Raw genomic sequence first — 57671 nt, 5'->3', positions numbered from 1 at the left:
TGGCGCGGTCGGCGAGGAGGTGCGGCCGTACCTGCCGCTCGTGCAGAAGCTCGGCACCGTCCTCAGTGCACTGTCGCCGAAGGCCCCGACCAGCGTCACGGTCGAGGTGCGCGGCGAACTGTCCAATGAGGACGTCGAGGTGCTGCCGCTCGCGGCTCTGCGCGGTGTCTTCTCCAGCGTCGTCGAGTCGCAGGTGACGTTCGTCAACGCCCCGCAGCTCGCCGCGGACCTCGGCGTGAACGTCGACGTGGTCAAGGAGACCGAGAGCCCGAACCACCGCAGCCTCGTCACGGTCAAGGCCGTGCACGCGGACGGCACGACCAACAGCGTTTCCGGCACCGTCAGCGGTATCGCTCAGGTCGAGAAGCTGGTGAACATCAACGGCCGCAACTTCGACCTCAGGGCCGAAGGAACCGTGCTGCTGCTGGAGTACCCGGATCGTCCGGGTGTCATGGGCACGGTCGGCACGCTGCTCGGCGAGGCCGGCGTGAACATCGAGGCCGCGCAGATCAGTCAGACCGGTGCGGACGCCGTCATGGTGCTGCGGGTGGACCGGCCCGTCGACACCGCCGTGCTCGACCCGATCGGTGCCGCCGTGGGCGCGCGCACCGTGCGGAGTGTCGACTTCGGATAGTCACGACAAACCGGGAAGGGGACGGCAAAGTCCCCTTCCCGGCTACAGCTCTTCACAACGAACGCGTAACAGGCAACCGTCTGTAGGCAAACTTCATACTTTCGGGGCAGTCGCAACGACGCCTTAACGATTAGGTTCCCCACGAGGTTGACCCGGTGCCGTAGAGGGCGCGGCACTGTGTATTCGGGTCGAAAGCACACACCTCGTTTGGGGCAACGTTGTGAAGAGACGATCAAGTCTGGTGGTGTTCTCTGCCATCACCACACTGCTGATCGCACCTGCCACGGCTCAGGCGCAGAGCGAACCGCTCGCTCAGCCGGTCAAGGGTGCGCACAAGCTGGACGCGAAGGCGTTGCAGCTCAAGGTTTCTCCTCGATTGAACCAGTCCGGCCAGGTCACCGCGTTCGTCGCGCTGGACCGCAAGCCTGCCGTCGACGCCTTCGAGGAGAAGAAGCCGCAGGGCAAGGAAGTCGCCAAGCAGGCGGCCAAGCAGGCGAAGAACGACGTGTCGGCCACGGTCGATCAGGTCGTCGGCGAGCTCAAGTCCAAGGACACCGCCACCAAGGAGCTCTTCCGCACCTCCAACGGCGTCCCCGGCGTGGTCGTGACGGCGGAGGCCGCGAAGGTCCGTGAGCTGGCGAACCGCTCGGACGTCACCGCGGTGTACCCGGTCGTGCCGAAGAAGCGCACGAACTCCAACGCGGTGCAGCTCACCCGGACGCTCAACGTCTGGCAGCAGTACGGCAAGCTCGGCGACGACGTCCGCGTCGGCATCATCGACACCGGCGTCGACTACACGCACGCGAACTTCGGCGGCCCCGGCACGGTCGAGGCGTTCAAGGCCGTCAACCCGCGCGCGAAGGACCCGAACTTCCCGACCGCCAAGGTCGTCGGCGGGTACGACTTCGTCGGCGAGGACTACGACGGGGCCAGCAAGGACCCGGCGATCAACACGCCGAAGCCCGACCCGAACCCCATCGACTGCAACGGCCACGGCTCGCACGTCGCCGGCACCACCGCCGGTTTCGGTGAGAACGCCGACGGCAGCACTTTCAAGGGCGACTACACGAAGCTCGACGCCGACAAGCTCAACGCGATGAAGATCGGCCCCGGCACCGCGCCGAAGGCCCTCATCTACGCGCTGAAGGTCTTCGGCTGCGACGGCTCGACCAACGTCACCTCGCAGGCGCTCGACTGGTCGCTCGACCCCGACGGTGACGGCGACTTCTCCGACCACCTCGACGTGGTCAACCTGTCGCTCGGCTCCGACTACGGCGCCCCGGACGACCCCGACAGCCTCTTCGTGAAGAAGCTGTACAAGGTCGGCGTCATGCCGGTCTTCTCCGCGGGCAACGGCGGCGACCTGTACGACATCGGCGGTTCGCCGGGCAACACGCCCGAGGCGCTGACGGTGGCGTCGACGCGCGACTCGTTCGTGCTGCGCGACGGTGCCGAGGCCAACGGCGTGGCGAAGCCCGGTCAGTACAGCCAGAACTTCACCGGCTACCTGGGCTACGACAAGACCAGGGACGTCGTGAAGCTCACCCAGGCCGGCAACCTCGACGGCTGCCAGCCGATCACCCAGAACCTCGCGGGCAAGTTCGTGTGGCTGGAGTGGGACGACAACGACGCGACGCGGCGTTGTGGTTCGGGTGGCCGCACGAACAACGCGCAGGCCGCCGGTGCCGAGGGCGTCGTGCTTTCGTCCACTTTGAACAACTTCAACGCGGGCATCGCTGGCAACGCGACCATCCCGGTGTTCCAGTTCACCGGTGACGCCACCAACCAGGTGCGTCCGCTGCTGGACGCGGGCACGCTGAAGGTCCGTCTCGCTGGCGTTCTGCGCACGACGGTGCCGACCTACGACCAGTCCATTTCGGACACGCCGAGTTCGTTCACCAGCCGCGGCACCCGCAACGGCTCGATCAAGCCGGACGTCGCTGCGCCCGGTGACACGATCTCGTCGACCGCCGTCGGTTCCGGCAACGACCGCATGGTGATCTCCGGTACGTCGATGGCGTCCCCGCACGTCGCCGGCATCGCGGCCCTGGTGCGCCAGACGCACCCGGACTGGTCGCTGGAAGAGGTCAAGGCCGCGATCATGAACACCGCGGGTGCGGACGTGAAGGAGAACGGCAAGACCTTCGCTCCCAACCGCGTCGGCACCGGCCGCGTGGACGGCAAGGCCGCGATCGACAACCAGGTCCTGGCCTACGTCGAGGACGACCCCGGCTACGTGAGCGCCAACTTCGGCGTCGTCGAGGTCTCCAAGCCGGTCTCGAAGACCAAGACCATCAAGATCGTCAACAAGTCCACGAAGTCCGTGGAGTACAAGGTCGGCTACACCGCCGCCACGTCGATCCCCGGCGTGAGCTACGTGCTCTCGCAGGACAAGGTGAAGCTGAGCCCGCGCGGCGTCGCGCGCGTCAAGGTCACCCTGAAGATCGACGACCCGAAGGCGCTGCGCAAGACGGTCGACTCGACCGTCGCCCCGACGCAGCTCGACACCCCGCGCCAGTTCCTCGCGGACGCCTCCGGCCGCGTGACGCTCACGCCGACCGCGGGTGCCACGGTGCCGCTGCGCCTGTCGGTGTACTCGGCGCCGAAGCCGGTGGCGGACATCAACACCGCCTCCAGCCTCAAGTTCCGCGGCAAGGACACGCAGGCGATCCTCAACCTGACCGGCCGCGGCGTCGACCAGGGCACGGGCTCGCAGGCGTACCGCTCGCTGATCAGCGTTCTCGAGCTGCAGGCCCAGTCGCCGAAGCTGCGCGACTGCCGCCGCAACGTCACCGAGAACTGCGCGCTCAACGAGACCGCCAAGGGCGGCGACCTGCGCTACGTCGGCGCGGCCTCGACGGCCCCGCTCGCCAAGGCCCAGGGCAAGCCGGAGGAGGCGCTGCTCGCGTTCGGCATCGCGACGTGGGGCAACTGGTACAACCTCGGCGTCAACACCGTTCCGTTCATCGACATCGACACGAACGGCGACGGCACCGCGGACTTCGAGACCTACGCGTCGCGGCTGACCGACACCGACCTGCTGGTCGCCACGACGGTCAACCTCAAGACCGGCGAGACCGTGGACATCCAGGCGGTCAACGGCCTGTTCGGCGACGTCGACACCAACACCGCCGACACCAACGTCGCGGTCCTGCCGGTGCTCCTCACGGCGCTCGGCATCGACCCGGCGAAGGACACCGCGCGCATCTCGTACGTCGCCGGCACCACCGGCTACTACGTGGCGCCGGGCAACGCGAACGGCCTGATCGACGTGATCGACCGCAACCTGTCCTACGACCCGCTCAAGCCGGGTCTGTGGGTGCAGGGCGGCGGCGACGCGGCGCTGTCGTACCTCGCCAAGCCGGGCACCGCGCTCGTGGTGAACAAGGACGAGGCCGCGCTGAAGGCCGACAAGTCCGACGGCCTGCTTGTGCTCAACCACCACAACGCGGGCGGCGACCGCGCGTCGGTCGTCCTGGTGCGGTCGAGCGGACGCGGGTCCTACTAGGTCCGACGTTTGATCGATGAAGGGCTCCTTCCTCCACGTGACGTGGAGGAAGGAGCCCTTCATCGTTGTAAGCAGGGGTGTCACCCCTTGACGCGACACCGTTCCTGCGATCGAGTGACACCCGAAAGTGCGGAATGGGCCGTGTGGGTGTCCCGCAGTACGGGAGAGAACACCCCGAAGGGGTGTCCGGCATGCGGCGAGTGGCCGTGATGCCGGTAGCCTTTCGCGAAGGAAAGTAGTCCCACTAATTGGGGACGGACACCTGGGAGGTGTGTGGATGCGGCTCGCAGTGATCCCAGGAGACGGGATCGGGCCCGAGGTCATCGCTGAGGCCCTGAAGGTGCTCGGCGAGGTCGTTCCGGCGGCCGAAATCACTCGCTACGACCTCGGCGCGGCGCGCTGGCACGCCACGGGAGAGTTGTTGCCCGAGTCGGTGCTGGGTGAGCTTCGCCAGCACGACGCGATCCTGCTCGGCGCGGTGGGCGACCCGTCGGTGCCGAGCGGAATTCTGGAGCGCGGGCTGCTGCTGCGGCTGCGCTTCGAACTCGACCACCACGTGAACCTCCGCCCCGCGCGTCTCTACCCCGGCGTCCGCAGCCCGCTCGCGGACCCGCCGGAGATCGACATGGTGGTGGTCCGCGAGGGCACCGAGGGCCCGTACGCGGGCAACGGCGGTCTGCTCCGCAAGGACACCCCGCACGAGATCGCGACCGAGGTCTCGCTCAACACGTCGTTCGGCGTCGAGCGTGTCGTCCGTGACGCGTTCGCGCGCGCGTCGGCCCGCACGCGTCGCCATCTGACGCTGGTGCACAAGACGAACGTCCTCACGCACGCCGGCTCGTTGTGGTCGCGCGTCGTGGAGGAGGTCTCCCTGCAGCACCCGGACGTGACCGTGGCGTACCAGCACGTCGACGCGGCCACGATCCACATGGTCACCGACCCGGGCCGCTACGACGTGATCGTGACGGACAACCTGTTCGGCGACATCCTGACCGACCTCGCCGCCGCCGTCACGGGTGGCATCGGCCTGGCCGCGTCGGGAAACCTGGACGTGACGCGCCGCAACCCGTCGATGTTCGAGCCCGTGCACGGCTCGGCACCGGACATCGCGGGCCAGGGCATCGCGGACCCGACCGCGGCCGTGCTGTCCGTGGCGCTGCTGCTCGACCACCTCGGCGAGCACGAGGCGTCCCGCCGGATCGAGGCCTCCGTGGCGTTCGACCTGGCGACGCGCGACCACCAGTCGCCGGGCGCGACCTACGCCATCGGCGACAGGCTCGCGGCGCTCGTGTCGTCGAACGTCCGCACGGGCTGATTCAGGCGTTTTGAAGCCCCGGCCGGGACGTTCCGGCCGGGGCTTCGGCGTCCGGGCGCTCAGAGCTGGCCGTTGGCCTCGCGCCAGGCCCGCTCCTTCTTGATCCACTCGTTGTCCTGGGGGAACTCGTCGATCGTCGGGATGCGGCGGATCTCGGTCTTGAACCCGGCACCCCTGATCGGCGCGCGCTTCGCCCACTCGACCGCCTCCTCCTTCGAGGCGACGTTGATGATGTAGAAGCCGTTGAACAGCTCCTTGGCCTCGCCGTACGGGCCGTCGGTGACGATCGGCGGTTCGGCGGAGAAGTCGACGACGACGCCCTGGTTCGGGTCGTCCAGGCCCTCGGCGGCCAGCAGCACGCCCGCGCGGATCATCTCCTCGTTGAACGCGCCGGTGAGCTCGAGCATCTTGTCGAAGTCGACGTCACCCAGGTTCGCCCAGGCCTCGTCGGTGGCGCGCCAGATCAGCATGAACTTCATGGTGTGTCTCCCGGTGTCTGCGGGGCCGCCTCAGCCCCTCGGCATCCACAGGTCGAACGGCCCGCGCACCGGATCGACACGACCTCCGAACTTTTTTCGAAGATCTTTTCGAGGTGACGCGAGCCTCAGTCGGGCGCATCCGGCGGACACGGACGGTGAGACCTCGGTAACCTTCCGCTTCGCCGATCTGGGGGGATTGGCTCGAACGGGAGAGGCATGCACGAGGAAAACGAGGCGGTGGCGCACGCGCGGCGCTACCGCGAAGGTGGGGGAAACCCGGAGGCGTTCCTGAAGGCCTTCCGGCAGAGCACGGTCTACCTGCAGCGGATCGACCCGCTGTCGTTGCCCGTCATCACGATCGAAGGACTGAGCTGGCTCGCCGCCTTCTCCAGTCCCGAACTGCTGAAGCGGCATCTGGAGGCCAGGAACGAGAGCGTCGACGTCGGCTACCTCGCGGTCACCGGCGAACGGCTGCTCGACCACTACCTGCCCGCGTTGCCCAGGCGGACCGGTGTCGTGTTCGACAACGGTGCCGAGCACATGATGACCCTGCCGCCGGTGCGCGGGGTCGTCGCCGACGAACTGGCGGTGGACGCGTGACCGGGTTCGGCGTCGACCTCGGCGCGATGGGGCAGGCGATCAAGGGCATCAACGACACCGTCGCCGCGCTCAAGGAGATCGCGCCCGACGGCGGGCATCTCGCGTCCGCCGCGAGCAGCTTCGGGTTCATCTGCCCCGACGAGGACGAGTGCGGTGACGAGGCGCTCGCCGAGGCGTTCAGCGAGTTCTTCGAGCGGTGGCGGTGGGGTCTGCGGCACCTGGTGAAGGAAGGCACGGCGATGGTGTCCGCGCTCACCGACACCAAGAGCGTGTACGAGGAGGCCGAGGACACGGCGAAGAAGGCGTTCCAGCTCCTCATCGGCAACCCGCACGCCCACAGCGATCCGACGAAGCAGTCCTGGATGGAGCTGCACGAGTCCCTGCAGCCGACGTCGGTCGGGCAGGAGTGGGACAAGGCCACCAAGGGCATGGACGACGCGTGGAACTCGTCCGTGAAGGACGTGCTGGGCGAGGAGACCTCGTTCAAGAAGGCCGGTGATCGTGCGTGAGCCTCTTCGGCCGCAGTGAGCTCGGTGAGACCGACGACCCGACCGAGCTGGTTCCCGGCAGCGTCGCCACCCTGGAGGAGACGGCGAACGGGTTGCGCAAGCTCTCGAACGCCTGCCAGGAGGCGTACGCCGGTGTGTCCAAACTGGACGTCGGCCACTGGACGGGAGAAGCGGCGGAGAAGTTCGGCAGCTACTTCTCCCAGGAGACGCCGAAGTGGCGCGACGCCGCCGAGGCGTTCGGACCGGTCGTGGACGCGTTGACGACGTACAAGGGCGCGGTCGAACGCGCCCAGCGCGAGGCCGCTGAGGCGATCCGCGTCTACAACGAGGCCAAGGCCGAGACGAAGGCCGCCGAGAAGCAGTACGAGGCCGTGGCGGCGCAGCACCAGAAGGCGGCGATGGACGCCGTCTTCAACGGCGACGCCGCACCGGGGCCGCTCGCCCCGTTCAGCGATCCGGGCAAGGCCAAGCGGGAGATGGCCGAGCGGATCCTCGCCGACGCGCGGAAAGCGTTGCGGGAGGCGGCCGCGCAGACCGCGTCGGTGGTCACCAGGGCGAAGGACAAGGCGCCGGAGGAACCGGGCTTCCTGTCCAAGTTCGCCGCCACGTTCGAGGACATGGTCGAGCAGACCTCCAACCAGATCGGGTCCTTCAACGACGGCCTGACCAAGTCCGCGGTCAACCTGGTGCAGCTGCTCAGGGCGGGCAACCCGCTCGACCCGTACAACATCTCCCACCCCGGCGAGTACGCGGCCAACATGATGAAGCAGGCCTCCGGGATGGTGCACATGGTCACGCACCCGACCGAGGCCCTGAAGGGCATCCTCAACTTCGAGGAGTGGAAGAAGGACCCGTTCTCCGCGCTGGGACAGCTGACCGGCGACATCGCCATCGGCATCGCGACCGACGGCGCGGGCCTGGTCGGCTCGGCGGAGAAGGCGATCGCCCGCGAGGCGGCGGAGGTGGCGGCGCGGGAAGCGACCGAGCAGGCGGCCACTCAGCTCGGCAAGCACCTCGACGACGGCTCTCCACCGTGGCTCCGCGAGGGCTACGAGCCGCCGTCGCACACGCCGGACTACACCAACCCGCACCCTGACGAGCCGTTCGGTCCGCAGAAGACAGATCTGGACGATCTTCCTTCGCACGACCGGGATCCGGATGCGCCGGAGCACCGCGAGCCCGACCCGCCCGCCGAGGAACCGAAACGCGAGCCGGACGAGCAACCGAAGGTCAGAGAGCCGGAAGACCTTCCGCAACCCGCTCGCAGCGAGTACTTCCGGCTGCAGGACTCGGTCGCCCGGATGCAGGACATGTTGCCGCAGCTGCCGCCCTGGGAGCAGAAAGCGGTGTGGGAATCGATCAACGAACAGAGGCAGATGATGCGCGACATCATGGCCAAACACGCCTGACGTCACGGCGATTCTTGAGGAGCCAGCCCCAATGCACCCGCAACAACCGCCGATGCGTCCCCAGCACCCGATGCGGCCACCGCAGCGTCCGTTGCCGCCACCACCCAACATGATGCGGCCACCCGCGCCACCGCCGCAGCAGCCGGTGGAGGAGCTTCCGGAATGGACGAAGGACGGCGAGTTCCCTGCCGTCTCGCGTGACATTCCGCTCTACGGCAAGGATCCCGCGTCCGGCAAGGAACAGCTCTGGGTGGGCCGCGTCGTGTGGCAGGCGTGGACCGCCAAAGAGATCAAGATGGCCGTCTACGGCCCGTTCGGACGCAAGATGGCGTCCGGCGACTCCGTGTTCGACGCCCTGCTCAAGATCCGCGGCGAACTCGAGAACCCCGAGCAGCACAGCCCGCCGTGGAAGGTGCTGGTCAAGGGTTCCCGGCGCGACGTGTGGCACGTCGGCCACAAGGTGTCCATCTTCCCGGGTGACCGGGCCGAGGTCCTCGTGCCCGGCGAGAAGGCGACCGAGTCGGTCGACGTGCTCGCGATGCTGGAGCCGCACGACACCCCGAAGTTCGGCCTGGTCGAGCACCAGCTGGCCAACTGCATGGAGTACTTCCGCCGGTTCGAGCCGGGCTTCGGTGCCGCCGGCGCGGTCTGAGACCGCGGTCACGCCAGCCAGAGGATGAGGCCGGCCAGCAGCAACCAGTGCTGGCCGGCCACCACCACGGCGCGCCGGCCGGGCCCGGCCAGGCGCGCGACCCCGAGGCTGATCGGCACGAACAGCAGTCCCACCAGCAGGCAGGCCTGCGGCAGCACCCAGGTGCCGCCGGTGGCGATGAGCAACGTCGCGGTCATGCCGAGCAGGAACACGCCCAGGTAGATCGCCGCGGCGCGGCTCCACAGGCTCACCAGCAGCGGTGTCACCGCGACCGCCCAGCCGATCAGCACCTGCGGCAACGTCAGGCACGACTGCGGCGTGCAGTAGACCTGGTCCAGCGCGGTCCCGATCTCCTGCGCCCAGATCCCACCGGTGGCGACGCCGAAGGCGAGCATGCCGAAGGCGATCTGGCCGGGGCTGTTGCCGTTGTCGTCCTGCTGTCCCCGTTGCCGCCGCCGCCCGTCTCCGCTGCCCATACCGGTAAGACGCGCCTCCGCGCGGTTTTGTGCAGTGGCCCGTGGGTTAGGGTGGGGTCGTCGTGCACGGGGGAAGACCGGTCGAAGTCCGGCGCTGACCCGCAACGGTAGGTCCCTGTCCGCAGGGGGCGAGCCCGAACACCCGCACACGGCCAGAAGAGGAACTCCGACTCCTGCCGTGGACTGCGGGAAGGGACCAAGTGATCGCGAAGATCAGCGCGCTCGTCGGCGTGCTCGCCGTCAGCGTCGTCGCGGGCGTGGCGCTCGGCCCCGTCTCCGTCCCGTTCGACGTCACCCTGGAACTGCTGTGGGCGGCGCTCACCGGTGGAACGATTCCCGCCGACCTGGCCGGGCAGTACCACATCGTCTGGGACATCCGCCTGCCCCGCGTCCTGCTCGCCGCCGTGGTCGGGGCCGGTCTCAGCACGGTCGGCGTCGCCGTCCAGGCCATGGTCCGCAACGCTCTCGCCGACCCGTACGTGCTCGGCATCTCGTCCGGCGCCAGCGTGGGGGCGACGGCTGTGGCGACGCTGGGAATCCTGTCCGGTCTGGGCGTCTACGCGCTGTCCACGGCCGCGTTCGTGACCGCGCTGGCCGCCACCGCGCTCGTGTACGTGACTTCCCGCACGAGCAGGGGGCTCACGCCGCTGCGGCTCGTCCTCACCGGAACCGCGCTGGCGCACGGCTTCTCGGCCGTCGCGATGCTGCTGGTGTTCCAGGCACCGCGCGGGGATGCGGCACGCAGCGCGATCTTCTGGTTGCTCGGCAGTCTCGGCGGTGCCCGGTGGGCGTCGTTGCCCGTCGCGGCCGCGGTCACCGCGCTCGGCATCGGCTACCTCGCGACGAAGGCCCGTCAGCTCAACGCTCTCGCGATGGGCGACGAGACGGCCACCACGCTCGGCGTTCCGGTGCAACGGTTCCGCACGCACCTGTTCGTGGTCACCGCCGCGATGACCGCGGTGCTGGTCGCGGTCAGCGGTGCGGTCGGGTTCGTCGGCCTGATGCTGCCGCACCTGACCCGCATGGTCGTGGGCGCCGACCACCGCAAGGTGCTGCCGCTGGCACCGTTGGCGGGTGCCGCTTTCCTGGTCTGGGTCGACGTCGCCGCCCGCCTGCTCGCGGCGCCGGAGGAGCTGCCGCTCGGCGTCATCACGGCCGCGATCGGTGTGCCGTGCTTCGTGATCCTCATGCGCCGCAGGTCCTACGTGTTCGGAGGCCGCTGATGCGCGTCGAGCTCCACGACGTCACGGTCCAGGGAATCATCGCCGGTATCTCGTTGCACGCGGAGAACGAGGTCGTCGGCATCATCGGCCCGAACGGCAGCGGCAAGTCGACCACGTTGCGGTGCGTGTACCGGGCATTGCAGCCCGACGCGGGCGCTGTCCTGCTCGACGGCACCAACGTCCACAAACGACAGGACGTCGCCCGCGACCTCGCTGCGCTGACCCAGGAGTCGCAGGTCGAGTTCGACTTCACCGTCACCGAGGTCGTGGAGATGGGCCGCCTGCCGCACGACCGCGACCCGGCGCGTGACAGTGCCGTCGTCGCCGCGGCACTGGCCACAGTGGACGTGACGCATCTCGCCTCGCGCAGCTTCCTCAGCCTGTCCGGCGGCGAACGGCAACGTGTCCTGATCGCGCGCGCCATCGCCCAGGAACCCCGCGTGCTCGTGCTCGACGAGCCGACCAACCACCTCGACATCCGCCACCAGCTGGACGTGCTGCGGCTGACCCGCGGTCTGGGCGTCACCGTCCTGACGGTGCTGCACGACCTCAACCTCGCCGCGTCCTGCTGCGATCGCCTGCACGTGCTGGACTCCGGACGGCTCGTCGCGTCCGGCCCGCCGGAGGAGGTCCTGGTCCCGGAGCTGATCGCCGAGGTCTTCCACGTGACGGCGCACGTCGTCCGGCACCCCACCACGGGAGTTCCCCAACTCCTTTTCGACCAGGAGGTCACCCCTTGAGAACCGCCGTCGTCACCGCCGCCCTGCTCCTCGTTTCCGGCTGTGGTGCCACGGTCGCCCATGAGACCTCGAAGCCGGACCCCGTGACCGTCACGAACTGCGGCCGGCAGGTCACGTTCGACCGGATTCCGTCCAAAGTGGTCACCAACGACACCGGCATCACCGAGCTGATGTTCGCGCTCGGCCTCAAGGACCGCATGGCGGGGTACGTCGTCGACGGCAACAACACGGTGGACCTCCAGACCTCGCCGTGGAAGGCCGACTTCGACTCCACGCCCAAGCTGGCCGAGAAGATCTCCAAGGAGGTCGTGCAGGGCGCGGGAGCCGACCTCGTGTTCGCCGGCTGGAACTACGGCTTCAGCGAGAGCACGGGCTTCACCCCGGACGCGGTGAACCAGCTGGGCATCGGCACCTACCAGCTCACCGAGGCGTGCCGCAACGGCAACGGCAAGCAGCGCGGCATCATGCCCGCGCTGGACGCGCTCTACACGGATCTGCGCAACCTGGGGAAGATCTTCCGCGTCGAGGCGAAGGCCGAGGAGCTGATCAAGGGCTACCAGCAGCAGATCGAGAACGCGGGCAAGCTCATGGCGGGCAGGCCGCGCCCGAAGGTGTTCCTCTACGACAGCGGCCAGGACCAGCCCTTCACGTCCGGCCGCAACGCGGCCCCGCAGGACGTGATCGCCAAGGCGGGCGGCGACAACGTCTTCGGCGACCTCGACGACAGCTGGACCACGGTCAACTGGGAGACGGTGGTGCAGCGCGACCCGGACGTCGTGCTCATCGTGGACTACGCGGACGGCAAGGCGAACACGCCGGCGCAGAAGCAGGCGTTCCTCGAGGGCTTCGCGCCGCTCGCGAACTCGCCGGCGATCAGGAACAAGCGCTTCTTCGCACTACCGTACGCCGCGCTGGTCGAGAGCCCGCGCAACCCGGCGTCGATCGAGGCGTTCGCGAGGTACCTGGCTTCTGCTTGACCTCTGGTTTGGTCGAGGTCATAGCGTCGCGACCATGATCTTGGTGACCGGAGCGACGGGGAACATCGGAAGCGTTCTGCTGGAGGAGTTGCGGGCGGGCGGTGCCGGAGCGGTGAGAGGACTCACCAGGGACATCGCCCGGGCGGGCTTCCCTGCCGGGGTCGACGCTGTCGAAGGCGACCTCTCCCGCCCTGACGGTCTCGGCCTGGCGCTCGCGGGTGTGCGATCGCTGTTCCTGCTGCCGGGCTTCGGCGGGGAGGCCGAGGTCCTGGCAGCCGCCCGGCAGGCGGGGGTGGAGCACGTGGTGCTCGTGTCGTCGATCACGGTCCAGACGCATCCGCACCTGCCTGCCGCGCAGGCGAACCAGACCGTCGAGGAGCTGCTGAAGGACAGCGGCCTGGACTGGACGATCCTGCGGCCGACGCAGTTCGCCTCGAACACCCTGATGTGGGCGCCGTCCATCCGGGACCACGGCACGGTTCGCGCTCCCTACCCGGACGTCGGGCTTCCCTCGATCGACCCCGCGGACATCGCCGCCGTCGCACGCGTGGCGCTCACCGAACCCGGCCATCGAGGCAGGACCTACCCGCTGACCGGGCCGCGCCGCGTCACGCCACGCGAGCAGACGGCGGACATCGCGGCCGCTCTGGGCCGCGAGCTGTCGTTCGTCGAAATCAGCCGCGCGCAGGCCCATCAAGAACTGACCCCGCATTTGGGGGATGAGGTCGCGGACGCCGTGCTCGACCTCATGGGCGGCGACGTCAACGACGAGTTGCTGGCCGTGCGCGACACCGTGGAGCGGATCACCGGCCGACCGGCGGCCCCGTTCTCCCGCTGGGCGCAGGCGAACGCCGCGGCCTTCCGCGCATGACCAGATAGTGGGAGATTTCCTCCCGGCGCTTGGTACGTCGTGCTGAGCTGTGGCAGCATCCGCTACATGGCTCAGCACCTCGCCATCATTATCGACGAGCGCGTCGGGTAGTGCCGCCCCTGGCACCCGACGCGCAGACCTCTCGCATCCGCGGGGGGTCTTTTTGTTTGTCCGGATGAGGAGATGACCCCGATGGCCGGCCCCACCGACGAGTTCCACGTCTACGACACGACGCTGCGCGATGGCGCCCAACGTGAGGGAATTTCGTACTCCGTCACGGACAAGCTCGCTGTCGCACGGCTGCTGGACTCGCTCGGCGTCGGTTTCATCGAGGGCGGCTGGCCCGGCGCTCTGCCCAAGGACACCGAGTTCTTCGCCCGCGCGGCGGCCGGCGACCTGGAGCTGAAGCACGCCAAGCTGGTCGCGTTCGGAGCGACGCGCAAGGCGGGGGTGAAGGTCGAGGAAGACCCGCAGGTCAAAGCACTTCTCGACAGCCAGGCCCCGGTGGTCACGCTGGTGGCCAAATCGGACCTCAGGCACATCGAACGCGCGCTGCGCACGGACACCGACGAGAACCTGAGGATGGTGCGCGACACCGTCAGGTTCCTCAAGGAGCACGGCAGGCGCGTCTTCCTCGACGCCGAGCACTTCTTCGACGGGTACGCCTTCTCGCCGGACACCAGCCTCAGGGTGCTGGAGTCCGCTGTGGAGGGTGGCGCGGACGTCGTCGTGCTGTGCGACACGAACGGCGGGCAGCTGCCGCTGGGTCTCGCCGAGACGGTCGCCGAGGTCATCGAGAAGACCGGCTTCCGAGTCGGAATCCACTGCCAGGACGACACGTCCTGCGCGGTGGCGAACACGGTCGCGGCCGTCCAGGCGGGCGCGACGCACGTTCAGTGCACCGCCAACGGTTACGGCGAGCGAGCGGGCAACGCGGACCTGTTCGCCGTCGTGGGAAACCTCGTGACCAAGCTCGGCATGGACGTGCTCCCGACCGGGGCACTGGCCGAGCTCACCCGTGTCTCCCACGCGTTGGCCGAGATCGCGAACATCGCACCCGACACCCACCAGGCCTACGTCGGGTCGTCAGCCTTCGCTCACAAGGCGGGTCTGCACGCGAGCGCGATCAAAGTGGATCCGGAGCTGTACAACCACATCGATCCGGACCGCGTCGGCAACGACATGCGGGTGCTGGTCACCGAGATGGCCGGCCGGGCGAGCATCGAGCTCAAGGGACGTGAGTTCGGGCTCGACCTGGCCGGCCGGTCAGCCGAAGTCGGCAACGCGTTGAAGCGGGTCAAGGAGCTGGAGGCGAGGGGCTGGTCGTTCGAGGCGGCCGACGCCTCGATGGAGCTGCTGCTGCGTTCCGAGCTGTCCCAACTGGACACTCCTCCGTTCACGCTGGAGTCGTACCGGGTCGTGCTGGACCACCGCTCGGACGGCGAGATCGTGTCCGAGGCCACGGTGAAGGTGCACGTGGCGGGGGAGCGGGTCATCGCGACCGCCGAGGGCAACGGTCCCGTGCACGCGCTGGACGCGGCCCTGCGCAAGGCGTTGCTGCCGCACCTGTCCTGGTTGGACACCGTGGAGCTGGCCGACTACAAGGTGCGCATCCTCACCGAACATCCGGGCACGGACGCCGTGACGCGCGTGTTGGTCGAGTCCACGGACGGCGAGCGCGAGTGGACCACTGTGGGTGTGCACGGCAACATCGTCGAGGCCTCCTGGCTGGCGCTGTGCGACGCGCTGGTGCACAAGTCCATGCGATCCAAGCCCGTCTAAGGTGTAGTACGTGCGCATCGCCCGAATCGCTCATCCGCAAGGTGTGGCTTTCGTTGCCGTTCACGGCGAGGAAGCCGCAGAGATCGCCGAACACCCCTTCGGCACACCCACGTTCACCGGCCGCAAGTGGCCGTTGGCCGACGTCAGGCTGCTGGCGCCGATCCTGCCGACCAAGATCATCGGCATCGGCCGCAACTACGCCGACCACGCGGCGGAGCTCGGCAACGATGTCCCCGCGGAGCCGTTGATCTTCCTGAAGCCCAACACGTCGGTGATCGGGCCCAACGTCGAGATCAAGATCCCGGCCGCGTCCGAGCGCGTGGACTTCGAGGGTGAACTGGCCGTCATCATCGGCCAGCCGTGCCGGGACGTGACGAAGGCCAAGGCGATGAGCGTGGTGATGGGCTACACCATCGCCAACGATGTCACCGCGCGCGACCTGCAGAAGAAGGACGTGCAGTTCACGCGCGGCAAGGGGTTTGACACGTTCTGCCCGATGGGTCCGTTCATCGAGACGGAGTTCGACCCCTCCGACGTTCGCGTCGTCACCGAGCTCGACGGCGAGGTCAAGCAGGACGGCCGTACTTCGTTGATGGTGCACGACATTCCGTCGCTCATCGAGTACGTCTCGGGGATCATGACGCTGCTTCCCGGCGACGTGATCCTGACCGGAACGCCGGCCGGGGTCGGGCCGATGAGGGCCGGACAGACGGTCTCCGTGACTGTGGACGGCCTTGGCACGCTCACCAATCCGGTCGCAAATAGGTAGCCGTACGGAGCAATCCGGCGTCCGGCAGGTTACGCACCCGGGTACCCGCTAGTAACTTCCCGGTGTCATGACGGACCTGGCGTCCACGCGTGTGCTCCTCGTCGACGGTTCGCAGCTCATCACCGAGGGCTTGCGGATCTCGCTGCACCGCACGCACTGCTTCCGCGTTGTGGGCATCGCCCACACCGTGGCCGATGCCGCGCGCTGCCTGCGCAGCGTCGCGGTGGACCTGGTCGTCACCGACTTCGACGTGCCGGGCGCCGGGCCGCTGCGCACCGTGCGGGACACGGCGCAGCTCCGGCCGAGCGCCCGCGTCGTCGTGCTGTCCAATGCGGACAGTCCGAGCTGGGCCCGCGCCGCGCTGGACGCCGGTGCGGTCGCCTACCTGCTCAAGACCTCACCCGTGGCCGAGCTGCTGCCGCTGATCGCGGCCGCCGTGCGGGGTGCTCCCGCCACGATCGACGCACGGGTGGGGTCGCTGGCGCGGCTGCCGGCGCGGATGCCGCCGCCGGCCGCTCTCGCCCAGCTGTCGGCACGCGAGTTCGACGTGCTGGCCGAGATGGCGAAGGGGATGGACAACGCGCGCATCGCCCAGCGGCTCTTCATCAGCAACGACACCGTGAAGACCCACGTCAAGGCGATCCTGCGCAAGCTGGGCGCACGGGACCGCGCCCACGCCGTGGCGATGGTGCTCGGCGAGTCCTCCGAGGCCTTCGTCACGACCTGACGATGGTCTGGGGCTTCCTGCGCGCGAACTCCGGCGCGTGCTCCGGGCGCGGGCCGATCGCGATCACGTAGGCCGGGATCGCCTGCAGGAACGGCAACCGCTGGGCGAGCTTGAGCGCCACCGGCACACCGGTGCTCGACACCGTCTCGGTGCTGTTGAGCTTGCGGCCGAGGAACAGCCGGTGGATCACCCGCTGCAAGGTCTGGATCACCACGGTCGGGAACAGGCGGCGCCTGCGGACCTTGGCGAGCGTCGCGCTCGTCACCCTGCCCTCGCGCAACGGCTTCGCGAGCAGCGCGGCCGCCGCCACGGCGTCCTGCACGGCGAGGTTGATGCCCACGCCGCCGACCGGCGACATCGCGTGCGCGGCGTCACCGATGCACAGCAGACCGTCGACGTGCCAGCGCCGCAACCGGTCCAGCTTCACGTCGAGCAGCTTCGCGTCGTCGATGGACTTGATGTGGTCGACGCGGTCGGCGAGCCACGGGATGAGCGTGACCACGCGCTCACGGAACTTCTCGACGCCCTCGGCACGCAGTTTCTGGTCCGTGCCCTTGCGGATCAGGAACGCGCACTGGAAGTACTCGCCGCGCGGGATGAGCACCATGCCGCTGCCGGCGCTGAACCGCCCGCCGCCGCCCGCGACCGGGTCGCTTTCGTTGCGGGGCAAGCGGAACCACCACACGTCCATCGGCGCGCCGAACCGGTAGATCGGCAGGTCCACGGCGTCGCGCAGGATCGAGCCGCGCCCGTCCGCGGCGACGACGAGGTCCGCCGCGATCTCACCCTCGTGCCCGTCCACGAGGTCGCGGTACTTCACGCCCGTGACCCTGTTGCCGCTCTTGGTGATCCCGGTGACCTCGGTGTTCATCCGCAGTGTGAACGACGGCTCCAGCCTGCCCGCGTCCGCCAGCAGGTCCAGGAAGTCCCACTGCGGCACCATCGCGATGCGCTTGTTCGGGCCGGGAAGCCTTGTCAGGTCGGCGATCGTCGCCTTGGCGCCGCCGTCGAGCAGTGCCTCGAGCTTCGTCACGTCCTGGTGCGGCACCTGCTCGAACGCGGGCCCCAGCCCCAGTTCGTCCATGAGCGTGAGCGTCGACGCGTGCACCGTGTCGCCGCGGAAGTCGCGCAGGAAGTCGGCGTGCTTCTCCAGCACCGTGACCTCGACGCCTCCGCGCGCCAGCAGCAGCCCCAGCACCATCCCCGCAGGTCCGCCTCCGACGACGAGGCAGGTCGTCCTCTCCATCTCGATCCCCTCTTTTCAACCGCTGTTGAATAAACTCAGCATGCTCCTGATCGCCCCGTGCGTCAAGCCGAGTTCGTGTGGTGTGGACCGCTCGCGCCGGTTCCACTGTGGACGGTCTGGGAAACCAGGCCCCGAAACGGTTGCGACCGCTGCGAAATCTCGTGGTAGGAGCTACGGTGTCGCGCCCGCGGAACCGCGTTCCGGAGCTGAGACGGTCAAGTAGCCGAACAACACTCGACCGGGCGATTGCGTTTGGCGCTCGGAGGAGTCTCACTGGTTCGTTCGGGGCCTCAAGGTCTTCTTGATCGTGCAAGGACCTATAGGAATCACCTCGTTAGCCGAATCGGACGAGGCCTTCCCGCACCTAACCTTCCGGGGTGACAACTGCGTCCCCGACTTTCACGCGTAAGAGAACCGGCGAGATCCGCGCTGTGTGCCTGGACGTCGACGACACACTTGTCGACTACAGCACTTCATCGCGCGCCGCGTTGGCCTCGATGGTCGGTAACGCCGACGCCTGGTCGTTGTGGCAGCGAATCACCGACGACCACGTGTCCCGCCAGCTGGCTGGCGAGCTGCAGTACGAGTCGATGCGCAACATCCGCACCCAAGCCTTCTTCGCCGCACTCGGCGAGGAGCTCACCCTGGAGGAAGCCACCCGCCGCGAGCTGGCCCGCCAAGAAGTCCTCTCCGCAGGCTGGTGCCTGTTCCCCGACGTGATCCCGATGCTCGACTGGCTGCGCGCCACGGGCCTCCCGATCGCCGCGATCAGCAACGCCTCCGGCCGCCACCAGCGCGTGAAGATCGCCCAGCTCGGCCTCTCGCCGTACTTCGACGCGGTCCTGATCGCCGGCGAGGTGGGCTGCGCCAAGCCCGACCGCGTGATCTTCCACACGGCGTGCCTGGCCCTGGGCGTCCCGCCCGGCGACACCGTGCACGTGGGCGACCGCCTGCACGCCGACGCCATCGGTGCCCGCGACGCCGGCATGCACGGCGTCTGGATCAACCGGACAGGTCCGACCGGCGGAACGCTGCCCGCGGGCCTGTCCTCGATCACGTCACTGGCGGAACTGCCCGAGCTCCTCGTGTGCGAGCTGTCCGCGGCCACCGCCTGAGTTCACCCCCGAGACCGGCCCTCACCTGCGCGTTTGCCTGCAGGTGGGGGCCGATTTCACTTCTGGTGGGGACGTGGTCTAGTATTTCTCCCGGCAGCAACGAGGGGCTCGGAACTCCCGCGGAGAACCGAAGTCGATCGTGAAAGCCAATGGGGTATGGTGTAATTGGCAGCACGACTGATTCTGGTTCAGTTAGTCTAGGTTCGAGTCCTGGTACCCCAGCTGCTGCGGAAGAACTACCGCGAGGTAAGCTTCCGGAGCCGGTTGGAAAAGCAAGAACAAGAACTGAATAGCCGGATTTGGACCGGACAGAACGATCTGATAAGGTTCAAACCAGCAAGAAGTTCTAGGGCCCCGTCGTCTAGCGGCCTAGGACGCCGCCCTCTCAAGGCGGTAGCGAGGGTTCGAATCCCTTCGGGGCTACAGAGGTGGGAGAGGTCTGCGAGCGTAGTGCGCTCGCAGACCTCTTTCGCATTTGTCCTCTGGGGGCCGAGCCCCCAGACCCCCAGCCGGCGGGGCTTCGCCCCCCGGACCCCCCGTAGGTTTCCCGATTTGTGTTGTGCGGGGCTTCGCTTCGCTCGCATCTGGGAGACAAAGCCCGGGCTTCGCTTCGCTTGCCCACTTCAACTTGAGAAAGACTGGGCTTCGCTTCGCTCGCCCGTTCTGGTGGGGTTAGAGGCGTTTTGGGGTTCGGTTTTCTTTGGCTGTGGTTGTCTTCACAGCCCGAAAGAAGCAGTGCCCAACGCCACATCGGCCACCCGTTGTCGAAGTGGCTCGGGTGGTGGTCAGCAGCGCTTGGCCGACACCGCCTGCACGTCCTCCTGCATGCCGTGGTGGTCCACCACTGCGTGACCGCCGCACACCTCGCGGTGTGCCCTGCAACGGTCTGGGAAAGCCTGCGTCCCAACGTCTGGTGGACAGCGGGCACGAACGCTCCTCCCGCACAGCCCGGAAATGGGCAGAAGCGGTCGCCCGCCATGCCTAGGCCGTCGCCCGCCATGCCTAGGCCGTCGCTCGCCATGCCTAGGCCGTCGCCCGCTACGGCGAGGCCGTCGCCCGCCACGCCTAGGCCGCCGTCCGCCATGCCGAGGCCGCCGTCCGCCATGCCGAGGCCGGGCGGACCTTGTCCTTGGCGGTCTTCTTCGTGGTGGGTGTCAGCACATCGGTGGCGGTGTGACTTTCATGTCCGCCGCCGGATCGCGGTCGTGGGCGAGAAGGGAGGGCGCGGTGCTCCGGCTTTTGGCGGAGGGGAAACGGGGTGCGGTGCGCCGCGTGTCGGGAGGTTTGGGGCGGCGTGTCGTGGCGCGAACGACAGCGGCCGCCCTTCCCCTTGGGGAAGAGCGGCCGGTGGGAGGTGCGCTTCAGAGGCGGCTTTGCAGGGCCTCTGCTGCTGCCAGGAGGTCGGCTGCCCAGCGGGCGCCGGGGCGGCGGCCCATGCGGTCGATGGGGCCGCTTACCGAGACGGCGGCGACGACGGCGCCGGAGCTGTCGCGGACTGGGGCTGAGACCGAGGCCACGCCTGGTTCGCGTTCGGCGACGCTTTGTGCCCAGCCGCGGCGGCGGACTTCCAGGAGCGTGCGTTCGCCGTAGACGGCGTCGGCCAGGACTGCTCGTTGGGTGCCGGGGTCCGCCCAGGCGGCCAGGACCTTGGCGCCTGAGCCGGCCGTCATCGGCAGGCGTGCGCCGATGGGGACCGTGTCGCGCAAGCCGGACGGCGGCTCGGCGGCGGAGACGCAGACGCGTTGCATGCCGTCGCGGCGGTACAGCTGGACGCTCTCGCCGGTGATGTCGCGCAACCTGGGCAGCACGGAGGAAGCGGCGTCGAGCAACGGGTCCGTCGCCCCGCCAGCCAGTTCCGCCAGAGCCGCACCTGGGCGCCAGCGGCCGTCGGAGCCGCGCCGCAGCAACCGGTGCACCTCCAGGCCCACGGCCAGGCGGTGCGCGGTCGCTCGCGGCAGGCCGGTGCGGTTGCACAACTCGGCCAGGCCACAAGGATCTTTTGCTACGGCGTTCAACACGGCCACTGCCTTGTCCAGGACGCCGATCCCGCTATGCTGTCCCACAAGCCGATACTAACTTCCCAGACAGTGAGAAGTCCAGATCTGTCGGCGCGTCCATAATGTGGGAGATGTCGCGATGAGCCGCACGCTCGCGGAGAAGGTGTGGGAGGCACACGTTGTGCGCCACGGCAGTGGTGCGGAGCCGGACCTGCTCTACATCGACCTCCATCTGCTGCACGAAGTCACCAGCCCCCAGGCGTTCGACGGGCTGCGCCTTGCCAACCGCAAGCTCCGCAGGCCCGATCTGACGATCGCCACCGAGGACCACAACGTCCCCACCGTCGACATCGACAAGCCCATCGCGGACCCCGTGTCGCGCACGCAGGTCGAGACGCTTCGCCGCAACTGCGCCGAGTTCGGTGTGCGGCTGCACCCGATGGGCGACCTGGAGCAGGGCATCGTCCACGTGGTGGGCCCGCAGCTCGGTCTCACGCAGCCCGGCATGACCGTGGTGTGCGGCGACAGTCACACGTCCACGCACGGTGCGTTCGGCGCGCTGGCATTCGGCATCGGCACGTCCGAGGTGGAGCACGTGATGGCGACGCAGACGTTGCCGTTGCGTCCGTTCAAGACGATGGCCATCAACGTCGACGGCGAGCTCAAGCCCGGCGTCACGGCCAAGGACATCATTCTCGCGGTCATCGCGAAGATCGGAACCGGTGGCGGACAGGGCTATGTGCTCGAGTACCGCGGCGCGGCGATCGAGAAGCTGTCGATGGAAGCGCGCATGACGGTCTGCAACATGTCGATCGAGGCGGGTGCCCGCGCCGGCATGATCGCACCGGACGAGACGACTTTCGACTACATCAAGGGCCGTCCGCACGCACCGTCCGGCGCGGACTGGGACGCTGCCGTCGCGTACTGGAAGACGCTCCGCACGGACGACGACGCGACTTTCGATGCGGAAGTTCACATCGACGCCGACGAGCTGACGCCGTTCGTCACGTGGGGCACCAACCCGGGGCAGGGTCTGCCGCTCGGCGCGAGCGTTCCCGACCCCGAGCAGATCGCGGACGAGAACGAGCGCGTGGCCGCCGAGAAGGCGCTGACGTACATGGGCCTGGAGCCCGGCACGCCGCTGCGCGACATCCGCGTGGACACCGTCTTCCTCGGCTCGTGCACGAACGGGCGCATCGAGGACCTGCGGGCCGCCGCGGACGTGCTGAAGGGCAAGCACGTCGCTTCAGGAGTACGGATGCTGGTCGTCCCCGGTTCGATGCGGGTGCGCAAGCAGGCCGAGGAAGAGGGCCTGGACAAGGTCTTCCTCGACGCGGGCGCCGAGTGGCGCCAGGCTGGCTGCTCGATGTGCCTTGGGATGAACCCGGATCAGCTCAAGCCCGGCGAGCGCAGCGCGTCGACCTCCAACCGCAACTTCGAGGGCAGGCAGGGCAAGGGCGGCCGGACGCACCTCGTCTCACCGCTCGTCGCGGCCGCCACGGCCGTGCGCGGCACCCTGTCGGCCCCCGCAGACCTGGAGAACTGAAAGCCATGGAAGCCTTCACCACCCACACGGGCGTCGGTGTGCCGCTGCGCAGGTCCAACGTGGACACCGACCAGATCATCCCCGCCGTCTACCTCAAGCGCGTCACCCGCACCGGCTTCGAGGACGGGCTCTTCGCCGCCTGGCGCGGTGACGAGCACTTCGTGCTCAACCAGGAGCCGTTCAGGGCCGGCAGCGTCCTCGTGGCGGGTCCGGACTTCGGCACCGGGTCCTCTCGGGAACACGCCGTCTGGGCGTTGATGGACTACGGCTTCCGGGTGGTCGTGTCGTCCCGGTTCGCCGACATCTTCCGGGGCAACGCGGGCAAGCAGGGCCTCGTGGCGGCGCAGTGCAGCCAGTCCGATGTCGAGCTGCTGTGGAAGCTGCTCGAGTCAGAGCCCGGCACGCCGGTCACCGTGGACCTCACCGACAAGACCGTTCGCGCCAAGGACTTGGTTGCCCCGTTCGAGATCGACGACTACACCCGCTGGCGCCTTCTCGAGGGCCTCGACGACATCGCTTTGACGCTGCGCCACGAGGCCGAGATCAGCGCATTCGAGGGCAATCGCCAGACTTGGTTGCCCACAACGGATCCGCTTCAGGCGGTCTGAGAGGGGGCCGGATTCTCCCCTTGAGAGGGGCGAATCCGGCGCCCGGAGTCCCTCGAAGGGGCGCAATTAGCCACGCCACAACGAAAATTTTGGCGTGGCGATTGGTATTTCTCGCGTTTTGGGCCTACCGTTGCGTTCTAGTCGGCCCGACGTTGGGCCGTGAGCGTCCTGGGAGGGACTGAAGGTGAACAAGGCCCAGCTCATCGAGGCGCTCGCCGAGCGCCTGGGAGACAAGAAGACCGCGGGTGCTGCTGTTGACGGCATCGTCGATGTGATCGTGCGGAGCGTCAACAAGGGCGAGAAGGTCAACATCACGGGCTTCGGCGTCTTCGAGAAGCGTGCCCGTGCGGCTCGCACCGCGCGCAACCCGCGCACGGGTGAGACCGTGAAGGTCAAGAAGACCAACGTGCCCGCGTTCCGCCCCGGCTCGACGTTCAAGGACGTCATCAGCGGTGCGAAGAAGCTGCCGAAGGCCGTTGCCGCCAAGCCGGCCGCCAAGCCCGCTGCCGCCGCGGCCGCGAAGCCCGCCGCTGCCAAGGCCCCGGCCACGAAGGCGGCGACCACGCGCGCCACCACGACGCGCACCCGCACGGCCGCGGCCGCCACCAAGGCGCCCGCGACCCGTCGCACCACCACGGCTGCCGCCAAGACCACGGCTGCCAAGGCGCCCGCGAAGGCGACCGCGACGAAGGCCGCTGCGAAGCCGGCCGCGGCGAAGGCGACCGCCGCCAAGAAGCCCGCTGCCAAGACCACGGCTGCGGCCAAGCCCGCTGCGAAGACCACGGCCGCCAAGGCGCCCGCGGCTCGCAAGACGGCTGCCAAGAAGAAGTGAGACGGGCCTCCCCGTAGAGGGAGGCTGCGTCACTTCGGTACCAACGCGGAAGGCCCCGGTGTGCGCACACCGGGGCCTTCCGCGTGCCTGGGGAGGCCCCTCCGGGAATGCGCTGGCACGCTTGGGAAGCCGTTCCCAGGCGTGCGGCGTGCGGCCGACCGGTATACGAATGCCGCTTCCGCAGCGGCCGCCGGGAGACGCCCGGAAATGACGGGACGGCTTCCGAGAACGTCTGTGACTCCAATAGAAATAACGCCGCCAGGCCTGCGAACGCCTCCCCGGACAAGCGAAACCGCCGCCTCCTGGCCCGACTTGGTTGCCAGAGGCGAACTTTCGTCGAGGCGGGGAGACGGCGGCGTGAAAAAGGTTCTTCAGACCCTCAGGGACGCGGCAGCGCCGAGGCCAGGTAGTGCGCCGACACCAGCGTTGGCCAGCGCGAAGGCGAGTCCGAAGTGGACCACGTGCCGAACGGCCTGGTGAAGGCCAGCACCCACGTGCTGCCCTTCTTGCAGGGGATCTCGTCGAGCCGCAGCCCGCCCAGCTCGGCCAGCGTCCGCACCACGGACGGGATGACCCCGCCCTGCGAGCAGACGACGGCCCTGCCCTCCTCGGCGGCGATCTCCAGCAGCCGCACGAGACCCGCCTCCGGGTCGGGCCAGTAGCCCTCCTCGGACAGCCGCGGCTCCTCGACCATCTCGACCGAGAGATCCTCTGCCACGCCTCGCACGGTGTCCGCGCAACGCACCCTGGGAGCCGTGTGGACGCGCGTGGGCGACCACACGGGCAACAAGGACCGCAGCGCCGCCGCCTGCCGCCAGCCGGCGTCTGAGAGGGGCCTCAGGTCGTCGTCAGCGTCCCACTCAGACCGCTTCCCCGCCTTCGCGTGCCGCACCAGCAACACCAGCAACAGATCGGCGGGCAGCCGGGCGAACTCCGCCAGCACCTCCCGATCCGGCTCGTAGGTCAGCAACGCCGCCGCATCGGCGACCGGCAGCCATTTGAGCGAGTCCACCTCGTCATTGGCCGTGAAAGAACCCGAGACGGCCTCGGCGGCGTAGTAGTCGACGGTCTTCGGCACCGACTTCACCGAATACGACACCTGCTTCAGGTGCCGGCCGAGCACGCACGAAAATCCGGTCTCCTCGAAGACCTCGCGCACCGCGCAGGCCGGGATCGTCTCTCCCCGGTCCAGCTTTCCCTTCGGCAACGACCAGTCGTCATAACGGTGGCGGTGCACGATCGCGACTTCGACGTCACCGCCGGCATCGCGCCAGAGCACCGCCCCAGCAGCTTTGATCACCCAAGCGCTCCGTGCTTGTGCAGCAGTTCCATTTGGTGGTCGCGGACCGAGGATCCGTCCGACGGCGACGCTTCCCATTCTCCGTCCGCGCGCAGCACCCAGCAGCGCGTCTGCGGATCCAGAGCCGACGTGAACACGTCGCCCAGCTGCGAGGTCAGCCGGGGGTTGGTGACCCGCACGGCCACCTCGACGCGGCGGTCGAGGTTGCGGTGCATCATGTCCGCGCTGCCGATCCAGTACTCGTCGCAGCCGATGAAGTGGAAGATGCGCGAGTGCTCGAGGAACCGGCCGAGGATCGAGCGCACCCGGATGTTCTCCGACATGCCCTTCACACCGGGCTTCAGCGCGCAGATGCCGCGCACGACCACGTCGACGGGCACCCCGGCCTGGGAAGCGCGGTACAGCGCGTCGATGACCTGCTCGTCCACGAGCGAGTTCACCTTGATGCGCACACCGGAGGGACTGCCCGCCTGTGCGAGCTCGATCTCACGGTTGATCCGCTCCACGATGCCCTTGCGGACGCCGTAGGGCGCCACCATCAACGAGCGGTACTCGTCCTGGCGCGCGTATCCGGTCAGCACGTTGAACAGGTCGGTGAGGTCGGCGCCGATCGTCGGTTCCGCGGTCAGGAGGCCGACGTCCTCGTACAACCGAGCCGTCTTCGGGTTGTAGTTGCCGGTGCCGATGTGGCAGTAGCGCCGGATCGTCGACCCCTCCTGGCGCACCACCAGCGAGGTCTTGCAGTGCGTCTTCAGGCCGACGAGACCGTAGACGACGTGCACGCCCGCCTTCTCCAGCGTGCGGGCCCACCTGATGTTCGCCTGCTCGTCGAAGCGCGCCTTGATCTCCACCAGCGCCACGACCTGCTTGCCGGCCTCGGCCGCGTCGATGAGCGCGTCCACGATGGGCGAGTCGCCCGAGGTGCGGTACAGGGTCTGCTTGATGGCGAGCACGTGCGGGTCGGCGGCGGCCTGCTCGATGAAGCGCTGCACCGACGTCGAGAACGAGTCGTACGGGTGGTGCACCAGCACGTCACCCTCGCGCAGCGTCGCGAAAACACTCTTCGGCGTCTCCCGCTCACCGAACGCGGGGTGTGTCGCGGGCACGAACGCCGGGTCCTTCAACGTCTTGCGGTCGATGCCGTAGAGCTGCCACAGGCACGACAGGTCGAGCAAGCCGGGCACCGTGACGACGTCGTGCGGGTCGACGTCCATCTCCCGCAGCAGCAACTCGAGCATGTGCTCGGTCATGTCGTCGGCGACCTCGAGGCGCACCGGCGGGCCGAACCGGCGCCGGGCGAGCTCGCGTTCCAGCGCCTGCAACAGGTCCTCGTCGCGGTCCTCCTCGACTTCGAGGTCCGCGTTGCGCGTCACGCGGAACGCGTGGCACTCGATGACCTCCATGCCGGTGAACAGCTCGCCCAGGTGCGCGGCGATGAGTTCCTCCAACGGCAGGAAGGTCGCGGAGGACGACGACCGGTCCGCCTCCACCCGCACCAGGCGCGGCACGTTGTCCGGCACCTTCACGCGGGCGAACCGCTCGCCGCCGCCCTCGGGGTCGCGCACGGTCACCGCGAGGTTCAGCGACAGCCCGGAGATGTAGGGGAACGGGTGCGCCGGGTCGACCGCGAGCGGTGTGAGGACCGGGAACACCTGCTCGCTGAAGTAGTTGGAGAGCCGCAGCCGGTCGTAGTCGGTGAGGTCGCCCCACGTCACGATGCTGATCCGGTGCTCTTCCAGACCGGGCCGGATGTGGTCGAGGAACGCGCGGGCGTGCTGCTCGACCAGTTCCTGCGTGCGCTTGGAGATCGCGGCGAGCTGCTCGCGCGGCGTGAGCCCGTCCGCGCTGCGCACCGAGAGACCGGTCTCCTCGCGGCGCTTCAGGCCCGCGACCCTGACCATGTAGAACTCATCCAGGTTCGACGCGAAGATCGCGAGGAACTTCGCGCGCTCCAGCAGCGGCTGGGACGAGTCCTCCGCCAGCGCGAGCACGCGGGAGTTGAAGTCCAACCAGGACAGTTCACGGTTGAAGTACCGGTCGTCCGGCAGGTCCGTGGGCAGGGCGCTCGACGTCACCGCGGGCGGCGCGGAGGGCACGCTCCGCACCGGCGTCGCGACCGGCTGGTTCGGCTGGGTCTTCGTCCGCGGGGGGTTGGACGCCCGTCTGGTCGCCGCGCGGGGCTGGCGCGTGCTCGTCGCGCGCGGGGTGGCCGCCTTGCTGCGCGTGGAGCGGCGTCGGGGTCCGGTCGCCTTGCCGTCGTCGTTGTTCTCCGTGCTCACGTACCGCATTGTTCCGCACTATTGCCGCGAGCGCCCCTGTCCAGAACGACCGACTGGTGAACTCCTCGTCACAGAACTGGCATGCGCAGGGCGGTGACCGCCCCGTCGGGACTACGTTCGAGGGTCACCCGCTGACCCGGACGCAGCATTCGCCAGCCACCCGCGGTGACCGCGGCCGCGCTCACATCGACCAGGACGCCGTCGTCGCGCAGGACGACGGCAGAGCCGTCACTGTTGAACGTGGACACGGTCGCCTGCACAGCCGGAAAGCCTAGACGTTCGGACCTACACGTCTCATTTGAGCCACTGCCAGGGTCGAGTGCATGAAGGTTCTAGCCACATTGACTGCGGCGACCCTGTTGGCCTTCACCACGGCAGGACTGGCTTCGGCTGCGGCCGCCGAGCCCAGGACTCCGAAGGTGGACAAACCACGCCTGCAGGCGGCTGCGAAGAACGTGCGCCTGAAGGCGACCCTGCCCGACTCGGCACGCGCGATCTCGATCGCGTTCGCCCAGTACGGGCCTCGTGACGTGGCGTTCGTCAGCCTCGAAACCGGGCTGAAGACGTTCGACGTCACCGATCTCGACCATCCGAAGCTCCTCGACCACCTCACCAAGCAGGAGATGGCGCTGCCGGGCGACGACCCGACGAAGATCTTCTGGGAGAACGAGGACATCAACGTCGACCCCGTGCGCAAGCTCGCGTTCCTGGCGCGCGAGGTCAACTCGTTCGGCCGCACCCTCCCCGGCGACCGCCCGACCGGCAACTACATCGTGTCCGCTGTGGACCCGGCCGACCTGAAGATCCTGGCGTTCCACCGGCAGGACACCGGCCACACGACCACCTGCATCAACGACTGCCAGTTCCTGTGGACGGCAGGGCGCGACCGGTCGGACGCCAAGACCGGGCGGATCTTCGTCACCGACATCCGCGACCCGAAGAACCCGAAGGAATTGCCGGTCTCGATCGACGTCCGCGGCAAGGCGGGCGAAGGCAAGATCACGCACGACGTCCAGGTCGACGCGCAGGGCATCGCGTGGGTCGCGGGCGACAACGGCACCCGCGGCTACTGGACGCAGGGCTGGCACCGCGATCCGCTGAGCGGGAAGTTCCGCGAGGCGAAGGCGTGGGACCCGATCGCCTACGCGGGCGGCAACGTGCCGAAGGTGGACATGCCGACCTCGTTCACGCACAACTCGTTCCGCCCGGTCGGCAGGACGCTGGCCGACGGCCCGCGTCCCACGCCGGAGAACCCGCCGGGCAGCCTCCTGCTGCACACCGAGGAGGCGTTCGGTTCGCCGACCTGCAAGACCGAGGGCCGGTTCGTCATCTCGTCGCTGAAGGGCTCGTACAACGGCGAGGGCTGGAGCACCCAGCCGTTCGAGATGAAGACGGTCGGCGTGTGGAGCCCTGACGACCAGGAGGGCACCATCCCCGCCGACGTCGAGTGCTCCGCGCACTACTTCGACGTGAACAAGCGGATCGTGGCCTACTCCTGGTACGAGCAGGGCACCCGGTTCCTCGACATCTCCAACCCGGCCAAGCCGATCCAGATCGGGTACTGGCGGCCGGACGCGGCGGTGTCGTGGGCGCCGTATTGGCACAAGAACACCGTCTTCGTCGCCGACATCTCGCGCGGCGTCGAGATCCTGGAGCTGGAGAAGGGCGCGTACGAGGCGCAGGAGAGCGGCACGAACGTGACGCTCACCGCTCACCACTCGAAAGAACTGGCCAGGGAGAGCGGCCGCGACCGCGTGCCGCTCGCCCCGAACCCGTTCTACGGCTGGGCGTGTCCGATGCTCGCGAGCCGCGACGACTCCGACTGCGGCGCGGGAGCCTGCGGCGCACCCTGCTGAGCCTTCTCCCCGGCAACGGCAGCCCTGACGGCGGCCGCCGCGCGCTGGCGGGTGATCACACGCCGGCCGAGGTTGATCATCGGGATCTCCACGGTCGTGTAGAGGACGCTCGCCAGCGCCAGGCCCAGTGCCGTGACCACGACGGACTGTCCGATGCCGGACAACGAGGGCCAGACGAACGCGATGACCGTCGCGGCGATCGTCTGCACGAGGTAGAGCGAGTACGAGCGCTCACCGACGAACTGCATCGGCTTCGTGGACAGCAAAGTCGTCGCCGGGCCCGGCGAGACCAGCGCGGTGAGCAGCACCGCCGTCGCGAGCGCGTAGACCGGGATGACCAGCACGTGACCGGGAATCCCGTTGATGCCGTCGAGGAACCCGGCGATCGGCTTCACGCTCAGGTGCACGCCGGCGAATCCGACCGAGACGAAGACCTGCGCGACCGGGCTCGTGAGCGGGCGCAGCAGCTCGAACCCGCGCCGGCTGTGCAGCGCGATGGCGAGCAGGACACCGGTGAGGATCGAGAAGTAGTGCAGCGGCCAGCCGGGGTTGCTGTGCGACACGGTGAAGTTGACGACGACGAGCGCGAGCAGCAACCCGAGAACGGCGGCACCGGCGCGGCGCTTGAGCACGACGGTGCCCAGCGCGATCGCCACCAGCGGCCAGACCAGGTAGAACTTCTGCTCGATTCCCAGCGACCACGACTGGCCGTACGGGCTGGAACCGGCGAACTCGTTGGTGAAAGTGAAGAAGTACTTGAGCGCAGGGCCGATGCCGTTGCTGACGAACGTTCCCGCGATCGCGGAACCGGCCGCGGTGACCAGCAGAACCACGAAGTACACCGGCAGAATGCGGAACGACCGGCGCAGGTAGAACTCCTTGAGCGAGATGCGGCCCGTGCCGCGTTCCTCGCGCAGCATCAGCGTCGTGATGAGAAAACCGCTGAGCACGAAGAACATCTGGACTCCCGCCCAGCCCTGCAGCCAGTCCGGGCCCCCGTAGTGGAAGAACACGACCAGCACCGCGGCAATGGCGCGCAGGCCGTCAAGAGCGGGAAAGCGGCGCAACGCCAGGTAGTCGGCGTGCGTCAACGACTTCATGCAGTACACCTCGGGGCAACGCGTCGGGGAACGGCGTCGGGGGATACGCCGTTTGCATCAGGGGATACGGATGTAAAGGTGCCGGGGTTCCCCGTCGAGTTGCCCCTGACAACATTTTCGTGGTGTTCGTCACTCAACATCGGGGCAACGGGGAAAGACCGGACAGCGGCGTCGCCGGCAGGAGCACCACCAGCGCGGCCAGCACCCGCGTCAGCACGCGGGCAACGCCGAGAGCGACGACAGTGCAGCGGCCGCCGCGACACGACCGCCCTGCTGGGTCAGCGCTCCGCCGTGGACCTCCAGCCAGTAGGCGTCGTCGGTGGTGTGCATCGTCGCGCCGCTGCGGATGTCCGTGACGTACGACGACCCCGACTGCCACGACACGAAGTCACCGCTGACCCGCGGGAAGACGATGCCCTCCGTCCTGGACGCGGTCTTGATCACGGCGAGCTCGCGCGGCTCGGTCCAGCCTTCGCGCCAGGCGTGCAGGGCGTCGCCCTGCGTCCACACCACGGTGCGGCCGTCCGACGCCGCGCTCCCGCCGGGCCGCGCGTTCTTGAGCTGGTCGGGCAACGCCGTCTCGGCGCGGAACTTCCCGTCCTGCAGCCACAGGACCGCGTCGCCGAGGAACACCGGCTCCTTGCCCTGGCCGACGATCCTGTCCTTCTTCCTCGCGAGGTCGTAGACGTGCACGCCCTTGCTGTCGGACCAGGCGGCTTTGCCGTTGTGCACCACGGCACCGCTGTCCCCGATCCGCACGGGCGCGCCGTCGTTGCGCGAGTCCCACGCGTAGGTCGTCGGGGTGCGGTCGGACGGGCTGGGCGTCGTGGAGAACGTCACCCAGCGGCCGTCGAACTCGACGCCGACGAGCTGCGCGTCGTCCTGCACCGCCATGACCTGCTGGCGCTTCGTGCTGTCGCGCAACACGAGTTCGGTGGTCCTGTTGCGCGTGGTCTTCACGAGCGTCACGTCGGCCTTCTCGTTCGCGCCGACGACGGTGACCTTCTCGTGCGAGCCCACCTCCGTGGAGTTGCGGGCCAGCTCGTCCTTCCAGTCCTGGGGCAGGTCCACGCGACACGAGTCGAGCTCGCTCGGCGCGGTGTAGCCGGAAGGCCGGTCGATCGGTACGGCGGCGACACAGCCCGCGATGGCCGTGATCGCCGCCAGCGCGATGAGCGCTCGCATCAGTCTCCCAAGTCGTGATCACCCCGGTGACCCGGAAGACGCGTGACGATCGCTCAGGTTGTCCAGGCGGGCAACGCGTTCGCGGTGTGCGCGCCGAGACCGAGCGTCAGCGCGAGGCGCAAGTCTTCTTCCGTGTCCACGTCACAGCGCAGCGACGGCCACGGCCCGAACAGCGCCACCGCACCGGAAATCCGGTGATGTCCCGCGGACCCGACACCGAACCGCGGGTCGAGCTCCCCGCCGGGTGCGGCGAGGAGCAACGTCGTTCCGGTGCCCTGCCGGTCGGGGACGAACGCGCGACGGTTCCCCGCCGCTTCGAGCGCTGCCTGGAGCTCGCCCGGCTTGAGCGCGGGCAGGTCGGCCTGGAGCGCGCCGACGCGGTCCGACCGGAGCGTGCGGGCGCCGTGCCGCAGCGCCGCGTTCAGTCCGGGCTCCGCGGGCTCGGGCAGCGCCTCGACGCCCAGCGCCGCCATCTCGGCGGCGACGGCGGGGTCCGATGTGATCGTGACCACGCGGCGGACACCGGGCGTCGCCACGGCGGCGCTCACCGTGTCCATGGCGAGCGCGAGCGCCAGCGCCGCGTGTGACACCGGATCACCGCCGGTGGCGCTGGTCAGCCTGGTCTTGGCCCTGTCGAGCGTTTTGACCGGAACCACGAGGTCAACTTCATCCCGCACCTCGTCATAGTCCACGATCTGACGACTAATGTGCTCCTGGGCGCAGATCTAGCAGGGTGAGGAGAGCTCCACGTGGCCAAACGGGAGAAGGGCGGCTTCTGGGTCGGCGTCGCCGCGACGATCGTCTACCCGCTGTCGGGCCTGCTGGGCAGGCGCAGGTACCTGCACGGCGACCGCATCCCGCGCCAGGGTTCGGTGCTGCTGGTCATGAACCACATCTCGCACCTCGACCCGATCTACGACGCGGTGTTCGTGCACCGCCACGGCCGGGTGCCGCACTTCCTCGCGAAGCACAGCCTGTGGAACATCCCGGTCGCGAACAAGATCCTGCGCGGCACGCGGCAGATCCCGGTCTACCGGGGCACCACGGACGCCCAGCAGAGCCTGCGCGCGGCCCACGAGGCGCTGGCGAGCGGCGACCTCGTGGTGATCTACCCAGAGGGCACGATCACCAAGGATCCCGAGAGCTGGCCGATGAACTCGCGCACCGGTGTCGCCCGGCTCGCGCTGCAGCACGACGGCCCGGTGATCCCGATCGCCCGCTGGGGCACGGTCGACATCTACGACCACTACAAGAAGAGGTTCCGGCCCTTCCCGCGCAAGACGGTCACCTACCTCGTCGGCGAGCCGGTCGACCTGTCGGCGTACAAGGGCTCCGAGGAGTCGCTGGCGGTGCTGCGCGAGGTCACCGACCTGCTGATGAACCGCGTGAAGGACCTCCTGTCCGAGGTGCGCGGCCAGCAGGCACCGGAAGGCTTCTACGGACCGAGGAAGGCCTGAACCCATGGCAATCGAACGCGTTGCGGTGCTCGGCGCCGGTTCGTGGGGCACGACGTTCGCGAAGGTCATCGCGGACTCCGGTCCCGAGGTCGTGCTGTGGGCGCGGCGGCAGGACGTCGCGTCGGAGATCACCGAGACCAGGGTGAACTCCGGCTACCTGCCGGGGATCTCGCTGCCCGCGAACCTGGCGGCCACCGCGGATGCGGCGAAGGCCCTCGACGGTGCCGACGCGGTGGTGCTGGCCGTGCCGTCGCAGACGTTGCGGGTCAACCTCTCGGCGTGGAAGGAGCTGCTGCCGCCGGACGCGACCCTGGTGTCGCTGTCCAAGGGCGTCGAGCTCGGCACCCTGAAGCGGATGAGCGAGGTGATCCGCGAGGTCGCCGGCGTCGACGAGTCCCAGGTGGCCGTGGTGTCCGGGCCCAACCTGGCCAAGGAGATCGCCGTCGGGCAGCCGACCGCGACCGTCATCGCGTGCACGGACCACGACCGCGCGGTCGACCTGCAGCACGCGTGCTCCAACTCGTACTTCCGCCCCTACACCAACACCGACGTCGTCGGCTGCGAGCTCGGCGGGGCGTGCAAGAACGTCATCGCGCTGGCGTGCGGCATGGCGGCGGGCATGGGCTACGGCGACAACACGATGGCGTCGATCATCACGCGCGGTCTGGCCGAGACGGCACGGCTGGGCGCGGCGCTCGGGGCCGACCCGCTGACGTTCGCGGGTCTGGCGGGTCTGGGCGACCTCGTCGCGACCTGTGCGTCGCCGTTGTCGCGCAACCGGTCCTTCGGTGAGCGGCTCGGCAGGGGCGAGACCCTCGCGCAGGCGCAGGAAGCCGCGCACGGTCAGGTCGCCGAGGGTGTGAAGTCGTGCTCGTCGATCCGCGAGCTCGCCGCGAAGCACGGGGTCGACATGCCGATCACCGAAGGCGTGCACCAGGTGTGCCACGACGGGTTGAGCGTGCGGGAACTCGGTGCCGCGCTGCTCGGCCGCGACCGGAAGCACGAGCGCCAGTGAGCGAGCTCGGTGACGGCACGCGGGTCGTGCACGCGATCTCCGGTGCGCCGGGCGAACCGTTCGGCGCACAGCCGGTGTTCGCGTCGGCGTACCACCTCGGCGGCGAGGACTACTACGGTCGCGCGAGCAACCCGACGTGGCGGTCGCTGGAAGCCGCGCTGGGATCGCTGGAGGGCGGCGAGTGCGTCGTGTTCCCGTCCGGGATGGCGGCGATCTCCACGTTGCTGCGGGCCGTTCTGTCCACTGGGGACACTCTGGTGCTCCCGTCGGACGGCTACTACCTGACCCGCAGGTTCGTGTCCGAAATGGACATCAACGTAGTCGAGGTGCCCACGGCGGGGCCGTACCCGTCGTTCGACGGGGTGAAGCTCGTCCTGCTGGAGACGCCGTCGAACCCCGGTCTGGACGTGTGCGACATCGCGGCACTGGCCGACGCGGCGCACGCGGCCGGTGCGTTGCTGGCGGTGGACAACACGACCGCCACCCCGCTGGGGCAACGGCCGCTGGAGCTCGGCGCGGACGTCGTGGTGGCGTCGGACACCAAGGCGGTCGCCGGCCACAGCGACGTCCTCTTCGGACACGTGACGACGTCGTCGGCCGAGCTGGCCGCGAAGGTGCGCGACGCGCGGACGGTGAACGGCGCGATCCCCGGCCCGTTCGAGTCGTGGCTCGTGCTGCGCGGCCTGGGAACGCTCGACCTGCGGCTCGCGCGGCAGGCGGAGAACGCGGCCGCGCTCCACGAGCTGCTCAAGGGGCGGGTCGAGAACCTCCGCTGGCCTGGTGCGCCCGAGGACCCCGCGTACCTCGTGGCGGCGCAGCAGATGCGGCGGTTCAACGGCGTGCTGACGTTCGAGCTGGAGTCGGCTGAGGCGGTGGAGAAGTTCCTGGCGAAGTCGCGGCTCGTGTCGGCGGCGACGTCGTTCGGCGGCCTGCACTCGACGGCGGACCGGCGCGCGCAGTGGGGCGACCCGGTGCCCGAGGGTCTCGTGCGGTTCTCGGCCGGGTGCGAGGACACGCGGGACCTGGTCGCGGACGTGTCCCAAGCTCTGGGCCTGGTTTGACAGAGGGCCGGAGTTCCGGGACCCTCTCCGGCATGTCCTTCAACGCACTGTGTTGTACCTGGCGATAGTCCCGCGTCCTCTTTTCGCGCATTCGCCATGGTTAGGACTGTTTTCCCTCATGTTCGCCGTACCCGAGAACTCCGTCGTTCTGCCTGAGAACTCCGCGCTGCTGCACCCCGTCCGGGTGGCGCTGGCGTGGGCGGCCGACCGCGACCGCTGGAAGCACCTGCTCCGCTACGACCCGGAGGAGCGCTTCTCGGCGTTGGTCGACAAGACCGACGACCAGGAGATCTGGCTGATGAGCTGGCTCCCCGGTCAGACGGCCTCGCTGCACGACCACTCCACGACCACCGGCGCGTTCACCGTGGTCAGCGGCCTGCTGACCGAGGTGGTGACGACCCGCATCCAGGTCGTGCACTCGCTGCACGCCGGCCAGTCGCGGGTGTGGGGGCCCGGCTACGTGCACCAGGTGCGCAACGACGGAGTGGACCCGGCCGTGTCGATCCACGTCTACCGGCACGGCACCCGCGCCATGACCCCCTACCGCTACGACCCGGTCAACGGCCCCGTGCGCTGACGTGCGGCGGTACCGGCTTGTCCGTCTCGTGCGGCACGGGCGCGCCCCACGACTGGATGAGCGGCATGTGCCCGGCCCACACGAGGTTCGCTTCGAGGTCGGCCGGCTCCTCGCCCGGCCCGCCCTCGCGCACCTTCACGCTGGCCTCGGTCAGGTCGATCTCCAGCGCGGCCGTCTGCGCCAGCTCCTTCTTGGACGGCTGCCGCGCGTAGTCCCAGCTGCCGGGCGTGACGTGCTCGACGATGACCTTCAACGCGTGCTCGGGGTCCTCGGCGATCTTCGCGGTGCCGTGGATGATCGCCGACCGGTAGTTCATCGAGTGGTGGAACACCGACCGCGAGTACACGACGCCGTCCACGAGCGTGACCGCGACGCAAACCTGCTTGCCTTCCAGCATGCTCCTGATGGACCGTGAACCCGTCGACCCGTGCAGGAAGATGCGGTTGCCGTCCCGCCCGTACGCGGTGGGGATGAGGAACGGTGCCCCGTCGACCTCCACGGCGAGGTGGCAGACCAGGCCCGCGTCGAGGATGTCGTAGAGCACCTGGCGGTCCTGGACGGCTCGCTTCTTGCCGCGGACGACGGTGCTGCGCGGGGTGGGGGAGAGCTGCAGTTCAGCGGTCATGCACCTACTGTGCGGGCAAAAGTGGCATCATTGAAGCGCCATTATCCGCCGATTCGAGAAGGCCACTTTGGCTGAGACCGCGCTTCCCGTCGCGCTGGACCGCGAGTCCGCGGAACCGCTCGCCGTCCAGCTCGCCGACGCCCTGCGCGCCGCCGCGTCGGAAGGACGGCTGCGTGCGGGCGACCGGCTGCCGTCCACGCGCGCGTTGGCCGAATCGCTCGGTGTCTCCCGCACGGTCACCGCCGCCGCCTACGAGCAGCTGCACGCGGAGGGCTGGATCGCGGGCCGGCACGGCTCCGGCACCTACGTCACGACGACCCCGCCGGGCCCGTTGCGCAAACGTTCGCGCAAGGCCGCCGTACCCGCCGTCGTCGACCTCGTCGACCTCAGCACCGGCGCGCCGTGGGCAGCGGGCCTCGACCGCGCGGCCTGGCGCAGGGCGTGGCGCGCCGCGGCCGACGCGCCGCCGCTGTCCCGTCCCGAACGCGCTGGCCTGCCCGAGTACCGCGAGGCCATCGCCGAACACCTGCTCCGCCACCGCGGCCTGGCCGTCAACGCCGACCCCGTGCTCGCGACGGGCGGCACCACGGCGGTGCTGACCGAGATCGCGGTGGCCGTGCTGAACCGCGGTGACGCCGTGGCCGTCGAGGAGCCGGGCTACCAACGCGCCGTGGGCGTCTTCCGCGCGGCGGGCTTGAAGGTCGTCCAAGCCGCGGTCGACGCCGAGGGTCTTCTTCCCGAGGCGGTTCCTGCCGGGGTGAAGGCCGTCTACTGCTCGCCCGCCCACCAGTACCCGCTCGGTGGCCGCATGTCGGCCGGCCGCAGGGTCGCGCTGGTCGAGCGGGCGCGCCGCGACGGGTGGCTCGTCATCGAGGACGACTACGACGGCGAGCTCCGCTACGACGTGGCACCGCTGCCGTCACTGGCCGCGCTCGCCCCGGACGTCGTCGTCCACCTCGGCACCACGAGCAAGATCCTCACCCCGACCCTGGGCGCTGGCTGGATGGTCGCCCCCGAGCACATCGCCACGACCATCCTCGAACACCGCGACCTGACCGGCACCAGCCCGGCCGCCGCGGGCCAACGGGTCGTCGTCGAGCTGGCCCGCACCGGCGACCTCGGCCGCCACCTGCGCAAGCTGCGGCGCGAGCTGTCCGAGCGCCGCGCGTTGATCGTCGACACGTTCGCGGCCGCCGGCATCACGATGATCGGCGACGACGCGGGCGCGCACGTCGTCGTGCTGCTGCCCAGCCTCGACCAGGAGCGGGAGGTCATGAAGCTCGCCCTCGAACGCGGCCTGCGGGTCGACGGACTGGCCAGGCACTACGTGAACCGGGCCAAGTTCCACGGGCTCGCGATCGGGTACAGCGCGTGCTCGCGCGAGCAGCTCGTCTCCGCGTTGCCGATCCTCACCGAGCTGATCAAACGGAACGGCTGACCACCACGACCTCGCGGGTGGTGACGAACCCCAGCGCCTCGTTCGTCCGGATCATGGGGGCGTTGGCGGACGCCGTTCCGGTCTCGATGCGCTCCAGCTCCGGCCGGTCCGCGAGCAGCCACGGAAGCAGCTGCGCCTTGACGAACCGAGCGAGCCCTCGCCCGCGATGACGAGGCGCGACCACCGTGTCCTGCCAGAACGTGTGCTCGACGTCCTCCGGGTACAGCCGCACGTTGGTGAACGCCGCGACGTGACCCGTGGCCTCCTCGACCGCCACGACGGCGCGGCGCTCGACGCCGGCCGCCCGGTCCTGCGCCTCCTCGGCCCGGACCAGTTCCGGCGTCCACTCCGGAGCGTGATCACCGTCCGGCGCGTCGTGGATCGCCCGCCGCGTGGCGGCCAACGACACCAGCAGGTGCTCGGGCGTCTCGCCGGTCCACCGCTCCACCCGGTAGCCGGCGGGTGCGGGCAGCTCCCAGGAAACGGGATCGACGTCGGCGACCGTCAGCTGCTGCACGACCCGGGACGCGGTCACCTGGAAGCCGTGCGTGAGCGCCCAGTGCTCGCCTGCGCTGCCCGGTGCGACCCGGTCCTCCAGCGCCTCCCGGCCGGCCGCGCGCAGTTCGGGCAGCAACGCCTCCAGCAGCGCGGTGCCGATGCCGCGCCTGCGGTGCCGCGGGTGGACCGTGATCGAGCCGGTCGCCAGCCTCTCCAGCAGTCCTGCGGAAACGACGCCCGCGACCTCGCCGTCGAGCAGCGCGACGAGGCGGACGATCCCGCTGAAGCCCGGGCTGGTCTCCCGTAGCGACTCGATGATCCGTTCAGGGCTCGGTGCCGGTTCGCGGGGACGATCCGCGGTCTGGGCGGCGATCCGCACCTCGGCGTAACCCCGGAGCTCGGTCTCGTCGGCGAGGTCGAGCGTCTTGATCTTCACGTCGTGGAGGATAGAACTGGTCGGTGGGCACAATCGCCCAAACGGGTAGGGTCGGGCCCCATGACGCAGCGCAAGACGAGGGTGGCCGTGGTGTTCGGCGGCCGCAGCTCCGAGCACGAGGTCTCCTGCCAGTCCGCCAAGAGCGTCCTGCCTCACCTCGACCCCGACCGCTTCGAGGTGGTGCCCGTCGGCATCACACCGCAGGGGCAGTGGGCACTGGGCATGGATCCGAACGCGCTCGAGGCGGGCGCCGGAAACCTCCCGACGCTGCGCAACCGCACCGATGTGGTCGCGATCGAGCCCGGTCAGGCCCTGAAGGACGTCGACGTCGTGTTCCCCCTGCTGCACGGCGCGTGGGGCGAGGACGGCACCATCCAGGGCCTCCTCGAGCTCGGCGGACTCCCGTACGTCGGGCCCGGCGTGTTCGCGAGCGCCGCAGCCATGGACAAGATCTTCGCCAAGAAGATCCTCCAGGCGGAGGGCCTGCCGGTCGGCAGGTTCGTCGCGCTGGACCGCGCCGCCACCACGCTGACCCTCGACGAGCGCGAGCACCTCGGCCTGCCGGTGTTCGTGAAGCCGTCGCGCGCGGGGTCGTCCGTCGGCATCTCCAAGATCAGCGACTGGGCCGACCTCGACGCCGCGATCTTCGAGGCCCGCCAGCACGACCCCAAGGTCATCATCGAGGCCGCGGTGCCGAACGTGCGCGAGATCGAGTGCGCCGTCCTGGAGTTCCCCGACGGCCACGTCGAGGCCTCGCTGCCCGCCGAGCTGCGGCCGGTCGCCGAGGGCGTGGAGTGGTACGACTTCAACGCCAAGTACGTCGACGACTCCTACGAGGCCGACATCCCGGCGAAGCTCGACGACGACATCACCGCGAAGCTGCGCGAGATGGCCGTCACCGCGTTCAGGGCGCTCGACTGCCAGGGACTGTCCAGGGTGGACTTCTTCCTCACCGAGGACGACGAGCTGATCATCAACGAGCTCAACACGATGCCCGGTTTCACGCCGATCTCCATGTACCCCAAGGCGTGGGAAGCGACCGGCATCGATTTCGGCACGTTGCTGACGACGCTGATCGAGACGGCGATCGCGCGCGGCGCGGGTCTGCGCTAGGGCGTGGTTTTGACCGGCTGTTTCGGCAGCAGGTCGCGCACGGTCGTGGAGATGTCCTGCAACGGTCCGGTGCCCGCGTCGTCGGGCACCGTCAGCGCCACGTACGCGGCGCGGTCCACGATCACCCACGTCGAGCTGCCGGAACCGGGCAGCTGCAGCCACTGCACGTCCGAGATCACCCGCAGCTGCGAGGTCGGCGTGAGCTCGGCCGGCCTCGGCAGCCCGCACCGCAACACCACCGGATCGTGTTTGGCGTCACCCCACGCGACCGCGGCGGGCGGCGCGGGCGAGGCGATCTCGCGGCGCGGCAGCATGTCCTTCCCGGACGGCAGCCCCACCGGCAGCTTCTCGATCAGCGACGTGCACGGCTGCGAGGCCGCGTCGGGCGCGTCGATCGAGACCAGCGCGAGGGGACCCGTGCGACCGGGCACGTCCTCCGTCTGGTTTCCCGTGCCCAGCACCAGACCGAGCGTGGCGACACCGATGGCGAGCAACACGGCGAGCCCGACCGCCGCGAGCAGCGGCCGGGACAGCGCCGACGTGGATTCCTGCTGAGTCACCCAGTTATGACAACACGGGCTAGAGATGCACCACCGGGCAGGTCAGCGTACGAGTGATGCCCTCGACGTTCTGGATGCGCGCGACCACGAGCTGGCCGAGCTGGTCGACGGTGTCGGCCTCGGCGCGCACGATGACGTCGTAGGGACCGGTGACGTCTTCAGCGGTGGCTACCCCGGCGATCCCGGAGATCTCTGAGGCGACTGCAGCGGCCTTGCCGACCTCGGTCTGGATGAGGATGTATGCATGCACCACGGCGTGCCCCTTCGTCGCGACAGGTTGGGTCGAGGTAGGAACGTGTCACGCAACGTACCCCAGTTGGGGTTCCGAATGCTCAGATTGGGAGGCAACTTTGCGTCCGGAGCCGCCGCGCGACGCGGAGACGGTCGCCGAAGTGGGTGAGTTCCATCTCATCCACCGGGTGACGACCGGTCGGGCGCAACCCGAGACGACCATCCTCGGTCCCGGTGACGACGCGGCCGTGGTCGCCGTTCCCGACGGCAGGGTGGTCGCGTCGATGGACGTGCTGGTCGAGGGTGTCCACTTCAGACTCGACTGGTCCACACCCGAGCAGGTGGGCCGGAAAGCGGCCGCGGTGAACCTCGCCGACGTCGTCGCGATGGGGGCGTTGCCGTCCGCTCTGCTCGTCGGGTTCGCCTGTCCCGCGGACACCCCGGCGTCGGTCGTCGAGGGCGTGATGTCGGGACTCTGGGAGGAGGCGGCGAAGGCCGGTGCGGGCGTCGTCGGCGGCGACATGGTCAGCTCCGCCACACTGGTGATCTCGATCACCGCGATGGGCGACATGAACGGTCTGGAGCCGGTCACGAGGTCCGGCGCGCTCGTCGGTGACGTCGTCGCGGTGACCGGACGGCTCGGCTGGGCCGCCGCCGGACTGGCCGTGCTGGGGCGCGGCTTCCGCTCACCGGTCGGGATAGTGAACGCCCAGCGCACGCCGGAGCCGCCGTACGAGGAGGGGCCAAGGGCCGCGGAGGCGGGCGCCACGGCGATGATCGACGTGTCGGACGGCCTGCTGCAGGACCTCGGCCACATCGCCGACTCGTCGGGCGTGGCGATCGACATCCGCACCGAGCTGCTGCCGCTGCACCCGCGGCTGCTGGACGTGGCCTCCGCGCTCGGCGGTGACGCACGGCACTGGGCGCTGACCGGAGGCGAAGATCACGCTCTCGCGGCCACGTTCCCCGGCCCGAAGGCGGTGCCGGAGGGCTGGACGACCATCGGCACGGTCCGCGCGGGTGAGGGCGTGACGGTCGACGGCCGCGTTTACGAAAAACCTCCTGGCTGGGAGCACTGGCGCGCGTAAACTTGTGGATGTGGAACTATGCACCCGCGCGTATGACCATCCAGACTCGGTGAAGATGATCGCCGACCTCCAGCAGGTCTACGTCGACCGGTACGGCGACGTGGACGTCACGCCGGTCGACCCCGCGCAGTTCGCCCCACCGCTGGGCTACTTCGTGATCGGCTACCTCGACGACGTTCCCGTCGCCTGCGGTGGCTGGCGGGTGAACGACGAGATCGAGGGCGCCGCCGAGATCAAGCGGATGTACGTGGTCGACTCCGCACGCGGCCGCGGCCTCTCCCGCCTCGTGCTCGCCCACCTGGAGACGACCGCGCGCGAGGCCGGTCTGGAGCGGATGATCCTGGAAACCGGTCTCCGCCAGCCGGAGGCGATCGGCCTGTACACCTCCAGCGGTTACGAGCGGATCGCCAACTTCGGCGTGTACCGGGACCACCCGGAGAGTCGCTGCTTCGGGAAGCCGTTGTAGGTTCGGCCGCATGGCCATCTATGCGTTGGGGGAGTACACGCCGCAGATCCACCCGGACGCGTACGTGCACCCGGATGCGACGGTGATCGGCGACGTCCGCATCGGCGCGCATTCGTCGGTGTGGCCCCAGGCGGTGCTGCGCGGCGACTACGGCCGCATCGTCGTGGACGAGCGCACGTCGATCCAGGACGGCACGGTGATCCACTGCACCGAGGTCCACCCGGTGCACATCGGGTCGTCCTGCGTCATCGGCCACAACGTGCACATCGAGGGCGCGACGGTCTCCGACGACTGCCTGATCGCCTCGGGATCCGTGGTGCTCAACGGTTCCATCGTCGAGAAGGGCGCGATCGTCGGCGCCGGCGCGGTGGTCTCGTTCGACGGTCATGTACGTGAACGCACGATGGTTCTCGGCGTTCCTGCCCGCGAGCGTGCTGGATATGTTGTGCCAGAACGGGCTTGGGCTTTCATCGTCGAGAAATATGTGCAGAACATCAGTCTGTACCGGGAGAAGCTGCGCCGTTTGGATTGAGATAGGGTTCACAGCCGTGGCTCGTCCTCTCAACGAAATCGTCGAAGCCGGCTGGGCTGAAGCTCTCGCCCCCGTTGCCGACCAGATCGCCGCCATGGGTGAGTTCCTGCGCGCGGAGGTCGCCGCCGGCCGCACCTACCTGCCCTCGGGCGACAACGTGCTGCGCGCGTTCAAGCAGCCGTTCCACCAGGTGAAGGTGCTGATCGTCGGGCAGGACCCGTACCCGACGCCCGGCCACGCGGTCGGCCTGTCGTTCTCCGTCGCCCCCGACGTGCGGCCGATCCCGAAGTCGCTGGTCAACATCTACAAGGAGTACGCGGACGACCTGGGCCACCCGCTGCCGTCCAACGGCGACCTGACCCCGTGGGCAGAGCGCGGCGTGCTGCTGCTCAACAGGGCGCTGACGGTGCAGCCCGGCAAGGCCAACTCCCACCAGGGCAAGGGCTGGGAGGCCGTGACGGAGCAGGCGATCAAGGCGCTCGCCGCTCGTGACGCCCCGCTCGTGTCGATCCTGTGGGGCCGCAACGCGCGCAACCTGCGCCCGCTGCTGGAACCGTTGCCCTGCATCGAATCCGCGCACCCGTCGCCGCTTTCCGCGCACGCCGGGTTCTTCGGTTCGAAGCCGTTCAGCCGCGCCAACGAACTGCTGGAGAAGCAGGGCGCGGAGCCGATCGACTGGAAGCTCCCGTAGCTCTGCACGCCCGGCGTGATCTGACGTTGACGGCCGCGGGGGCGGCCGTCTCCGAGTTCGGCAACTCGCTGTCGCTGCTCGTGCTGCTGTTCTGGGCGACGCCGATCAGCTCGTTGCTGGTGGCCGCGATCCTGGTCGCCGAACTGCTGCCGCTCGTGCTGGGAGCGCCGCTCGCTGGTGTGCTCGTCGACCGGCTGCCCAACCGCAGGCTGCTGATCGTCGCGCTGCTCTTCCAGGGCGTCGCGATCGCGTCCATCGCGCCTTTGATGGGTCAGCCGGCCTTCGTCGTCGCGCTGGTGTTCCTCTCCGGCTGCGGCCGTGCCGTCGCCCAGCCCTCGACGTCGGCTCTGGTGCCGCACATCGCGGGCGAGGAAGAAGCGACGCGTGGTTATGCGTGGCTCGGTACCGCGCGCAGCGTCGGCAACATCGCCGGGGTGACCGGTGGCGCGTTGCTGGCGGGGATCTTCGGGCACCCCGCCGCGTTGCTCATCGACGGCGTCACCTTCTTCCTCTACGCGGCGCTGCTCGCGTTCGTGCGCTCGGAACGCAGGCCTTCTGGCGAGCACTCGGCGCGTCCCAGCGCCCTCGCGGGTATCCGGCACGTCCGGCGCGATCCCGTGTTGTTCGCGGCGATCGTCGGGCTGGCGTTCTTCGTCGGCGCGGTCGTGGTGATCAACGTGGCCGATCCCGCGTTCGTGCGGTTCGTGCTGCACGGCGACGAGTTCCTGCTGGGCGCGATGCAGGCGTGCTGGATGGTCGGCATCCTCGCAGGCAACCGGCTGGCCGCGCGGCTGCAGACCGTTCCGCAGGTCGCCTACGCGCTCGCCATCTCGGGCATCACCACGGGGATCGCGGTGCTGATCCCGGCCACGTTCCCGTACGTCGTGGCCGCCGGGACCGGGTGGCTCATCGGCGGCATTTCCAACGGCGTCGACAACGTGACGATGAACGCGATCGTGCGGCTGCGCACGCCCGACGAGATGCGCGGGCGGGCGTTCGCGGCGGTCGGGTCGATGGTGACCGGTGCGAACCTGCTCGGGACGGCGGCAGCGGGCGTGTTGTTGCTGTTCATGGGGCCGCGGGCGGTGTTCGCGCTCGGCGGCGCCGGGGCGTTGCTCAGCGGCCTCGCCTGCCTGGTGTTCGTGCACAGGGCCCTGAAACGCGAGAAGAGCCCGGCCGAAGCCGGGCTCCTCTCGAACTAACGAGCTGTGGCGTTATCAGCCGCGCACGACCTTGCCGGCCTTCAGGCACGAGGTGCACACGTTGATGCGCTGGCGCTGCGAGGCCGAGACCTTCGCGCGCACAGACTGGATGTTCGGGTTCCAGCGGCGGTTCGTCTTCCGCTGGGAGTGCGAAACCGAATGGCCGAAGCCCGGCCCCTTGCCACAGACGTCGCACACGGCAGCCACGTCAGCCACTCCTTCAGGTTCCTCAAGCGGGTGTCTCGCGTCCCGGTGGGCGCGCAAGCGTGCACAAGCCTCAACCGGGCACGGCAACCCAATCAGGGTAGCCGGTGGCCTCACCCGCGACCAAACCGGGTGGATACTCTCGCCGCCATGCAGGTCATGGATGCGGTCGCGGTGCGCAGGTGGGCGGACGCGTGCGTGCGGTCGTTGGACGCCAACCGGGAGTCGATCGACCAGATCAACGTCTTTCCCGTGCCGGATGGTGACACGGGCACCAACCTGCTGCACACGATGCAGTCGGCGCTCGACGCGCTGCTGCGGTCGCCCATTTCCACGGTGGGTGACGCGCTGTCGGCGCTGGCCCGCGGCGCGCTGGCCGGGGCGCGCGGGAACTCCGGCGTGATCCTGTCGCAGGTGCTCAGGGGCCTCGCCGAGTCCGTGCAGGAGGTGTCCGTCGTCACGGGGTCCGCGCTGCGCAAGGCCCTGCATCGGGCCGATGAGCTGGCCACCGCCGCGGTGTCCAAGCCCGTTCCCGGCACGGTTCTGTCGGTCCTGCACGCCGCCGCGGAGGCCGCGCGCGACTGCCCGTCGGACGAGCTCGACGAGGTGGTGATGGCGGCGGCGCGGGCGGGTGCCGCCGCGTTGGCCGACACGCCGCGTCAGCTCGCCGTGCTGGCCAAGGCCGGGGTCGTCGACGCCGGTGGGCGCGGTCTCGTTGTGTTGTTGGACACACTGGCCGCGGTGATCACCGGCCAGACCGTGGAAACGCCGATGGACGCGCCGCTGCTGCCGCGCACGCCCGAGTCGCTGACGACCGAGCGCGAGAGCGGGTCCTCGGAGTTCGAGTACGAGGTCATGTACCTGCTCGACGGCACCTCGGAGGAGGCGGCCGGGGAGTTGCGCACGTCGTTGAACCTGCTCGGCGACTGCGTGTCGGTCGTCGGTGACGGCGCTTCTCTGTGGACGGTGCACGTGCACTGCAACGACATCGGCGCGGCCATCGAGGCGGGTGTGCGTGCCGGTCGTCCGCACCGCATCACGGTGGCGCGGTTCGCCGACCAGATCGCGGCCCAGGCTTCGCGGTTCGTGCGTGACAGGGCGATCGTGGTGGTGGTGAGCGGCGCCGTGGACCTGTTTCGGGCGGAAGGCGCCACGGTGTTCGACCTGGCTTCCACATCGGCGACGCCCACGGACCTGTTGTCGGCCATCGTGTCGACGCGCGCGCGTCACGTCGCGGTGCTGCCAGGCGATCCGGACATTCGCGAGGCTCTCGACGAGGCCGTGGCGTACGCGCAGGCCGCAGGGCAGGACGTGGTGGTGGTGCCGACGTTCTCACCCGTGCAGGCCCTCGCCGCGCTGGCCGTGCACGACGCGTCCCGTCGCGCTGGTGACGACGTTGTCGCCATGGCCGAGGCCGCCGCCGCCACGCGCCGTGGCGAGCTGTCCATCGCCGCCGACGAGGCCATCACGTGGGTGGGCCGCTGCCAGCCGGGCGACCTGCTGGGCATGCTGGACGGCGAGGTCGTGCTGATCGAACCGGGTCCCGCCACGCCGGAGTCGTTGATGGACCTGTCCTGCCGCCTGATCGACCGCATGCTGACCGGCGGTGGCGAGCTGGTGACGGTGATCCTCGGCGCCGACGCCCCGTCCGGCCTCGCCGACGTGGTGGAGGACCACCTGCGGGTGACCCATCCGGAGGTCGAGGTGACGGCTTATCCGGGCGGCCAGCCGGACACGGTCATTTTTGTCGGTGTCGAGTAGTTCAATGGGACGCGATGATCTCCTTCGACGACAAGCTGCAGCCGCTGCTCGGCAAGAAGACCGCCGACGCACTGGAGACCGGCCTCGGCCTCACGACGGTCGGTGACCTGCTGCGCCACTACCCGCGCCGCTACGACGAGCGCGGGAAGCTGACCGACATCAGGTCGCTGGAAATCGACGAGCACGTGACGGTGCAGGCCGAGGTCCGCAAGTGCACCATGCGCAAGATGGCCTCGCGCCGCGGCCAGCTGACCGAGGCCGTGATCACCGACGGCACCTCGGAGCTGCACCTGGTCTTCTTCGGCAAGGTCGCCTTCGTCGCGGAGAAGGAACTGCTGCCGGGCACGCGCGGCCTGTTCGCGGGCAAGGTCGGCCGCTACAAGAAGAACCTGCAGCTGGTGCACCCGGCGTTCGAGATCCTCACCCCGGAGTCGGACGGATCCGACTTCCTGCAGGCGTTCCTGCCCGTCTACCCGGCCTCGCAGCACATCAACACGTGGAACATCGCGAACTGCGTGAAGCAGCTGCTGGAGATCTGGGACGGCGTGCCGGAGGACCCGCTGCCGGCTTCGTTTCGCTCCGAGCACGGCCTGATCGGGCTGGAGGAGGCGCTGCGGGCGATCCACCGCCCCGAGAGCTGGGCGCAGATCGCCGTGGCGCAGCAACGCCTGAAGTGGGACGAGGCGCTGGCCGTGCAGCTGGCCCTGGCCCAGCGCCGCAAGGCCTCCACGGCCCGCCCGGCCCCGTCGTGCGCGCGCAAGTCCGGCGGCATCCTCGACGCGTTCGACGCGCGCCTGCCGTTCAAGCTGACGGCGGGCCAGGTGGAGGTGGGCGAGCAGATCGCGTCCGACCTCGAAGGCACGGTGCCGATGAACCGCCTCCTGCAAGGGGAGGTGGGGTCGGGCAAGGCTCAACCACTGGACTCCCTGGTGCTTACGCCCAGCGGTTTCGTGCGGATGGGCGATGTTCGGGTCGGGGACGAGGTGATCGCGGCGAACGGCGAGATCACCGTTGTCACCGGCGTCTTTCCCCAGGGCGAGAGGGACGTCTACCGCGTTGTGCTTTCAGACGGGCGCAGCGTGGAGTCCGACCTGGATCACCTGTGGGCCGTGAACACCACGGTGCGCCGGAGTCGTGGAAATCCACTCAAAGTGTTGACGTTGCGTGAGATCCGCGACGACCTAACAACGTCGAACGGCGCGTCGAAGTGGCATCTGCCCATGGCGGCCGCGCCCGAGTTGGACTGCCTCACAGAACGGCCACTGGACCCGTACGTGCTGGGATTGCTGATCGGCGACGGTTCGCTGCTCAACGGCAGGGTCATGTTCACCACTGCTGATCCAGAACTGCTCGTCGAACTGATGGCCGCCCTCCCCAAGGGGGCACACCTCGCCAAGCCTGCTTGGGCGAACAAGTACGACTGGTTTGTGAACGGATGCCGCAAGGGCACGAACCCTGTTCTCAACGCACTGCGTGAGCTCGGGGTTTACGGGCATCGTGCCAGGGACAACTTCCTCCCGGAGAACTACCTCGTAGCTCCGGTCAAGGTTCGCCATGCACTGTTGCAAGGTCTGCTGGACACAGACGGCACGCTCGACCGCAAGCGGGGCTCCAACGTCACCTTCCTGTCAGCGTCGCAGCGGCTCGCCGAGCAGGTGTCCTGGTTGGCCGAGTCGCTCGGAGGCACTGGACGGGTCCGCCCGGTCAGCAAAATGGGCAACACCTACTACCTGGTCAGTGTTCGCCTTCCGAACGAGTTCCCACCGTTCCGCCTCGCCCGGAAAGCGGAGCTGGTCAAGGTACGCACCACGTACGAGAAGCCCGTGCGAGCGATCCGCGCTGTCGAGTTCGTTGGACGAAAACCGGTCCAATGCATCTCCATCGCTCACCCGGACCAGCTGTACGTCACCGACCACTTCGTCGTCACCCACAACACCATGGTCGCGTTGCGAGCGATGCTTCAGGCGGTCGACGCGGGCCGTCAGGCGGCGATGCTCGCACCCACGGAAGTCCTTGCCGCACAACACGCCCGCTCACTCCAGGAGATGCTCGGCGACCTCGCCCAGGCCGGCCAGCTGGGCGGCGCCGAGGTCGCCACCCGCGTCACGCTGCTGACGGGTTCGATGAACACGGCCCAGCGCCGCCAGGCCCTGCTCGACATCGTGACCGGCGAGGCGGGCATCGTCGTCGGCACGCACGCGATCATCCAGGACAAGGTCGAGTTCCACTCGCTGGGCCTGGTCGTCGTCGACGAACAACACCGCTTCGGCGTGGAACAACGCGACGCCCTGCGCGCCCGCGGCGCGGCGGAGAACCCCCACGTCCTGGTGATGACGGCGACCCCGATCCCGCGCACGGTGGCGATGACCGTCTACGGCGACCTGGAAGTCTCCGCGTTGCGCGAACTGCCCGGCGGCCGCTCACCCATCAAGACCTCGGTGGTCCCGGTCCGCGAAAAACCGGCCTGGCTGGACCGGGCGTTCGCCCGCGTGCGCGAGGAGGTCGCCGCGGGCCACCAGGCCTACTTCGTCTGCCCGCGCATCGGCGACGAGGAGCCCGCCAAGTCCGACGACGAGGACAAGCGCCCCGCGCTCTCCGTGATCGACGTGGCGAACATGCTCGTCCAGGGCCCACTGCGCGGCCTGCGCGTCGAAATCCTGCACGGCCGCATGCCCCCGGACGAGAAGGACGCGGTGATGCGAGCCTTCGCGGCCAACCAGATCCAGGTGCTGGTCGCCACCACGGTCATCGAGGTGGGCGTCAACGTCCCGAACGCCACCGTCATGGCCATCATGGACGCCGACCGCTTCGGCGTCTCGCAACTCCACCAGCTGCGCGGCCGCGTGGGCCGAGGCAGCGCTCCCGGCCTGTGCCTCCTGGTGACGGAGATGCCGGAGATGACGGCCACGATGGAACGCCTCCGCGCCGTCGAGTCCACTCTGGACGGTTTCGAACTGGCCCAGCTCGACCTGGAACTCCGCCGCGAGGGCGACATCCTCGGCGCTGCCCAGTCGGGCCGCCGCTCGGCCCTGAAGATGCTCTCGCTGCTGCGCGACGAGGACATCATCACCGAGGCCCGCGTGGCGGCGCAGGCGGTGGTGGACGCGGATCCGGACCTGGAGAAGCACCCTGGGCTGGCGGGCATGGTGGCCACGCTGCTGACGGAGGAGAGAGCGGACTTCCTGGAGAAGGCGTAGCGGCGCACCGGTTGTTGAGGCGTTGCGGCGCCCCGGTTCCGCGACGCTCCGGTGCTGGGTGGCCGGGCGTGGTTGCGGCGCCGCAGTGCCGTGGTGGCCGCGCGTCGCGGTGCTGTCGTGGCCGCGTCCCACCACCCGTCCGCCACCCCTCCCCATCCACCTCCCGCCCGCCGCGCTCCACCCGAAAGTGTTCGCGCGCCACCCACCAGTGACCCCCAACCGGCGCCGTACCTTCCACCCGTGCGCCGCATGATCATCACCGCGCTCGTCGCCGTCCTCACCCTCCTGCCCACCCCCGCGCTCGCGAAGCCCGGCCTGCTGACCGGCGACGAGTCCCGCTACCCGCACGCCATCCGCCTGGAACACGGCTCCCACAAGGGCGAGATCCTGGTGGCGCTGCACCGGTACGCGTCGGTGGACGTGCTGCGCGCCGGCCGCTCCGGCAAGAAGTTCCAGAAGCTCAGCACGTTCAGCGACCCGACGAGCCGCTGGGTGCTGTGCTGCGGCCACCTCTACGAGCTACCGCGCCAGGTGGGCGACATGCCCGCGGGCACCGTGCTGTGGGCCGGGTCGGCCGGCCTGCGGGAGGAGACGATGAAGGCCCGCATCTGGCGCAGCGACGACGGCGGCGAGACGTGGCGGTACCTGTCGGAGTGCGCGCGGGCCACGAACCCGTACGGGCTCTGGGAACCCGACCTCTCGGTGGACGCCCACGGCAGGCTGCACTGCTACTTCTCCGACGAGTCCGAGGACGCCGTGCACAGCCAGTACATCGGCCGCACCGTGTCGAGTGACGGGATCACCTGGTCGGCCAAGGAGAAGGTCGTCGCGGTGCGGCCGCGCGGGTACCGGCCCGGCATGCCGCAGGTGAAGAGGTTGCCGACGGGTGAGTTCTACCTGATGTACGAGATCTGCGGGCAGCCCGACCAGTACTTCTGCGAGGCGTTCCACCGCACGTCGCCGGACGGCGTCAGCTGGGGTGACCCTGCCTGGTTCGGCAACCGGCCGGTCACGAAGAGCGGGCGGTACTTCGCGCACACGCCGTCGATCGCCCTCGCGCCCAACGGCACGGAGCGCGGGCGGGTGATCCTCATGGGACAGATGCTGATGGGCGCGGACGGCAAGGTCGATCCCGGCAACGGCAGGACCGTCTTCATTTCGGAGAACGGCGGCAGGGACGGCTGGTACGAGGCTCCCGCGCCGGTGGCGGTGCCGGGCGCGCGGGACGACCTCTGCCCCAACTTCCACCCCGCCGGGGTCGCGTCGCTCGACGGGAGGTCGCTTATCGGGTTCGCGAGCGACTACGCGTCGAACGGCAAGTGCTACACCAGCTGGGCCACCGGCGACCTGCCGCCGTTCCCGAACGACTAGCGCGGCTTGGGCAGCTGCTGGGTCTTCTCCCCGTCCTCGGAGCCGACCGAGCCGACCGAGCCGTCCGAGCCGACCGAGCCGTCCGTGCCGGTGAAGTCGTCCGTGCCGTTGGACCCGTCCTCCAGCGGCTTCAGCACCGACATCGCCGCCTCCACCGCGGCCTGCGCGGCGTGGAACTGCGTGGCGAGGTTGTCGTGCGCCGCACGCAGCGACGCCTCCTTCTCGGCTGCCGCGGCGGCGCGCTGGTCGGCCTCGGCCACGGCGGCCGCGGACCTCTCCTCGGCCTCGCGGACCAGGGCCGAGGTCTTGGCCTCGGCGTCGCGGACCAGCGTGGTGGCCTTCTCGTCCGCCTCGCGCACGACCTTCTCGGCCTTCTCCGTGGCCTCGGCGACGGTCGTCCGCGCCTTCTCGTCGGCCTCGCGCAGCACGGTCGCTGCCTTCTCCTCCGCCTCGCTGACCAGGGCGGTTGCCTTCGCGGTGGCTTCGGAGGTGGTCTTCTCGGCGCGGGCGAGCGACTCGGCCTCGAGCTCGGCGAGCGCCTTCTCGGCCTCTGCCTGCTTGGCCTTGAGCGCCTCGTCGAGCTTCTGCAGCGCGTCGACGCGCGTGGCCTCGGACTCGGCGGCGATCCGCTCGGCCTCGGCGCGCGCGTCGGCCAGCACCTTCGTGTGCTCGGCGGTCAGCGTCGCCTTGAGGCCGTCGTACTCCTTGTCGAGATCGTCGTGGTACGCCTTGTACTTCCGGTCGAGCTCCACGCGGTGCGCGTCCAGGTCGGCCGACTTCTGCTCGAACTCGGCTGCCACGCGCTCGCCCTCGGCGCGCACCTCGGCGACCAGGGCCTCGTGCTCGGCGGTCAGCTTCGCGCGCAACGCCTCGTGCTCGGCCTCGAGCTCGGCCCTGCGTTCGGCGAACTGCTTCTCCAGCTCGGTCGTGCGCTGCTGGTGGGCGACCTCCAGCTGCTTGCGGCGGGCCTCGGTCTCGGCGAGCAGGCGGTTGTGCTGCTCGCGCTGCTCGGCGGCCTGCTTCTCGGCCTCGGCGCGCGTGGCGGCGGCCTTGTCGAGGGCGTCCTTGCGGATGTCCGCGATCTCTTCCTCGGCGAGCGACATCATCACGCGGACACGCTCGGTGACGTTCGACGCGCTCACAGGGCTGTTGGCCAGGTTCTGGAGCTGCATCTTGGTCTTGTCGAGATCGGCGCGCATCGAGTTCAGCAGCTTGGTGAGCTCGCCGACCTGCGCGGCTGCGGCGTCGCGGGCGCGGTTCGAGTTCTTCAGGTCGAACTCCAGGCGCGTGACCCGTTCGTTCACCTGTCGCTGGTTGTAACCACGAAGGACAACGTCGAAATGCGGTGTGCGGGCAGTAGGCTGCCCGGCTCCATCAGCCCCGGCCATATGGCTCACCCTACCGAGATAGTTCCCAAGATCGTCACTCGATCTGGTTAAACCCACTACCGGCCGGAGTCTGACCGGGTGGTGGGTATCAACCTAGCTCTCAAACCGCGAGAATCCTCACCAGCAAGACCGATCACGATGACACCCATCACGTGAGACAGTCCTCCCAACAGGCAAGAGTCGCACGGTAACGTGCCCGAACTGACCGTCGAGTAACTCCGGGAGGGCTACGGATGTTCCGCAAGGTTCTTGTCGCCAACCGCGGCGAGATCGCGATTCGCGCGTTCCGGGCCGCCTACGAACTGGGCGCGGGAACGGTCGCCGTTTTCCCTCACGAAGACCGCAACTCCCTGCACCGGTTGAAGGCGGACGAGTCGTACGAGATCGGAGAGCCAGGACATCCCGTCCGCGCGTACCTCTCCGTCGACGAGATCATCAAGGCGGCCCGCAAGGCGGGTGCCGACGCGATCTACCCCGGCTACGGCTTCCTCTCCGAGAACCCCGAGCTGGCGATGGCCTGCCGAGAGGCGGGTCTGACGTTCATCGGCCCCGTGGCCGAGGTGCTGGAGCTGACGGGCAACAAGGCGCGCGCCATCGCCGCCGCCCGCGAGGCCGGCCTGCCGGTGCTGGAGTCGAGCCCGCCGTCGTCGAACATCGACGAGCTGCTCGAGGCGGCGCAGTCGATGCGCTTCCCGGTCTTCGTGAAGGCGGTCGCCGGTGGTGGCGGCCGGGGCATGCGCAAGGTCGACGACCCGGCCGCGTTGCGCGAAGCCCTCGAAGCGGCGTCCCGCGAGGCGGAGTCGGCGTTCGGCGACCCGACGGTGTTCCTCGAGCAGGCCGTCGTCGAGCCGCGCCACATCGAGGTGCAGATCCTCGCCGACGGCCAGGGCAACGTGATCCACCTCTTCGAGCGCGACTGCTCGGTGCAGCGGCGCCACCAGAAGGTCATCGAGATCGCGCCGGCGCCGAACCTCGACCCCGAGCTGCGCGAGCGCATCTGCAACGACGCGGTGAAGTTCGCCCGCCACATCGGCTACCGCAACGCGGGCACCGTCGAGTTCCTGCTCGACCCGCAGGGCAACTACGTCTTCATCGAGATGAACCCGCGCATCCAGGTCGAGCACACGGTCACCGAGGAGGTGACCGACGTCGACCTCGTGCAGTCGCAGATGCGCATCGCGGCCGGCGAGACGCTCGAGGACCTGGGCCTGTCCCAGGACACCGTCCAGCTGCGCGGCGCCGCGCTGCAGTGCCGCATCACCACGGAAGACCCGGCCAACGGCTTCCGCCCGGACACCGGCACGATCAGCGCCTACCGCTCGCCCGGTGGCTCCGGCATCCGCCTCGACGGCGGCACGGCCGGTGCCGGCATGGCCATCAGCCCCCACTTCGACTCGATGCTCGTGAAGCTCACGTGCCGCGGCCGCAACTTCGGCCTCGCCGTCGCCCGTGCGCGCCGCGCGATCGCCGAGTTCCGCATCCGCGGTGTGTCCACGAACATCCCGTTCATCCAGGCCGTGCTGGACGAGCCGGACTTCTTCGAGGGCCGCGTCACCACGTCGTTCATCGAGAAGCGCCCGCACCTGCTGACGGCGCGCCACTCGGCCGACCGCGGCACGCGCCTGCTGACCTACCTCGCGGACGTCACGGTCAACCACCCGAACGGCCCGCGCCCGACCGCCGTCGACCCGCGCGAGAAGCTGCCGGTCGTCGACCTGAACACCGAGCCGCCCGCCGGGTCGAAGCAGAAGCTCGTCGAGCTCGGGCCAGAGGGCTTCGCGCGGTGGATGCGGGAGAGCAAGGCCGTCGGCGTCACGGACACGACGTTCCGCGACGCGCACCAGTCGCTGCTGGCCACGCGAGTGCGCACCAAGGACATGCTCGCCGTCGCGCCGCACGTCGCGCGCATGACGCCCGAGCTGCTGTCCCTGGAGTGCTGGGGCGGCGCGACCTACGACGTGGCGCTGCGGTTCCTCGCGGAGGACCCGTGGGAGCGGCTCGCCGCGCTGCGCGAGGCCGTGCCGAACATCAACCTGCAGATGCTGCTGCGCGGACGGAACACGGTCGGCTACACGCCGTACCCGGAGGCGGTCACCAAGGCGTTCGTGCAGGAGGCGACGGACACCGGCATCGACATCTTCCGGATCTTCGACGCGCTGAACGACGTCGAGCAGATGCGCCCGGCGATCGAGGCCGTGCGCGAAACCGGAACGGCCGTCGCCGAAGTCGCCTTGTGCTACACGAGCGATCTGTCCAACCCGGACGAACGTCTGTACACACTGGACTACTACCTCAAGCTGGCAGAGCAGATCGTCGGCGCGGGTGCTCACGTGCTGGCGGTCAAGGACATGGCGGGCCTCCTGAGGGCTCCTGCCGCGGCTCGCCTGATCTCGGCCCTGCGCAAGGAGTTCGACCTCCCGGTCCACCTCCACACGCACGACACGGCGGGCGGCCAGCTGGCCACGTACCTCGCCGCGATCCAGGCGGGTGTGGACGCGATCGACGGCGCGACGGCGTCGATGGCGGGCACGACGTCGCAGCCGCCGCTGTCGTCGATCGTGGCGCTGACCGACCACACCGAGCACGCCACGGGCCTGAACCTGCAGAACGTGTGCGACCTCGAGCCGTACTGGGAGGCCGTGCGCAAGATCTACGCGCCGTTCGAGTCCGGCATCCCCGGCCCGACCGGCCGCGTGTACCACCACGAGATCCCCGGCGGACAGCTCTCGAACCTGCGCACCCAGGCGGTGGCGCTCGGTCTCGGCGAGAAGTTCGAAGAGATCGAGTCCATGTACGCGGCCGCCGACCGCATGCTCGGCCACCTGGTGAAGGTGACGCCGTCGTCCAAGGTCGTCGGCGACCTCGCGCTGCACCTCGTCGGCGCGGGCGTCTCACCGAAGGACTTCGAGGCCGACCCCGGCAAGTACGACATCCCGGCGTCGGTGATCGGCTTCCTGCACGGCGAGCTGGGCGACCCGCCCGGCGGGTGGCCGGAGCCGTTCCGCTCGAAGGCGCTGGAAGGCCGCCCGGCCCCGAAGCCGATCGAGGAGCTCTCGCCGGAGGACGAGGCGGGCCTCGTCGACGACCGCCGCGCGACGCTGAACCGCCTGCTCTTCCCGGCGCCCACCAAGGAGTTCCTCGCTCACCGCGAGGCCTACGGCGACACGTCGGTGTTGCGCTCCAAGGACTTCTTCTACGGCCTGCGTCCCGGTGAGGAGTACTCCGTCGACCTGGAGCCGGGTGTCCGGCTCCTGATCGGCCTGGAGGCCATCTCCGAGGCCGACGCGCGCGGCATCCGCACGGTCATGGCGACCCTGAACGGCCAGCTGCGCCCGATCCAGGTCCGCGACCGCTCCGTGGCGGCCGACATCCCGGCCGCGGAGAAGGCGGATCGGAGCAACCCGAACCACGTCGCGGCCCCGTTCGCGGGCGTGGTGACGGCGGCGGTGGCCGAGGGCGATTCCGTCGAGGCCGGTCAGACCGTCGCGACGATCGAGGCCATGAAGATGGAGGCCGCGATCACCGCCCCCAAGGCCGGTCGCGTGCAGCGCCTGGCGTTGCGCGGCGCCCAGCAGGTGGAGGGCGGCGACCTGTTGATCGTCCTGGAGTAGCTCAGGCTTGCGATGGTTTGCGATGAAGGGCTCCTTCATCCACGTGAGGTGGATGAAGGAGCCCTTCATCGTTCTGCGAGCGGGGTGGAACTCGACGACCATTTCGTGCGTTGCACCGGGCACGGGGTCAGGGAAGAGGGTTCGATCATGAAGAAGGCGTTGGCCGGCCTGCTCGGACTGGCGGGCGTGGCGTGGGCGTTGCGGGACGTGCCGAGGCAGCTGGGCGGCAAGCCGGATCCGGCTCGGATGGCGCGTTCACCGCGTTACCGCGACGGCAAGTTCCACAACGACAAGGTGGTCAGCACGGTCCCCGACCGCGACTCCTTCTCCTTGCGCGACTTCATCTTCGGCGGCGCGGACCGGAAGCCGTCGGCCGCGGTGCCGCTGGTCGGACCTGCCGCGCCGGTGACGTCGGGGCTGCACGTCACCTGGTACGGGCACGCGTCGGCGTTGATCGAGATCGACGGTGCCGCGGTGCTGGTGGATCCCGTGTGGAGCGACCGGGTCTCGCCTTCCGCGCACGTCGGGCCTCGGCGACTGCATCCGGTTCCGCATGATTTGTCGGATTTGCCCTCGCTGAGCGCCGTGGTGGTCTCGCATGATCACTACGACCACCTCGACATGGAGACCGTGCAGGCGTTGACGCGGTCGACCTCTGCGATCTTCGTGGTGCCGTTGGGGCTCGGGGCTCACCTTGCTCGGTGGGATGTTCCTGCTGATCGTGTGGTCGAGCTCGACTGGGACGAGTCGTACTCCGTGGACGGGTTCACGCTCACCTGCACTGCGGCGCAACACTTCTCCGGGCGGTCGGTGCAGAGGAACGTGACGTTGTGGGCCTCCTGGGTGATCAAGCGTGCGGGGCGTTCGGTGTTCTACAGCGGGGATACCGGGTACTTCCCCGGCTACACGGCCATCGGGGCTGCGCATGGGCCCTTTGACGTTGTGCTGATGCAGGTTGGTGCGTATGGGGATGCTTGGCCTGACATCCACATGACGCCTGAGGAAGGGGTTCAGGCGTTTGAGGATCTCGGGGGCGGGTTGTTGATTCCCGTGCACTGGGCGACGTTCAACCTGGCGTTGCATCCTTGGACTGAGCCTGTGGATCGGGTTTGGCGGGAGGCCAAGGGGCGGGGGTTGAAGTTGGCGGTGCCTCGGCCTGGGGAGCGGGTGGATGTTGACGCTCCTGGGGAGGTTGACGGGTGGTGGCAGGCGCTCGCCTGACGGACTTCTTGTTGGGGGCGCGCCGGTTGGGGTGGGTCGTCCCCCTGGTGCGTTGGCGGGTTCCTGTTTCGAGTCCGTAGGTGGTTGCGTGCCGTAGTCATGTTCCGGTTGCTTTCTGGGGCTCCGCCCCAGACCCAATGCCGCGTAGCTTAAGTTGATCTTGTTGTGTCCGGTTGGAGGAAGTAGAACCGGA

Annotated in this window: 50 protein-coding genes, 2 tRNA genes, 2 pseudogenes and 1 riboswitch (1 of these 55 running past the window's edge); of the genes and pseudogenes, 38 read left to right on the top strand and 16 right to left on the bottom strand. The window is 69.1% G+C overall.

Annotated features, from left to right (window positions below; genetic code table 11):
- The 3 genes from serA to IEZ09_RS35655 form a co-directional block, all read left to right on the top strand.
- A protein-coding gene (gene serA, locus IEZ09_RS35665) for a phosphoglycerate dehydrogenase (protein ID WP_189258228.1) crosses the window boundary here: on the top strand, positions 1–634 show its final stretch. Its footprint begins 956 nt before the window's first position; only the last 634 of its 1590 coding nucleotides appear in the window; its start codon lies off the left edge, out of view; its stop codon occupies positions 632–634.
- Between the two features lie 238 nt (positions 635–872).
- Entirely contained in the window at positions 873–4142 is a 3270-nt protein-coding gene (locus IEZ09_RS35660) for a S8 family serine peptidase (RefSeq protein WP_370467774.1), read from the top strand.
- A 277-nt stretch (positions 4143–4419) separates the two neighbouring features.
- Positions 4420–5457: a 3-isopropylmalate dehydrogenase gene (locus IEZ09_RS35655; RefSeq protein ID WP_189258226.1), complete on the top strand. Its 1038-nt coding sequence runs from the start codon at positions 4420–4422 to the stop codon at positions 5455–5457.
- A 59-nt stretch (positions 5458–5516) separates the two neighbouring features.
- Here the strand turns inward: IEZ09_RS35655 and IEZ09_RS35650 are convergent, their stop codons facing one another.
- Complete coding sequence (locus IEZ09_RS35650) at positions 5517–5936, bottom strand: YciI family protein (protein ID WP_189258225.1); 420 nt, start codon at positions 5934–5936, stop codon at positions 5517–5519.
- Between the two features lie 216 nt (positions 5937–6152).
- Here IEZ09_RS35650 and IEZ09_RS35645 point away from each other — a divergent pair, with 216 nt between their 5' ends.
- From IEZ09_RS35645 to IEZ09_RS35630, 4 genes are read left to right on the top strand one after another with little or no spacing between them, the layout of a single operon-like run.
- Positions 6153–6536 carry an SseB family protein gene (locus IEZ09_RS35645; protein ID WP_189258224.1) on the top strand — a complete coding sequence of 128 codons (384 nt, stop codon included), beginning with the start codon at positions 6153–6155 and terminating at the stop codon, positions 6534–6536.
- Complete coding sequence (locus IEZ09_RS35640) at positions 6533–7045, top strand: hypothetical protein (protein ID WP_189258223.1); 513 nt, start codon at positions 6533–6535, stop codon at positions 7043–7045. Before IEZ09_RS35645 ends, IEZ09_RS35640 begins: the two co-directional genes overlap by 4 nt.
- Complete coding sequence (locus IEZ09_RS35635) at positions 7042–8454, top strand: putative T7SS-secreted protein (RefSeq protein ID WP_189258222.1); 1413 nt, start codon at positions 7042–7044, stop codon at positions 8452–8454. Before IEZ09_RS35640 ends, IEZ09_RS35635 begins: the two co-directional genes overlap by 4 nt.
- Positions 8455–8506: 52 nt before the next feature.
- On the top strand, positions 8507–9106 hold the full coding sequence (locus IEZ09_RS35630; RefSeq protein WP_189258221.1) for a hypothetical protein: 600 nt from the start codon (positions 8507–8509) through the stop codon (positions 9104–9106).
- An 8-nt stretch (positions 9107–9114) separates the two neighbouring features.
- On the opposite strand, the gene IEZ09_RS35625 is transcribed toward IEZ09_RS35630, so the two are convergent.
- Positions 9115–9582: a hypothetical protein gene (locus IEZ09_RS35625; RefSeq protein WP_189258220.1), complete on the bottom strand. Its 468-nt coding sequence runs from the start codon at positions 9580–9582 to the stop codon at positions 9115–9117.
- 26 nt (positions 9583–9608) lie between these two features.
- Positions 9609–9746: riboswitch (cobalamin riboswitch) on the top strand.
- A gap of 36 nt (positions 9747–9782) precedes the next feature.
- On the opposite strand from IEZ09_RS35625, the gene IEZ09_RS35620 reads away from it, so the two are divergent.
- The 7 genes from IEZ09_RS35620 to IEZ09_RS35590 all read left to right on the top strand — a co-directional run bounded on the left by IEZ09_RS35620 (position 9783) and on the right by IEZ09_RS35590 (position 16671).
- Complete coding sequence (locus tag IEZ09_RS35620; RefSeq protein WP_229813257.1) at positions 9783–10805, top strand: FecCD family ABC transporter permease; 1023 nt, start codon at positions 9783–9785, stop codon at positions 10803–10805.
- Positions 10805–11545, top strand: coding sequence for an ABC transporter ATP-binding protein (locus tag IEZ09_RS35615; RefSeq protein ID WP_189258219.1), 741 nt, complete (start codon positions 10805–10807; stop codon positions 11543–11545). Before IEZ09_RS35620 ends, IEZ09_RS35615 begins: the two co-directional genes overlap by 1 nt.
- Positions 11542–12522: an ABC transporter substrate-binding protein gene (locus IEZ09_RS35610; protein ID WP_189258218.1), complete on the top strand. Its 981-nt coding sequence runs from the start codon at positions 11542–11544 to the stop codon at positions 12520–12522. The genes IEZ09_RS35615 and IEZ09_RS35610 overlap by 4 nt, the downstream gene beginning before the upstream one ends.
- 34 nt (positions 12523–12556) lie before the next feature.
- Entirely contained in the window at positions 12557–13393 is an 837-nt protein-coding gene (locus IEZ09_RS35605; RefSeq protein ID WP_189258217.1) for an NAD(P)H-binding protein, read from the top strand.
- A 192-nt stretch (positions 13394–13585) separates the two neighbouring features.
- The gene (cimA, locus tag IEZ09_RS35600) at positions 13586–15175 is read left to right on the top strand and encodes a citramalate synthase (RefSeq protein ID WP_229813256.1); all 1590 of its coding nucleotides are present in this window, start codon (positions 13586–13588) and stop codon (positions 15173–15175) included.
- Positions 15176–15185: 10 nt separating this feature from the next.
- Complete coding sequence (locus IEZ09_RS35595) at positions 15186–15944, top strand: fumarylacetoacetate hydrolase family protein (protein WP_189258215.1); 759 nt, start codon at positions 15186–15188, stop codon at positions 15942–15944.
- Between the two features lie 67 nt (positions 15945–16011).
- Positions 16012–16671 carry a response regulator transcription factor gene (locus IEZ09_RS35590; RefSeq protein WP_189258214.1) on the top strand — a complete coding sequence of 220 codons (660 nt, stop codon included), beginning with the start codon at positions 16012–16014 and terminating at the stop codon, positions 16669–16671.
- On the opposite strand, the gene IEZ09_RS35585 is transcribed toward IEZ09_RS35590, so the two are convergent.
- Positions 16661–17917, bottom strand: a complete 1257-nt coding sequence (locus IEZ09_RS35585) for an FAD-dependent oxidoreductase (protein WP_189258213.1) — start codon at positions 17915–17917, stop codon at positions 16661–16663. The two genes, IEZ09_RS35590 and IEZ09_RS35585, sit on opposite strands and share 11 nt — an antisense overlap.
- Before the next feature lie 377 nt (positions 17918–18294).
- Here IEZ09_RS35585 and IEZ09_RS35580 point away from each other — a divergent pair, with 377 nt between their 5' ends.
- The 3 genes from IEZ09_RS35580 to IEZ09_RS35570 all read left to right on the top strand — a co-directional run bounded on the left by IEZ09_RS35580 (position 18295) and on the right by IEZ09_RS35570 (position 19455).
- Positions 18295–19032 (top strand): HAD family hydrolase, encoded by a 738-nt coding sequence (locus IEZ09_RS35580; RefSeq protein WP_229813255.1) that lies wholly within the window; start codon positions 18295–18297, stop codon positions 19030–19032.
- Between the two features lie 150 nt (positions 19033–19182).
- Positions 19183–19254, top strand: a tRNA-Gln gene (locus IEZ09_RS35575).
- A gap of 128 nt (positions 19255–19382) precedes the next feature.
- Positions 19383–19455: transfer RNA gene (locus IEZ09_RS35570), tRNA-Glu, on the top strand.
- A gap of 938 nt (positions 19456–20393) precedes the next feature.
- Here IEZ09_RS35570 and IEZ09_RS35565 read toward each other — a convergent pair.
- Positions 20394–21095 (bottom strand): IclR family transcriptional regulator, encoded by a 702-nt coding sequence (locus IEZ09_RS35565; RefSeq protein WP_045310640.1) that lies wholly within the window; start codon positions 21093–21095, stop codon positions 20394–20396.
- Between the two features lie 73 nt (positions 21096–21168).
- Here IEZ09_RS35565 and leuC point away from each other — a divergent pair, with 73 nt between their 5' ends.
- The 3 genes from leuC to IEZ09_RS35550 all read left to right on the top strand — a co-directional run bounded on the left by leuC (position 21169) and on the right by IEZ09_RS35550 (position 24015).
- A complete protein-coding gene (gene leuC, locus IEZ09_RS35560; RefSeq protein ID WP_189258212.1) occupies positions 21169–22575 on the top strand; it encodes a 3-isopropylmalate dehydratase large subunit in 1407 nt (468 codons plus the stop codon).
- Between the two features lie 5 nt (positions 22576–22580).
- On the top strand, positions 22581–23183 hold the full coding sequence (gene leuD, locus IEZ09_RS35555; protein ID WP_189258211.1) for a 3-isopropylmalate dehydratase small subunit: 603 nt from the start codon (positions 22581–22583) through the stop codon (positions 23181–23183).
- Positions 23184–23367: 184 nt separating this feature from the next.
- A complete protein-coding gene (locus IEZ09_RS35550; protein ID WP_189258210.1) occupies positions 23368–24015 on the top strand; it encodes an HU family DNA-binding protein in 648 nt (215 codons plus the stop codon).
- 379 nt (positions 24016–24394) lie between these two features.
- Here IEZ09_RS35550 and IEZ09_RS35545 read toward each other — a convergent pair whose 3' ends face one another.
- The 3 genes from IEZ09_RS35545 to IEZ09_RS35535 all read right to left on the bottom strand — a co-directional run bounded on the left by IEZ09_RS35545 (position 24395) and on the right by IEZ09_RS35535 (position 27854).
- Positions 24395–25312, bottom strand: coding sequence for an NUDIX hydrolase (locus IEZ09_RS35545; RefSeq protein ID WP_229813261.1), 918 nt, complete (start codon positions 25310–25312; stop codon positions 24395–24397).
- A complete protein-coding gene (locus IEZ09_RS35540) occupies positions 25312–27594 on the bottom strand; it encodes an RNA degradosome polyphosphate kinase (RefSeq protein WP_370467773.1) in 2283 nt (760 codons plus the stop codon). Before IEZ09_RS35540 ends, IEZ09_RS35545 begins: the two co-directional genes overlap by 1 nt.
- A 68-nt stretch (positions 27595–27662) precedes the next feature.
- Positions 27663–27854 carry a cold-shock protein gene (locus IEZ09_RS35535; protein ID WP_189258207.1) on the bottom strand — a complete coding sequence of 64 codons (192 nt, stop codon included), beginning with the start codon at positions 27852–27854 and terminating at the stop codon, positions 27663–27665.
- A 159-nt stretch (positions 27855–28013) separates the two neighbouring features.
- Between IEZ09_RS35535 and IEZ09_RS35530 the strand changes: the two genes are divergently transcribed.
- Positions 28014–29450, top strand: a complete 1437-nt coding sequence (locus tag IEZ09_RS35530) for an LVIVD repeat-containing protein (RefSeq protein ID WP_189258206.1) — start codon at positions 28014–28016, stop codon at positions 29448–29450.
- Here the strand turns inward: IEZ09_RS35530 and IEZ09_RS35525 are convergent.
- The 3 genes from IEZ09_RS35525 to cofC form a co-directional block, all read right to left on the bottom strand.
- A complete protein-coding gene (locus IEZ09_RS35525) occupies positions 29372–30550 on the bottom strand; it encodes an acyltransferase family protein (RefSeq protein WP_189258205.1) in 1179 nt (392 codons plus the stop codon). The genes IEZ09_RS35530 and IEZ09_RS35525 overlap by 79 nt on opposite strands.
- Before the next feature lie 210 nt (positions 30551–30760).
- On the bottom strand, positions 30761–31735 hold the full coding sequence (locus IEZ09_RS35520; RefSeq protein ID WP_189258204.1) for a hypothetical protein: 975 nt from the start codon (positions 31733–31735) through the stop codon (positions 30761–30763).
- Positions 31736–31788: 53 nt separating this feature from the next.
- Positions 31789–32412, bottom strand: a complete 624-nt coding sequence (cofC, locus tag IEZ09_RS35515; protein ID WP_189258203.1) for a 2-phospho-L-lactate guanylyltransferase — start codon at positions 32410–32412, stop codon at positions 31789–31791.
- A gap of 72 nt (positions 32413–32484) precedes the next feature.
- On the opposite strand from cofC, the gene IEZ09_RS35510 reads away from it, so the two are divergent.
- The 4 genes from IEZ09_RS35510 to IEZ09_RS35495 all read left to right on the top strand — a co-directional run bounded on the left by IEZ09_RS35510 (position 32485) and on the right by IEZ09_RS35495 (position 35845).
- Positions 32485–33192: a lysophospholipid acyltransferase family protein gene (locus IEZ09_RS35510; protein ID WP_189258202.1), complete on the top strand. Its 708-nt coding sequence runs from the start codon at positions 32485–32487 to the stop codon at positions 33190–33192.
- A gap of 4 nt (positions 33193–33196) precedes the next feature.
- On the top strand, positions 33197–34207 hold the full coding sequence (locus IEZ09_RS35505) for an NAD(P)H-dependent glycerol-3-phosphate dehydrogenase (RefSeq protein WP_189258201.1): 1011 nt from the start codon (positions 33197–33199) through the stop codon (positions 34205–34207).
- Positions 34204–35268 (top strand): cystathionine gamma-lyase, encoded by a 1065-nt coding sequence (locus IEZ09_RS35500; RefSeq protein ID WP_189258200.1) that lies wholly within the window; start codon positions 34204–34206, stop codon positions 35266–35268. The genes IEZ09_RS35505 and IEZ09_RS35500 overlap by 4 nt, the downstream gene beginning before the upstream one ends.
- Positions 35269–35386: 118 nt before the next feature.
- Positions 35387–35845, top strand: coding sequence for a cysteine dioxygenase (locus tag IEZ09_RS35495; RefSeq protein WP_189258199.1), 459 nt, complete (start codon positions 35387–35389; stop codon positions 35843–35845).
- On the opposite strand, the gene IEZ09_RS35490 is transcribed toward IEZ09_RS35495, so the two are convergent.
- Positions 35826–36470, bottom strand: a complete 645-nt coding sequence (locus IEZ09_RS35490; RefSeq protein ID WP_189258198.1) for a pyridoxamine 5'-phosphate oxidase family protein — start codon at positions 36468–36470, stop codon at positions 35826–35828. The two genes, IEZ09_RS35495 and IEZ09_RS35490, sit on opposite strands and share 20 nt — an antisense overlap.
- Before the next feature lie 67 nt (positions 36471–36537).
- Between IEZ09_RS35490 and pdxR the strand changes: the two genes are divergently transcribed.
- Positions 36538–37908, top strand: a complete 1371-nt coding sequence (gene pdxR, locus IEZ09_RS35485) for a MocR-like pyridoxine biosynthesis transcription factor PdxR (RefSeq protein WP_189258197.1) — start codon at positions 36538–36540, stop codon at positions 37906–37908.
- Here pdxR and IEZ09_RS35480 read toward each other — a convergent pair.
- Entirely contained in the window at positions 37892–38842 is a 951-nt protein-coding gene (locus IEZ09_RS35480) for a GNAT family N-acetyltransferase (protein ID WP_189258196.1), read from the bottom strand. The genes pdxR and IEZ09_RS35480 overlap by 17 nt on opposite strands.
- Positions 38843–38902: 60 nt before the next feature.
- Between IEZ09_RS35480 and IEZ09_RS35475 the strand changes: the two genes are divergently transcribed.
- Positions 38903–39955: a D-alanine--D-alanine ligase family protein gene (locus IEZ09_RS35475; protein ID WP_189258195.1), complete on the top strand. Its 1053-nt coding sequence runs from the start codon at positions 38903–38905 to the stop codon at positions 39953–39955.
- Here the strand turns inward: IEZ09_RS35475 and IEZ09_RS35470 are convergent.
- Positions 39952–40515 (bottom strand): DUF3515 domain-containing protein, encoded by a 564-nt coding sequence (locus tag IEZ09_RS35470; protein WP_229813254.1) that lies wholly within the window; start codon positions 40513–40515, stop codon positions 39952–39954. The genes IEZ09_RS35475 and IEZ09_RS35470 overlap by 4 nt on opposite strands.
- A 19-nt stretch (positions 40516–40534) precedes the next feature.
- Positions 40535–40768 carry an Lrp/AsnC ligand binding domain-containing protein gene (locus IEZ09_RS35465; protein WP_089925682.1) on the bottom strand — a complete coding sequence of 78 codons (234 nt, stop codon included), beginning with the start codon at positions 40766–40768 and terminating at the stop codon, positions 40535–40537.
- 97 nt (positions 40769–40865) lie between these two features.
- Here IEZ09_RS35465 and IEZ09_RS35460 point away from each other — a divergent pair, with 97 nt between their 5' ends.
- From IEZ09_RS35460 to IEZ09_RS35440, 5 genes are read left to right on the top strand one after another with little or no spacing between them, the layout of a single operon-like run.
- Positions 40866–41834 (top strand): thiamine-phosphate kinase, encoded by a 969-nt coding sequence (locus IEZ09_RS35460; RefSeq protein WP_229813253.1) that lies wholly within the window; start codon positions 40866–40868, stop codon positions 41832–41834.
- A gap of 55 nt (positions 41835–41889) precedes the next feature.
- Complete coding sequence (locus IEZ09_RS35455) at positions 41890–42300, top strand: GNAT family N-acetyltransferase (protein ID WP_229813252.1); 411 nt, start codon at positions 41890–41892, stop codon at positions 42298–42300.
- 10 nt (positions 42301–42310) lie between these two features.
- Entirely contained in the window at positions 42311–42832 is a 522-nt protein-coding gene (locus tag IEZ09_RS35450) for a gamma carbonic anhydrase family protein (RefSeq protein WP_189258193.1), read from the top strand.
- A gap of 16 nt (positions 42833–42848) precedes the next feature.
- Complete coding sequence (locus IEZ09_RS35445) at positions 42849–43523, top strand: uracil-DNA glycosylase (protein ID WP_229813251.1); 675 nt, start codon at positions 42849–42851, stop codon at positions 43521–43523.
- Positions 43524–43549: 26 nt separating this feature from the next.
- On the top strand, positions 43550–44725 hold the full coding sequence (locus IEZ09_RS35440) for an MFS transporter (RefSeq protein ID WP_189258191.1): 1176 nt from the start codon (positions 43550–43552) through the stop codon (positions 44723–44725).
- Positions 44726–44740: 15 nt separating this feature from the next.
- Here IEZ09_RS35440 and rpmB read toward each other — a convergent pair whose 3' ends face one another.
- Positions 44741–44932: a 50S ribosomal protein L28 gene (gene rpmB, locus IEZ09_RS35435; RefSeq protein ID WP_030467945.1), complete on the bottom strand. Its 192-nt coding sequence runs from the start codon at positions 44930–44932 to the stop codon at positions 44741–44743.
- A gap of 147 nt (positions 44933–45079) precedes the next feature.
- Here rpmB and IEZ09_RS35430 point away from each other — a divergent pair, with 147 nt between their 5' ends.
- From IEZ09_RS35430 to IEZ09_RS35420, 4 genes and pseudogenes are all read left to right on the top strand, one after another.
- Positions 45080–46690, top strand: coding sequence for a DAK2 domain-containing protein (locus IEZ09_RS35430; RefSeq protein WP_189258190.1), 1611 nt, complete (start codon positions 45080–45082; stop codon positions 46688–46690).
- 14 nt (positions 46691–46704) lie between these two features.
- Positions 46705–47202 (top strand): annotated as a pseudogene (locus IEZ09_RS46940) (OB-fold nucleic acid binding domain-containing protein); the annotation flags it as partial.
- A 1020-nt stretch (positions 47203–48222) separates the two neighbouring features.
- Positions 48223–49887: pseudogene (locus IEZ09_RS46935) on the top strand (helicase-related protein); the annotation flags it as partial.
- A gap of 240 nt (positions 49888–50127) precedes the next feature.
- A complete protein-coding gene (locus IEZ09_RS35420; RefSeq protein ID WP_189258188.1) occupies positions 50128–51258 on the top strand; it encodes a sialidase family protein in 1131 nt (376 codons plus the stop codon).
- Here the strand turns inward: IEZ09_RS35420 and IEZ09_RS35415 are convergent.
- Entirely contained in the window at positions 51255–52562 is a 1308-nt protein-coding gene (locus tag IEZ09_RS35415) for a coiled-coil domain-containing protein (protein WP_229813250.1), read from the bottom strand. The genes IEZ09_RS35420 and IEZ09_RS35415 overlap by 4 nt on opposite strands.
- Positions 52563–52879: 317 nt before the next feature.
- On the opposite strand from IEZ09_RS35415, the gene IEZ09_RS35410 reads away from it, so the two are divergent.
- Both IEZ09_RS35410 and IEZ09_RS35405 read left to right on the top strand, forming a co-directional pair.
- Positions 52880–56257 carry a pyruvate carboxylase gene (locus tag IEZ09_RS35410; protein ID WP_189258186.1) on the top strand — a complete coding sequence of 1126 codons (3378 nt, stop codon included), beginning with the start codon at positions 52880–52882 and terminating at the stop codon, positions 56255–56257.
- Between the two features lie 147 nt (positions 56258–56404).
- Positions 56405–57478 carry an MBL fold metallo-hydrolase gene (locus tag IEZ09_RS35405; RefSeq protein WP_189258185.1) on the top strand — a complete coding sequence of 358 codons (1074 nt, stop codon included), beginning with the start codon at positions 56405–56407 and terminating at the stop codon, positions 57476–57478.
- Positions 57479–57671: the final 193 nt, after the last annotated feature.

This window comes from Lentzea flava (assembly GCF_014648475.1).
GTDB classification, from domain to species: Bacteria; Actinomycetota; Actinomycetes; order Mycobacteriales; family Pseudonocardiaceae; genus Lentzea; species Lentzea flava.
Note: the sequence above shows the minus strand (reverse complement) of the source record. Positions and strands in the feature narration are given on the sequence as shown.

Coding starts and splice junctions, on each gene's coding strand:
- IEZ09_RS35655 (WP_189258226.1), top strand. CDS start 4,420: ATGCGGCTCGCAGTGATCCCAGGAGACGGGATCGGGCCCGAGGTCATC.
- IEZ09_RS35650 (WP_189258225.1), bottom strand. CDS start 5,936: ATGAAGTTCATGCTGATCTGGCGCGCCACCGACGAGGCCTGGGCGAAC.
- IEZ09_RS35645 (WP_189258224.1), top strand. CDS start 6,153: ATGCACGAGGAAAACGAGGCGGTGGCGCACGCGCGGCGCTACCGCGAA.
- IEZ09_RS35630 (WP_189258221.1), top strand. CDS start 8,507: ATGCGTCCCCAGCACCCGATGCGGCCACCGCAGCGTCCGTTGCCGCCA.
- IEZ09_RS35625 (WP_189258220.1), bottom strand. CDS start 9,582: ATGGGCAGCGGAGACGGGCGGCGGCGGCAACGGGGACAGCAGGACGAC.
- IEZ09_RS35615 (WP_189258219.1), top strand. CDS start 10,805: ATGCGCGTCGAGCTCCACGACGTCACGGTCCAGGGAATCATCGCCGGT.
- IEZ09_RS35605 (WP_189258217.1), top strand. CDS start 12,557: ATGATCTTGGTGACCGGAGCGACGGGGAACATCGGAAGCGTTCTGCTG.
- cimA (WP_229813256.1), top strand. CDS start 13,586: ATGGCCGGCCCCACCGACGAGTTCCACGTCTACGACACGACGCTGCGC.
- IEZ09_RS35590 (WP_189258214.1), top strand. CDS start 16,012: ATGACGGACCTGGCGTCCACGCGTGTGCTCCTCGTCGACGGTTCGCAG.
- IEZ09_RS35585 (WP_189258213.1), bottom strand. CDS start 17,917: ATGGAGAGGACGACCTGCCTCGTCGTCGGAGGCGGACCTGCGGGGATG.
- leuC (WP_189258212.1), top strand. CDS start 21,169: ATGAGCCGCACGCTCGCGGAGAAGGTGTGGGAGGCACACGTTGTGCGC.
- leuD (WP_189258211.1), top strand. CDS start 22,581: ATGGAAGCCTTCACCACCCACACGGGCGTCGGTGTGCCGCTGCGCAGG.
- IEZ09_RS35525 (WP_189258205.1), bottom strand. CDS start 30,550: ATGAAGTCGTTGACGCACGCCGACTACCTGGCGTTGCGCCGCTTTCCC.
- IEZ09_RS35520 (WP_189258204.1), bottom strand. CDS start 31,735: ATGCGAGCGCTCATCGCGCTGGCGGCGATCACGGCCATCGCGGGCTGT.
- IEZ09_RS35505 (WP_189258201.1), top strand. CDS start 33,197: ATGGCAATCGAACGCGTTGCGGTGCTCGGCGCCGGTTCGTGGGGCACG.
- IEZ09_RS35495 (WP_189258199.1), top strand. CDS start 35,387: ATGTTCGCCGTACCCGAGAACTCCGTCGTTCTGCCTGAGAACTCCGCG.
- IEZ09_RS35490 (WP_189258198.1), bottom strand. CDS start 36,470: ATGACCGCTGAACTGCAGCTCTCCCCCACCCCGCGCAGCACCGTCGTC.
- IEZ09_RS35475 (WP_189258195.1), top strand. CDS start 38,903: ATGACGCAGCGCAAGACGAGGGTGGCCGTGGTGTTCGGCGGCCGCAGC.
- IEZ09_RS35455 (WP_229813252.1), top strand. CDS start 41,890: ATGATCGCCGACCTCCAGCAGGTCTACGTCGACCGGTACGGCGACGTG.
- IEZ09_RS35450 (WP_189258193.1), top strand. CDS start 42,311: ATGGCCATCTATGCGTTGGGGGAGTACACGCCGCAGATCCACCCGGAC.
- IEZ09_RS35430 (WP_189258190.1), top strand. CDS start 45,080: ATGCAGGTCATGGATGCGGTCGCGGTGCGCAGGTGGGCGGACGCGTGC.
- IEZ09_RS35410 (WP_189258186.1), top strand. CDS start 52,880: ATGTTCCGCAAGGTTCTTGTCGCCAACCGCGGCGAGATCGCGATTCGC.
- IEZ09_RS35405 (WP_189258185.1), top strand. CDS start 56,405: ATGAAGAAGGCGTTGGCCGGCCTGCTCGGACTGGCGGGCGTGGCGTGG.